This window comes from Burkholderia alba, assembly GCF_034721475.1.
Classification (GTDB): domain Bacteria; phylum Pseudomonadota; class Gammaproteobacteria; order Burkholderiales; family Burkholderiaceae; genus Burkholderia; species Burkholderia alba.
In genome coordinates this window covers 1-57671 of sequence record NZ_JAWJWL010000031.1, presented here as the reverse complement: position 1 = coordinate 57671, position 57671 = coordinate 1, and the positions used below count along the sequence as shown (strand labels likewise).

Annotated in this window: 7 protein-coding genes and 2 pseudogenes (1 of these 9 running past the window's edge); 8 read left to right on the top strand and 1 reads right to left on the bottom strand. The window is 72.7% G+C overall.

Going from position 1 to position 57671, the window contains the following annotated elements; genetic code table 11:
* Positions 1-25: pseudogene (locus RZR99_RS27165) on the top strand (IS6 family transposase); its annotated part reaches 193 nt to the left of the window's first position; the annotation flags it as partial.
* Positions 26-40: 15 nt separating this feature from the next.
* Here RZR99_RS27165 and RZR99_RS27160 read toward each other — a convergent pair.
* A pseudogene (locus RZR99_RS27160) lies at positions 41-1197 on the bottom strand (IS3 family transposase); the annotation flags it as partial.
* Positions 1198-1377: 180 nt separating this feature from the next.
* Here RZR99_RS27160 and fabD point away from each other — a divergent pair.
* The 7 genes from fabD to RZR99_RS27125 form a co-directional block, all read left to right on the top strand.
* Positions 1378-3330: an ACP S-malonyltransferase gene (gene fabD / locus RZR99_RS27155; protein ID WP_323122873.1), complete on the top strand. Its 1953-nt coding sequence runs from the start codon at positions 1378-1380 to the stop codon at positions 3328-3330.
* Entirely contained in the window at positions 3320-8923 is a 5604-nt protein-coding gene (locus RZR99_RS27150; protein ID WP_323122872.1) for an amino acid adenylation domain-containing protein, read from the top strand. Before fabD ends, RZR99_RS27150 begins: the two co-directional genes overlap by 11 nt.
* Positions 8920-12831 carry a beta-ketoacyl synthase N-terminal-like domain-containing protein gene (locus tag RZR99_RS27145; RefSeq protein ID WP_323122871.1) on the top strand — a complete coding sequence of 1304 codons (3912 nt, stop codon included), beginning with the start codon at positions 8920-8922 and terminating at the stop codon, positions 12829-12831. Before RZR99_RS27150 ends, RZR99_RS27145 begins: the two co-directional genes overlap by 4 nt.
* A 71-nt stretch (positions 12832-12902) precedes the next feature.
* Entirely contained in the window at positions 12903-22187 is a 9285-nt protein-coding gene (locus RZR99_RS27140; protein ID WP_323122870.1) for a non-ribosomal peptide synthetase, read from the top strand.
* 2 nt (positions 22188-22189) lie between these two features.
* Positions 22190-41110 (top strand): SDR family NAD(P)-dependent oxidoreductase, encoded by an 18921-nt coding sequence (locus RZR99_RS27135; RefSeq protein ID WP_323122869.1) that lies wholly within the window; start codon positions 22190-22192, stop codon positions 41108-41110.
* Positions 41094-48563 (top strand): beta-ketoacyl synthase N-terminal-like domain-containing protein, encoded by a 7470-nt coding sequence (locus RZR99_RS27130; RefSeq protein WP_323122868.1) that lies wholly within the window; start codon positions 41094-41096, stop codon positions 48561-48563. Before RZR99_RS27135 ends, RZR99_RS27130 begins: the two co-directional genes overlap by 17 nt.
* The coding region (locus RZR99_RS27125; RefSeq protein WP_323122867.1) for a beta-ketoacyl synthase N-terminal-like domain-containing protein at positions 48560-57671 on the top strand (9112 nt) is incomplete at its 3' end. The genes RZR99_RS27130 and RZR99_RS27125, both read left to right, overlap by 4 nt.

Below are 57671 nucleotides of genomic sequence, written 5' to 3'. Positions count from 1 at the left end.
GAATCATCGGGCCGTCAGGCCGAGGCAATGATGCCGCCTGCTGAGCAGCGTACCAATTTCGTTCGAACTGCATCGGACTAACGTAGCCCAACGTCGAGTGCAACCGAGAATGATTGTAGAAGCGCAACCAGTCGATGACCTCGTCCATTGCTTCGCGCCGCGTCGCGAACCGGCGACCGAGGACTCGGGCGTGCTTGAGCGATCCCCACAAACTCTCGGTCGGCGCGTTATCCCAGCAGTTGCCTTTGCGGCTCATCGAATTGCGCATGCCGTAACCCTTCAGCAATCGCTGGAATTCGTGACTACGGCATCGGCTGCCCCGATCGCTATGCAGAATCGGCCCCGCTGCTGGATGCCGGCGGAACCACGCCATGCGCAGCGCGTCCGACACCAGTTCCGTGCGCATGTGCGGCCTGATCGACCGGAACGCGGCCTGTCAGCTGAACAGATTGCGGATGACCGTCAGGTACAGCCAGCCGTTGTCGGTCCAGATAGCCGTGATGTCGGAACGCCACGCCTGATCAGGTGCCGTCGGCGAGAAGGTACGTTGCAGCAGGTTCGGCGCAATCGGCAGATCGTGTTTGCCGGCCGTCGTCGCCTTGAATCGTCGCTTGGTCTTCGCCTTGATACCGTGCCGTTTCATCAGCCGTTGACCCAGATCCTTGCTGGCGCGGATGCCCCGCGACTTCAGTTCTCTCCAGACGCGCGGCCAGCCGCATTCGCCTTTGGACGCGGCGTGGACGGCTCGGATATGGACCAACCGCGCGCCGTTGTTGATGCGCCGGCGTGGTCGATCCGTATCGACATCGCGAGCCTTGCGGGCATGGTAGCCGCCGGGGCTTACCCCCAGCGCCTGACGGGCCAGCGATACCGGTCATTGTCAGCTATGACGTTCAATCCAGGCGTACTTCATGCCGGCACCTTTGCGAAGTACAGCGTGGCTTTTTCCAGGATGGCGCGCTTGATTTTCACGTGCGCCAGCTTGGCACGCTGCTGCGCAATCCCCATTTGTTCGGGCGACACCTTCACATCCGCGCCCTTGAGCTTGCACGTCGCGTCTGCCTTGATCCAGTTGTGCAGCATTCGGGAACAGATGTTCAGGATCTTCGCCACTGCGGCAATGCTCCGGCCGGCGCGGACCATCCGAACGGCTTCCAGATTGAATTCGAGCGTGTACCGCGCTCTCGCATCACCCATCTTGCATTCCTTCTTGCCCTCAGCGAGGGATCCGTTTTTCGCGGGCAACTTCAGATTGCAAGAATTCGACGGCTACCGAATAACTTTACTCGCTGAATATATATGCGGTCTTGATCACCTTCGCGTCCTAGTTGATCAACGTTCTTATTGCAACAGAATCAATTGAAGAGGTGTCTCGCGATGGATGTTGCCTATGTATTTCCCGGACAAGGTTCGCAGTGCAAAGGGATGGGTGCCGGGCTTTTTGACGCGTTTCCAGAGGAAGTCGCGCAGGCCGACGCGATACTCGGCTACTCGATCCGCTTGCTATGCGTCGAGGACCCCCAAGCGGTGTTGGCGCGGACCGAATACACGCAACCCGCGCTGTACACCGTCGGCGTGCTCGACTATCTGCAACGCCGCGGCCGTGGCGATGCTGCCGGGATTCGCTGGTTGGCCGGACATTCGCTCGGCGAATACTGCGCGCTGTTCGCGGCCGGTGCGTTCGATTTCGCGACTGGGCTGCGGCTAGTGCAGCGCCGTGGTGCGCTGATGAGCGCGGCACCGAAGGGGGCGATGGCCGCCGTGATCGGCATGACGGCCGAGGCGATCCGTGCCTGCCTGCGCGAGTCGAACCTGGAATCCGTCGATCTCGCGAACATCAATTCGGGCAACCAGATCATTCTGTCCGGGCTGTACGACGAAATCCGCTCGCGCGAGACCGCGGCGCGCTTCGAGCAGGCCGGCGCGAGCTACGTGCCGCTCAATGTCGGCGCGGCGTTCCACTCGCGCTACATGCGCGAGGTCGAGCGCGATTTCAACGCGTTCCTAGGCGGCGTCGAACTGCGCCCGCTGCAGGTCGACGTGATCGCCAACGTGACGGCGCGTCCCTATCCGCGCCGCGACTATGCCGGCTTGCTGAGCAGCCAGATCTCGAGTCCCGTGCGCTGGTACGAGACGGTCTCGTGGCTGCTCGCGCGGGGATGCAGCGAGATCGAGCAGATCGGGCCCGGCACCGTGCTTACCAAGCTGACGACGGCGATCAAGGCGCAGCCGATGGCGATCGAGCCCGACCCGGTGCCCGCGATGCCGATCGACCGGCAGCCCCCAGCGCCGCTGGTATGCATGCCGGCGCCCGCACCGGCGGGCCAGTCGCGTGCGACGGTGGGCCGGCGCGCCGTCTTCATGTACGGCGGGCAGGGCACGCAGTATTTCCAGATGGGCCGCCAGCTCTACGACGAACATCCGGTTTTCCGCGAGCACTTCGATGTCTGCAGCGAGTTCGCCGAGCCCGAGCTCGGTGCGTCGCTGGTACGGATCATCTATGACGAGGCCCGCGCGCCATACGATCCCTTCGACGCGATCGAGCACACGCATCCCGCCCTGTTCGCGATCGGCCATGCCCTCACGGCGGTGGCGCGAGCCGAGGGGATCGAGGCCGAGGCGGTGCTCGGCTACAGCCTCGGCGAGTACGTTGCGCTGGCGGTGGCGGGTTGCCTGTCCTGGCAGGACGGCCTGCGGCTGTGCCTGCGCCAGTCGCGCGCGATCGGCCGGACCACGCTGGACGGCGGCCTGCTCAGCGTGCTCGCGCCGCTCGACCACTTCGACGATCATCCCGAGTCGTACGCGGACCTGGAACTCGCCGGCATCAATTTCGACGAGAACTTCTGCGTCGCAGGCCCGCGCGCCTCGCTCGAGCGCACCCGCGCGCAACTCAATGCGGCCGGCATCCTGTCGCTGGACCTGCCGGTGCGCTTCCCGTTCCATTCGAGCCATATCGACGCGATGCGCGGCGAGATCCTGGCGGTGGCCGACGGCATCACGCTGAACGCACCGGCGATACCGGTCTATTCGCCCTCGCACGGGCGGCGTATCGACGAGCGCGACTTGGCCGATCCGGCGCATTTCGCCTGGAACGTGGTGCGCAAGCGCGTCGATTTCCATCGCTTGGTGCGTGCGCTGGCGGCCGAGGCGCCGGCGCACGCCTTCCTCGATCTCAGCGCCACCGGATCGCTGGCGAACTTCATCAAGTACATGTCGGTCGGCACCGTCCGCGCCCACACCCTGATCAACCAGTTCGGCAAGGACATGGCCAGCCTGGCAGCCCTGCGCGAGGCATTCGACTGCACCGAGGACGATGAGCATGCTGCCTGATCACGCTTCGTCGGCTTGGAATCAGACTGCGGTCGAGTTCGACCGGACGCGCGGCTTTCATCACCTGTTCGAATCGATGGCCCGCGCGCAGCCCGAAGCACCCGCCCTGGCCGACGGCGAACGCACGCTCGGCTACGCGCAGCTGGAAGCCGATAGCGCGCGGCTGGCAGCCTGGTTGGTGCAGCACGGCGCTGGGCCGGGCGCGCGGATCGGGATTTTCATGGCACGCTCGATCGACCTGGTGGTCGCGATGCTGGCGATCGCGAAGACCGGCGGCGCCTACATCCCGCTCGATCCTTCGTATCCCGAACAGCGTCTGCGTGACATGGCCGAGGACAGCGGCACCCGGCTGATCGTCACGCAGCAGGCGCTGGCCGCTCGCGCCGAGGCGCTGCTGGTGGGGCAGGGCCAGTGCCTGCCGCTCGATGCGCAGGCCGAGCGGATCGCGGCCTGCGTGCCCTACCGCGGTGCCCGCGAACTGGAGGAGGGCGCGCTGGCCTATGTGATTTACACCTCGGGCAGCACTGGCCGGCCCAAGGGCGTGATGGTCGGCCATCTCGCGCTGAGCAACTTCCTTCAGTCGATGGCGGTGACGCCGGGCATCACGTGCGATGACGTGCTGCTCGCGGTGACCACCCACAGCTTCGATATTTCCGGGCTCGAGCTGCTGCTGCCGCTCGTAAGCGGCGCGCGATGCCACCTCTGTCCTGCCGACGTGGCGCCCGACGCGAACCGGCTGCTCGCGCTGATGCGGCAGGTCGCGCCGACCCTCATGCAGGCCACGCCGGCCACCTGGACCATGCTGATGCATGCCGGCTGGAGCAATCCGACCCAGATCCGAATTCTCTGCGGCGGCGAGCCCCTGCCCGACACCCTGAAGCAGTTCTTCGACCGGACCAGTCGTGACGTCTGGAACATGTACGGCCCGACCGAAACCACCATCTGGTCGACCACTGGCCGGCTGGAAGCGGGACGGCCCGTCACGATCGGCCGGCCGATTGCTAACACCCGCATCTACATCGTGCGCGAGACGGGGGGCCTGAGCGAGGTCGGCGAGCCGGGCGAGCTATGCATCGCCGGGCTCGGGCTCGCGCATGGCTATCTGAATCAGCCCGAACTCAGCGCCGAGAAATTCATCGCCAATCCGTACGAAGCGCACGGTCGGCTGTATCGCACCGGCGATCTCGCGCATTGGCAAGCCGATGGCACGATCATGCACCTGGGCCGTATCGACAACCAGGTGAAGATCCGCGGCCATCGCATCGAGATCGGCGCGATCGAGGCGCAGCTCGACCAGCATCCCGAGGTGCGGCAGGCGGTGGTGGTGGCGCGCGAGCATTTCGGCGGCGGGCAACTGGTGGCCTACTGCACGGCGCGCTCGTCCGGCCCGGCTCCGGCCCTGTCGGCCGACGCGCTGCGCGAGTGGGTGGCCGCGCGGCTGCCGGCCTACATGGTGCCGGTGTTCTTCATCGAGACCGACGCAATCCCCTTGACGCCGGCCGGCAAGATCGATCGCAAGGCGCTCGGCGCGCGGCCCGTTTCCGCCGCGACTAGCGCCGCCGCGAGGACGGCCGGCGACGACGCGGTGGAGCGTTTCGTGATCGAGCAATGGCAGCGGTTGCTAGGCGTGACCGATGTCGCCGCCGATACCCATTTCCGCGACATCGGGGGCGATTCGGTGGTGGCGATCCAGTTCGTGACGAACCTGAATCAGGCGTTCGGCTGCGCGCTCGAGGTCGGCGACTTGCGCGATCGGCAAAGCCCCGCGCGCATCGCCAGGCGCGTCGCGGAGGTGCTTGCCGGGGCGGGGGCCGGGCTGGACGCGCCGGACCAGGCCCGCGCGCCGGCCGATGACGACGCGCCCGCGCCGCGCCGGGCCGCGGCCCGTGCAGCGAGCGGGCCCGAGGCCGGCGCGGCACGAGGCACGCACCACGACATCGCCATCGTTGGGATGGCCGGCAGGTTCCCCGGCGCGCCGACGCTCGACGCGTTCTGGGCGAACCTCCGCGATGGCCGCAACAGCGTCTCTGCGCTGGCCGCCGAGCGCGCCGACCTGCCCGGCACGGCAGGCGTGGCAGGCGCGCGATACGCGGCCGAGTGGGCCGGCCTGATCGACGGCGTGTTCGAATTCGATCCGGCCTTCTTCCGCATCGCGCCGCGCGAAGCGGAACTGATGGACCCCCAGCAGCGCCTGATGCTGCTGTACACCTGGCGAGCCCTGGAGGACGCGGGCATCGCGCCGGCCGTGCTGGGCGAGCGGCGCACCGGCGTGTTCGTGGCGGCCGCGCAGAACAACTACGCGCTGCAGGCGGCGCGCGCAACCGGCAACAAGGGGTATCTCGCGACCGGGCAATCGGCCTCGATGATCCCGAACCGGATCTCTCACGCGCTGGACCTGTTCGGCCCGAGCGAATGCATCGAGGCGACCTGCTCGTCCTCGCTGGTCGCTCTGCACCGCGCGGCGCGTGCGATCCGCGCCGGCGAGTGCGAGCAGGCCGTGGTCGGCGGCGTGAACCTGCTGCACGAGCCGGACCTGTTCGAGAGCTATGCCGCGATGGGCCTGCTGACACCCGATGCCGTGACGCGCAGCTTCCGGCGTGACGGACGCGGTTATGTGCGCGCCGAGGGCATCGGCGTGATGATCGTGAAGCCGCTCGAGCAGGCGCTGGCCGATCGCGACACGATCCACGCCGTGGTCAAGGGTTCCAGCGTCAACCACGGCGGCAACACCGCCTCGCTGACCACGCCGAGCGCCGCGGGCATCGCCGCCGCGCTGCGCGACGCGGTGGCCGACAGCGGCGTCGCGATCGGCACGATCGACTACTTCGAGGCGCATGGCACCGGCGCGCCGGCCGGCGACGAGCTGGAACTCGGCGCGCTGCGCGCCGCGGTCGAGCAACTGGATGGGGAGACGCCGGCCGCCGGGCGGCGCGAGCATCCGCGCGCGGTGGGCGGCCTGAAGCCGTGCATCGGCCATGCCGAGATCGCATCGGGCATGGCCGCGCTGTTCAAGGTCGTGATGGCGATGCGCCATGGCCTGCTGCCGGGCGTGCCGGGTGTCGACGAGGCCGAGGCGGCCGCGCGCTGGCCGGGTCCCGGATGGCGGATCGGTGCCGCGAATCGCGCCTGGCCGAGCGTGGGCGACGCGGCGCGAGCCGGCGCGATGCCGCCGCGTCGCGCCGGCATCAACAGCTACGGCTTCGGTGTCAACGCGCACGTGATCCTCGAGGCGCCCGATGCATTGCCTGTGTCGCTCGAGGTGCAGCAAGCCGGTGCCGCGCCCGAGCGCACCGCGCAGTTGGTGCGCCTGTCGGCGCGCACGCCGCGCCAGCTCGAACGCGTGGTGGCCTCGCTGGCCGCCTGGTTGCGCGAACACCACGAGGTCGATCTCGCGCGCCTCGCGCATACGCTGCATGTCGGGCGTCAGGCGCTCCCGGTGCGCCTGGCGTTCGTGGTCGATTCTGTCGCGGATCTGCTGGCACGTCTCGATCAGGCAGCCGAACTGCTCGGCGCACCGGACGAGCAGCTCGCCGCGCGACTGGCCGCGCTCGAGGGTGCGACCTACGCGGTGGCGCGGCCCGCCGAAGCGGGCCTGGCCGCACTTACCGTGCTGCCCGGGCACGGCGATCCGGCCGCCCAGGCACGGGCCTGGGTGAACGGCGCAGCCGCGGCAGCGGGGCGCCTGGCCGATGGCCCGGCCCGGCTGAGTCTGCCCGCCTATCCATTCCAGCTCGACGAATACCGTGTCGATGCCGCCGTCGCAAGCCGTCCGCTGCCGTCCGCCGTGGCGCGGGCCGAGGGCGTCGAGGTTGCGACGCCGGCCGCCGCCGCGCCGCGCGCGAAGCGGATCTGCGTGGTCGGCGCCGGCCCTGGCGGGCTGGTGATGGCGAAGTCGCTGCTGGAAGAAGGGCACCAGCCGGTGGTCTACGAGGCTGCCGCGACGTTCGGCGGCGTCTGGAACCTGGAGCGCGTCAAGACCGTCGGCACCTATTCCACCACGCGTTTCCAGAACTCGCGCGACACCAGCCTGTTCTCCGATTTTCATCCCGGCGAGACCGCCGGCATGTTCCCCAGCGTGCAGGAAGTGCGCGCCTATCTCGGCGCCTACGCGGCGCGCTTCGACCTCGAACGGCATGTCGCATGCGGCGTGACGGTCACCGCGGTGCGCGAGGCCGGCTCGTGCTGGGAAGTCGACAGCGTCACGGCGCAAGGCGATCGGCGCACCGAGCGGTTCGACGGCGTCGCGCTCTGCCACGGCCGCTACCGCCTCCCGCAGCGGCTGTCGATCGCCGGCCTCGACGGTTTCCCCGGCGAGCGGCTGCATGCCGGCCAGTACTTCGACAGCGCGCCCTTCGCCGGCAAGCGCGTGCTGGTGATCGGCAACGGCGTGAGCGGCATGGACATCGCGACCGAGGCCAGCAAGGTGGCCGCCTCGGTGGTCTGGAGCATCCGTTCGCGCAAGTTCATCCTGCCGCGCATGGTGGGCTTCCTGCCCAACGACTTCGTCTCGCCGGCCAGCCTGCTGTTGCCCGAGCGCATGCGCACCCAGCGCAATCTCGAACGGCTGTCGCGCGCGTTGCCGGCCTTCGACGATGCCTTCGCGCGTAGCGGCATGCGGCCGAGCCTGGCCGAATTCCGGGCCAATCCGTTCATCCACGTCAACGACGAGGTAGTCGAACTGGTCGCCTCGGGGCGCATCCGCACCGTGTTCGGCGAGATCGACCGCTTCGAGGGCCGGACCTGCCACTACCGCGACGGCTTACCGCCGGTCTCCGACATCGACGTGGTGGTCGAGTGCAGCGGCTATCGCACCGAGGCGATGTGGCAGTACCTGGAGGGCATCGAGCCGCAGCGCGATTTCGCGCTGGGCCTGTTCCATCGTCGCAATCCGATGCTGGTGAACCAGTACGGGCTGCAGGAGATCGGCGTGATCGGCACCTTCCCCTACCTGGAGATGGTCGCACGCTGGTACGCGCAGGTGGTCTCGGGCAAGTACGTGCTGAGCGCCGACGAACTGGGCGAACGGGCTGATACCGGGCAGATTGTGATGGGACCGCTGGCCAGCGTGGTGATCGGCGCGAAGCTCGGCCTGGTGCCCGATCCGCGCGTGGAGTTCAAGGCCTTTTGGCAATTGCTGTCGCTGCCGTGCTTCCCCGCGCAGTACCGGCTGCGCGGCCCGCACGCGAGCGCCGAGGCCGCCGCGGTGGTCGAGGCCAGCCGGCGCCGCGCCTTCGTCGACGGCGAAGCGCAGGACCCCGAGCTGCGCGTGCTGAAACTGCGCGTGCTGGCCGGGTTAGGTGCGGCCGTGCTGGCCGACCTGCTGGCGCGCGGCGAGATCACGCGGCCCGATTACGAGGGCGCGCTGGCGCGGCTCGACGATTCGCTGGTGATCGACTGGCACTCCCAGTTCCTGAGTCCCACCCGGCGGGACCAGGCCGAGCCGGCTGTTGCCGGGCGGCCCGAGGGCGGTCCGGCCGCCGCCGATGTCGCGATCCAGGCCGAGTACCAGTCTTTGCTCGACAAGCTCAAGCGCCGCGTCATCGACGCGGACGGCCTGCTGGCCGAACTCCAAAAACTCTCGAGGGTAGCTTGAAGATCGATCTCCATGCATTTGTCGAGCAGGCGCGCAGCGATGCCGTGCCCGATGCGGCCTTGCTGAGCATGATGCGCGAGCTGCACCACGCCGTGCAGGCCGAGCACGCGCCGGCGGCACCGAACGCGCCCGCCGCGGCCGCGCCGCTCGACACGGCCGCCGTGGTCGAGACGCTCGCGGGCCTGCTGAGCGCGACGGTCGGTTATCCGGTCGATGCTCTCGAGGCCGATCGCAGCTTCGCCGACTACGGCTTCAATTCGATCTCGCTGATGGAGTTCTCGCAGCGGATCGCCGTGCGATTCCCGCTGACGCTCGGGCCCGGGGTCTTCCTCGAGCATCCGTCGCTGTCCAGGCTCGGCCGCCATCTGGCCGGGCAGTTGGCGGCGCTCGGGCCGGCGCATATTGCCAAGGCGGCCACCGCGCCGGTGGCGCCCGCTATCGAGGCGGCACGCGGGGCTGGCGCGGCACTCGCGCCCGCTGCCGCCGCGCCGCGCGGCGCGCCGGCCGGGATGGGCGGAATGGACGGCGAGATCGCGATCATCGGCATGGGCGGGCGCCTGCCGAAATCTGCCGATCTCGACGATTTCTGGCGCCGCCTGGCCGCCGGCGAATCGCTGATCACCGAGGCGCCGGCCGATCGCTGGGATTGGCGCAGCCACTTCGACGATCCGGCCAAGCCGAACAAGACCGATTGCATCCACGGCGCCTTCATCGACGACGTGCGCGGCTTCGATGCGCTGCATTTCAACATCGCGCCGACCGACGCCGCGCTGATCGACCCGCAGCACCGGCTCGCGCTGCAGGCCGTGTGGGAGACGCTGGAGGCGGCGGGCTACGCGCGCGATGCGCTGCGCGAGCGCAAGGTGGGCGTCTATTTCGGCATCGAGCGTCAGGACTACGCGGACCTGATCCGCGCGCGCGGCATCGAGATCGACGGGCACCTGAACACCGGCAACGCGGCTGCGATGCTGGTCAACCGCATCGCGCATTTCTTCGACTGGCGCGGGCCGGTGTCGGCGGTCGACGCGGCCTGCGCGAGTTCCTTCGTGGCGCTCGACGAGGCGGTGGCCGCACTGCGCGGCGGCCGTGCCGACGCGGCGGTGGTGGGCGGCGTGAACCTGCTGCTGACCCCCGACACCTCGATCTACAACCGCAAGCTCGGGCTGTTCACCGGTTCGGGCGTGGTGCGCCCCTTCGACAAGGCGGCCGACGGGCACATGTTCAGCGATGGCGTGGGCGTGCTGCTGCTCAAGCGGCTGGCCGACGCCGAGCGCGACCACGATACGGTGCTTGGCGTGATCAAGGGCATCTCGGTGCGGCACGGCGGCAAGAGCATGTTCCTGACCGCGCCCAATGCCGCGATTCATCGCGAGACCATCGCCGAGGCGCTCGGCCAGGCCGGCCTCGCGCCCGACGACATCGACTACCTCGAGGCGCAGGGCACGGCCAATCCAATGGCCGACGAGGTCGAGCTGCGTGCGTTCCACGAAGTGTTCCGCGCGCGCCGCGGCGGCAAGCCGAAGCTCGGCACGGTGAAGGGGCAGCTCGGCCATTGTTCGGGCGCCTCGGGCGTGATCTCGCTGATCAAGGTGCTGCAGTCGCTGCGTGCCGACCGGCTGATCGGCATCGCCAACCTGCGCGAGCTGAACTGGTCCGATGGCGAGTTCGCCTGCGAGCCGCTGCTCGACACCGTCGCCTGGCCGCCGGCCAGCCGCGACGGGCGCCGCGTGCCGCGCCACGTCGGGGTCCACAACTTCGGCTTCGGCGGCGTCACCGGGCACCTCGTGCTGGGCGAGTATCTCGATGCGCGCGAGCCCGCACCCGAGCCCGCCGTGCCGGGCGAGCAGGCGATCCTGCTGTCGGCGCGCAGCGCGCCGCAGCTCGACGAGGCGATCCGGCGGCTGCGCGCGTTCCTCGCGCGCGAGGACGCGGCGAGCACGCCCGCCACGCTCGAGTCGATCGCCTACACGCTGCAGACCGGCCGCGAGCACTGGGATCACCGCGTCGTGGTGTTCGCCGATTCGCCGGAGGCGCTAACCCGCAATCTGGCGCGCTGCCTCGACGGCGAGGAGGACGCGCGCGCCTTCGTGCGGCGCGATGCCGAGACCGGCCGCGACGTGCGGCAGCTGTTTTCGAGCGAGGAGATGCGCGCCACGCTGCGCGACTGGGTCGACGCGCGCAGCCTGCGCAATCTCGGCCGTGTCTGGGCTTCGGGCGTGAAGGTCGACTGGGCCGGCCTGTACCAGGGGCGCGTGCCACCGCGCAAGGCGATCCTGCCGAGCTATCCGTTCTCGCGTCAGCCGCTGTGGCTGCCCGAGGCGGCCCCGGCCGCGCCGGCGCCGGCCGCCGCGCGCGACCCGCGCTCGCGTTTCGTCAGTAATGTCTCGACGTTCGCCGCGCAGCGCTATGGCTCGGTCTTCGACGGCGGCGAACGCGGTTTCCGCCGCATCGACGCGGGCGGCGCGCGTGCCTTCGCCGAGCCCGCGCATCTCGACATGATCGACGAGGCCTTGCGCGAGGCCGCCGAGGTTCGCGCCGACGAGGCTGTCTACCTAGCCCTGCGCGATATCCGCCATCCGCTGCCGCTGATCGTCGATGGCGGCGCCGCGCGCGTGCACACCACGCTGCTGCCCGCGGCCGACGGCGAGATCGCCTACCGGCTGGCGAGCGATGCCGGGTCCGATGCCGCCGACGAGCAGGTCCACGCCTTGGGCCATGCCGCGCTGCTGATGCTCGATGCGGTGCCGCATCTCGATGCCGACACGCTGGCCAGCGTCGACGGCGTGCTCGATCGCGCCGATGCGCTGCTGGCCTCGGCCGTGGTCCACGGCGACGGCTCCGATGGCGATGTCGCCGCCGCCGCCGCGCTGACCGCCGTGTGGGTGAGCGGTGTGCCGGGCCGCGCGCTGCTGCCCGCCGCGATCGCCTCGATCGGCACGGCCAACCTGTATGGCGCGGTATCGGCCGATAGCCGGATCTGGGCGCGCCGCGCCGTCGGCCAGCCGGCCGGCGGGGCGGCGCCGATCGATATCGACGTGTTCGACGCGCGCGGCCAGGTGGCCGCCGAGTTGCGCGACGTGGTACTGGCCTGGCCCGATCGGGCCGGCGGCGAACTGCCCTCCGAGGCCGGCTCGATGCCGGGCGAGACCAACGGCATGATCCCGACCCTGAACGGCACGGGCGCGATGACGACGCGGCTGCTGGCCTGCTCGGAAGCCTTCGTCGAGTTCGCCGCGCAGGCGCGTGGCGAGGTGATGGACATGGGCTGCGCCTACGGCGTCGCGACGCTGGCCGCGCTCGAGCGCGGCGCGCGCGTGCTGGCCGTCGACATCGACCCGCGCCACCTGGAGATCCTCGCCGCGCGGGTGCCCGCCGCGCTGCGCGAACGGCTCTCGACGCAGGCCGGCACGCTGCCCGGCATGACGCTGCCGGAGAACCACTACGCGGCGATCCATGCCGCGCGCGTGCTGCACTTTCTCGACCCCGATGCATTCCGCGCTTCGCTGCACCGCATGGCGAGCTGGCTGGCGCCGGGCGGCAAGCTGTTCGTGACCTGCGACAGCCCGTATTTCCCGCATTGGTCGGCGCGCGTGGACGAATACGAGCGGCTGGTCGCGGCCGGCCATCCGTGGCCCGGTCATATCGCCGACCTGGCCGGCTACTTCAGGCAGCGCAGCGATGCCGGCGCCGGCAATGCGATGGATACCGGCGAGCACGCCACCGACGCGCTCGGCGGCGCCGCGCTGATCAATCTCGTCGATCCCGAAACGCTGGCGCGCGAATGCCGTCTGGCCGGCCTCGAGATCGAGGAGGCCGGTTTCGAGGGCCTCGCGCTCGACGACGACGAGGTGGCCGGCAGCGGCGGCCTCGAGCACGCCAGCGTGATCGCCGTCAAACCGATGCGCTGAGCGCCGCCGCGACGACACCTGCCGCGCGCAGCGGCGGGTTTCGAATCTCGCTTTCTTACGGACCTGTCCCGATGTCTGCTATTCCCGAACTGAAATCGATCGTCGCCGTGATCCGCGATCTGTTGGCCCAGGCGCTCGGCGTCGCGGCCGCGGAGATCGACGCGCGCAGGACCTTCTTCGAGCTGGGCCTCACCTCGCGCATCGGCGTGGTGTGGATCGGCCGCGTCAATGAAGCGTTCGGGCTCGCGATGCCGGCCGTACGCGCCTACAACCATCCGACGCTCGAGAAGCTCGCGGCGCGCATCCGCCAGGAGCTGGAGACGCAGGGCTCGGCGGGCGGGCAGGCGAGCCGCGCGCCGGCCCGTTTCGGGTGGCGCAAGACGCCCACGGGAGCCGTCGACGGGGCTGCCGCCGGCGCGAGCGGTGCCCCGGCGGCTGCGCCGAAGCCGCCGGGGCCGGAGCCGGAGCCGGCAGAGCCGACTATCGCGCGGCCCGAAATCGGCGCCGTGCGGGCGCCGGGCGAGGCGGGCATCGCGGCAGGTTCGCCGCGCGGGCAGGAGGCCGGCGCGGCGGTGCCGGCGCCGGGCGCAGCCGCGGCCGCGCCGCGTCGACGCCCGATCGCCTTCGCGAAGACGACGGGCGCCCCGGCGCCATCCGCTGCCGTGACCTCGGCCGCGTCGGCCATTCCGGCCGCGCCGATCGCGCCTCCCGCGGCCGGAGCCGGCGACGCGCTAGCCGCCCGGGCCGCCGCGCCCGCTGCCGCGTCCTCGGCCGCCGCCGCGCGCGCGGCCACCCCGATCGCGATCGTCGGCATGTCAGGCCGCTTTCCGGGCGCGCGCGACAAGACCGCGTTCTGGCAGGCGATCGCCGAGGGGCGCGATTGCGTGACGCGCGTGACGCGACCGTACTGGAACCTCGAGACGGTCTACAGCGAGACGCCCCAGCCCGATCGCAGCTATTCGAACTGGCTCGGCGCGCTCGACGACATCGACCGCTTCGATCCGCTGTTCTTCAGCATCTCGCCGGCCGACGCGAATCGCATGGATCCGCAGCAGCGCCTGTTCCTGCAGGAAGCCTGGAGCTGCCTGGAGGATGCGGGGATCCGCGCCGACACGCTGGCCGGCACGCGCTGCGGCGTGTTCGTGGGGCAGGGCAACTACGGACAGAGCCAGAACGGCCTTGACCTCAGCGCGGCCGGCTTCCTCGGCGGCAGCGCGTCGATCCTTGCCGCGCGCATCGCCTACCTGCTCGACCTGCGCGGCCCCTGCGTGAGCACCGATACCGCCTGCTCGGCCTCGCTGGTGGCGATCGCGCAGGCGTGCGACAGCCTGGCGCTCGGCGACAGCGACCTGGCGCTGGCCGGCGGCGTGTCGGTGCTGGCCGATCCCTCGATCCACATCATGGCCAGCCAGGCTGGCATGCTCTCGCCAGACGGTCGCTGCTTCAGCTTCGATCAGCGCGCAAACGGTTTCGTGCCGGGCGAGGGCGTGGGCGTGGTCGCGCTCAAGCGCCTCGACGACGCGCTGCGCGACGGCGACGTCATCCACGGCCGGATCGTCGGCTGGGGCATGAACCAGGACGGCAAGACCAACGGCATCACCGCGCCGAGCCAGACCGCGCAGAGCGAGTTGCAGCGCGACGTGTTCGAGCGCTTCGGTATCGATCCGCGCTCGATCGGGCTGATGGAGGCTCATGGCTCGGGCACCAAGCTGGGCGATCCGATCGAGGTCGAGGCGCTGGTCGATGCATTCCGCCCGCATACCGACGATGCCGCGTTCTGCGCGCTGGGCTCGGTCAAGAGCAACATGGGCCACCTGCTCGCGGCGGCCGGCATCGCCGGCTTCTTCAAGGCCGCGCTCGCGCTGGAGCATCGCACCCTGCCGCCCTCGATCCATTTCGAGCGGCTCAACGAACATATCTCGCTGGAGGGCACGCCGTTCTACGTCAACACCGCCGCGCGGCCGTGGCAGGCCGGGCCGGGCCAGGCGCGCCGCGCCGCGGTCAGCTCGTTCGGCTTCAGCGGCACCAATTCCTACGCGGTGCTCGAGGAGCACGAAGGCCACGAGCCTCATGCGCCGCATGCAGGCGCCGCGCCGGCCATGCCCGAACTGGTGGTGCTCTCGGCGAACGACGAGGAACGGTTGCGCGTCTACGCGCAGCGGCTGGCGGAGGCGCTGCGCGCCGCGCCGGCCACGCCGCGCCTGGCCGACATCGCCCATACGCTGCGCGTCGGCCGCGTGGTGCTCGAGGCGCGGCTCGCGATCCTGGCCGACACGGTCGAGGCGCTGGCCGCGAGTCTCGATGCCTATCTCGCGCGCCGCGACGACCCGGCCGTGATCGACCGGCAAGCGCTGGAGCACGCGGACCCGGCCCAGGCCGCGCACGACGAGGCCATGATGGCCGAGGGCTGGGCCGCCGAGCGCCGCGCCGCGATGGGGCGCGCCTGGGTGCGGCGCGGCTTCGACTGGCGCGAGCTGCCGCCCTCGGGTGTGCCGGGCGCGCGCCGCATCGTGCTGCCGACCTATCCGTTTGCGGCGCGCCGCTGCGAGATGCCGGTCTTCACGCTGGCCGGCCGCAATGGCCTCGCGGCGGCGCAGACGGCTTCGGTCGCGCCCGCGATCGACGGCGGGTTCGCGATCGCCCCGCTGGTGCAGGCAAACCTCTCGACGCTGGACGGAATCGAGTTCGGCTCGCGTTTCGACGGTAGTGAATTCTTCCTCGGCGATCATCAGGTGGCGGGCCGCAAGACGCTGCCCGGCGTGGCCTATCTCGACATGGCCTGCGCCGCGGGCTGCGCCGCGACCGGGCGGCGCGTCTCGGGGCTGCGCCACGTGGTCTGGATGCGGCCGTTCCAGGTCGACGCGGCCCCCGCCATGCTGGTGCTGCGCGTGCGCGGCAAGGGCGAACGGATCGGCTTCGAGATCGTCGNCTGCGCCGCGACCGGGCGGCGCGTCTCGGGGCTGCGCCACGTGGTCTGGATGCGGCCGTTCCAGGTCGACGCGGCCCCCGCCATGCTGGTGCTGCGCGTGCGCGGCAAGGGCGAACGGATCGGCTTCGAGATCGTCGAGCGCACGCCGGGCGGCGATCTGCCCTGCGCGCAGGGCGAGTATGTGTTCGGCGCGCGCGCCGCGGCACCGCGCGCCGAGCTGGTCGGCGAGCTCGCCGATGCGCTGCCGCTCGATACCCACGAGGCGATCTACGCGCGCTTCGCCGCGCAAGGTTTCGGTTACGGCCCGAGCTTCCGCGGCATCCACACGCTCTCGCGCAGCGGCCCGGCCCTGATCGCACGGATCGCCATGCCTGAGGCGCGTTCGGGGGCGCCGATGCGCGCGGCCGTGCATGCCGACCGCTACACGCTGCTCGATGGCTTCGTGCTGCACCCGGGCCTGCTCGACAGCGCGTTCCAGCCCTGTCACCGCGCGGTCGAGGCCTACGACCCGACGCGCACCTACATCCCTTACGCGCTGGCCGGCATCACCATCCACGACGCGCTACCCGAGCGCTTCCACAGCATCGCGACGCCGAAGCAGATCGATGATGCGCAGGCCCTGTTCTCGATCAACATCGTCGACGACAGCGGCGCGCTGCGAGTGCGGATCGACGAGCTGACGCTGCGTCCGCTGCCGCGCGTGCCGACCGAGCCGCGCCCGGCGGCGCGCCACGATACGCGGGAGGCTGTGTGCCTGTTCGGGATGGACTGGGCCGAGGCCGGACCCGCCACCGAAACCCGCGCCGAGATTCCGTCCGGCATCCGGCTGGTGTTCGTGCCCGCCGGCTTCGACAGCGCCGCGCTGGCCCGCGCCGACGACATCGTCGTGTATCCGGGGCCAGGCTTCCGGCGCATCGGCGCGCATCGCTACGAGATCGATCCGGCCTCGGCCGACGACCATGCGCGGCTGTGGCGCGACATCGAGCGGCCGGCCGTGGTGGTGCACGCCTTCGCGCTCGATCCGCACGAGGGGCACGAGGGGTGGGAAGCCGGCGCGGAGCCCGCGCGGGCCATGCGCGAGCGGCTCGCCCGCCAACTGCTGTCGCCGACTTATGTCGCGCAGCAATTGGGCGCCGGCGCCGGCGCCCTGCTGATCCTGCATCGCGACCGGGGCGACGCGACCGAGCCGGCCTCGATGGCGGCCGGCGGCCTGCTGCGCAGCCTGCTGGCCGAGCAGCCGTGGCGGCTGGCACGCTCGATCGGCATCGAGGCGCCGGCGCGCGACGTCGACGTCGGCGCGGTGGTGCGCCGGGAGCTCGCGATCGCGCACCGCGCCGACGAAGCGGTCGAGATCCGCTATCGCGGCGGGCAGCGCCTGGTCGCGCGCGCGCGCCGGCTCGACGCAGCGCCTCGCGATGCCGACGGCGTGCTGCGCCGGCACGGCGTTTATCTGATTTCGGGCGGCGCCGGCGGCCTCGGCCTGATGCTGGCCGAGGCGCTGGTGCAGCGCCATGCCGCGCGCGTCGTGCTGGCCGGCCGCACGGCCTTCGAGGCGCTGGCCGAACCGGTCCGCGCGCGGATTCTCGCGCTGGGCGATGCGCAGGCGCGCTACCTGGCGGCCGATGTCACCGACGCGGGCGACGCCGCGGCGCTGGTGGTCCATGCGCACGCGTGCTTCGGTCCGCTGCACGGCGTGTTCCACTGCGCCGGGGCGATGGCCAATGCGGCCCTGGTAAACAAGACGCGCGAGACGATTGCGCGCATCGTCGAGCCCAAGGTGCTCGGCGCGCTGCAGCTCGACCATGCCACCCGCGATGAGCCGCTCGAATTGTTCGTGGTCTATTCGTCGGTCGCGGCGGTGATGCGCTTCACCGGGCAGACCGATTACGCCTATGCGAATCGTTTTCTCGACGGCTTCGCCGCGCGGCGCCAAGCGCAGGTGCGCGACGGGCGGCGGCACGGCCGGACCCTGTCGCTGGGCTGGTCGCTGTGGCGCGACGGCGGCATGAGCCTCGACGACTCGGTGGTGCGGCTGATCGAGCACGCGCATGGACTGGTGCCGCTCGATACGGCGAGCGGACTGGAGGCGCTGGAGGTTGCGTTCGCGGCGGCCGGCCCGGCCGGCCTGTCCCATGTGGTGGTGGCGCGCGGCGCGGCCGCCGCGATCGAGGCGAGTTGGCCCGAGGCCGGCGGCCACGGCCAGGCGCCGGCGCGTGCCGACCGGGGCGGGGCGCTGCCGGCTCGCCGCGCGAACGACGCAACGGCCGCCTGCGTGCGCGAGGAACTGGCGGCGGTGCTGCAGATCGACGCCGGCGATCTTGATCCGGATCGCAACCTGATGCGCTACGGGCTCGATTCGATCAATTCGATGACCCTGATCAACCGCATCAACGAGCGCCTGGGCATCGACGTGCAGCCGACCGAATTGCTGCGACACCCGAGCCTGCGTGAATTCGTGGCGCACCTGGAAGCCGGCCCGATGGCCGGGCGCAGCCTGCCCGGGGAGGCCGCGGCGAGCGAGCCGATCGCCGTCGATGCCGGCGGCATCGTCGGCCCGGCCCGTGTCGACCTGGCCGCCTGCGTGCTCGAGGAACTGGCCGGCCTGCTGCAGCTCGACGCCGGCGATCTCGAGCCGGACCGCAACCTGATGCGTTACGGGCTCGACTCGATCAACTCGATGGTCTTGATCAACCGCCTCAACGATCGCCTGGGCATCGACGCGCAGCCGACCGAGCTGCTGCGTCATCCAACGCTGCGCGAGTTCGTGGCGCATCTGGAGGCCGAGCATCAGCCGGCCGCGGCGATGTCGCCGGCCGTCGCCGCGGCGCCCGCGGAGGTGCCTGCCGCCGAGCGCATCCCGGCCGTCGCGCCGCCAGCGGCGAGCGTCGTCGCGCCGCGCATCGAACCGGTCTACCCGGATCCCTACCTGTCGCCGCGCCGGCCGCTCGCGACGCCGGCCGCGCCGATTGCCGCGCCGCTCGCTCCGGCGGCCGCGTACGAGAGCTGGCCGATGAGTTATGGCCAGCGCGCGATGTGGTTCCTGCATCAGCTCAACGGGGGCAGCGCGGCCTATCACATCGCGCTGTGCTTCCGCCTGCGCTCGCCGCTCGACCCGGCCGTGCTCGAACGCGCCTATGCCGCGCTGCTGCAGCGCCACTTGGCCCTGCGCGCGCGTTTTCACGAAGGCGAGGCCGGCGTCGAGCAGCGTGTCGATGCGGCGGTCGAGCCGGACTTCGCGCTGGTCGACAGCCGCGGCCAATCCGTCGAGGCGGTGCTGGCGGCGATGCGCGAGAGCTACCGCGCGCCCTTCGATCTCGAGCGCGATGCCTTGAGCCGGCTGCGCGTGCACCGTCGCGCCGAGGACGACAGCTTCGTGCTGTGGACCGTCCATCACCTGGTGTCCGACGCCTGGAGCCAATGGATCCTGCTCGACGAGCTGCTGGCCGCCTATGCCGCCGGCCAGCGCGGCCAGGCGCTCGCGCTGGCCGCGCTGGCGCGCCGCTTCGCCGATTTCGCCGCCGATGAGGCGCGCTATCTCGAATCCGAGTCGGCACGCGGCGACCTGGCGTTCTGGCAGGCGCGGCTGGCGGGCGAGATTCCGCTGCTGGCGCTGCCCACCGACCGGCCGCGCCCGCCCGCGCAGACCTTCAACGGCGCCTCGCTGCCGGTCGTCTGCGATGCGCGCACCAGCGAGGCGCTGCGCGCCTGCGCCCGCGAGCATGGCGCCACGCCGTTCACGGTGCTGCTGGCCGCGTACCAGTGCCTGCTGTCGCGGCTCTCTGGCCAGTCGCGCGTGTGGGTCGGCGCGCCCGTGTCGGGCCGCGGCGATCGGCGCGATGCCGATCTGGTCGGCGCCTTCATCAATTCGGTGGTGCTGTGCGCCGAGCTGGACGGCGATCTCGCCTTCGGCGCATTCGTCGAGCGGCAGCAGCGCGTGGTGGTGGAAGCGCTGGCGCACCAGCGCATGCCCTTCGCGCGGCTCGTCGAAGTGCTGAAGCCCAGCCGCGAGGACGGCCGCGCTCCGCTGTTCCAGGCCGAGTTCGTCTACCAGAAGGTGCACCGCACCGGCGAGCTGATTCGCGTGCTGTCGCCCGAGGCCGGCCTCGAGATCGAGCACGCGGGCCTGCACATCGAGTCGGTGCCGTTCCCGCAGCAGGAGGGGCAGACCGATATCTGCCTCGAAATGACCGAGATCGACGGCTGCTTCGTGGGCTCCCTGAAGTTCAACGCCGACCTGTTCGAGCCGGCGAGCATGGCGCGCCAGCGCGATGCCTTCGCGGCCCTGCTGGCCGCGGCGGTGACGCGGCCAGCCACGCGCGTCGCGGCGCTGCCGCTCGCGCCGGACGCGGCGCTCGCCGCCGCTGCATCCAGCGCATCCGCCGCGCCCGCCGCGTACCTGCAGGGCCCGCGTCGTTCGGCGGCCGCCTCGACCGTCAGCGAGCTGTTCGAGCGCCAGGCCGCGCGCACGCCCGAGGCCCTCGCGCTGAGCGTCGGCGCGCTGCGCTGGACCTATCGCGAGCTGAACGCCCGCGCCAACCGCATCGCGCATCAGCTGCTGGCCAGCGGCCTGCGGCCCGGCGCGCGCGTCGCGCTCTACATGGGCCGCTCGGCCGACATGTTGGCCACGCTGCTGGCGATCCTCAAGGCCGGCGGCGCCTATGTACCGATGGACCCGGCATTCCCCGTCGAGCGCCTGCTGCTGATGCTCGACGACGCCGAGCCCGCGTTGCTGCTGACCGACCGCGCCGCCACGCTGCCGGCCAGGCTTGCGGCGCGCGGCGCGCGGCTCGTCGACCTCGACGCGCAGGCCGGCGAGATCGAGCGCCGTGCGCCGACCGATCCGGATCTCTCGACCAGCCTCGACGCTGTCGCCTACGTGATCTACACCTCGGGCTCGACGGGCCGGCCCAAGGGTGTGCAGATCCCGCACGCGGCCCTGAGCAACTTCCTGCTGTCGATGCGCGACAAGCCAGGCATGCACGCCCAGGACCGCTTGCTGGCAGTCACTACCATCTCGTTCGACATCGCCGGCCTCGAGCTCTACCTGCCACTGATCACGGGCGCCTCGCTGGTGCTCGCCTCGCGTCACGAGGCAATGGACGCCCATGCGCTGCAGACGCTGCTGGCCGAGCATCGCATCACGGTCATGCAGGCCACGCCGACCACCTGGCAGATGCTGGTCGAGGCCGGCTGGCGAGGTGGCCCGGCGCTGAGCATCCTGTGTGGCGGCGAAGCGCTGCCGCGCGTGCTGGCGCGCCGGCTGCTGCAGGGCGGTGCCCGCGTGTGGAACCTCTACGGCCCGACCGAGACCACCATCTGGTCGTGCCTGGCAGCGGTGAGCGCGCACGGCGACCACGCGCTCGAGCCGATCGGCGAGCCGATCCGCAATACCAGCGTCCACGTGCTCGACGAGGCGCTCGAGGCGGTGGCGCCCGGCGCCATCGGCGAGCTCTGCATCGGCGGCGACGGCGTGGCGGCCGGCTACCTGAACAGGCCGGAGCTGAATGCCGAGAAGTTCGTCGAGACGCGCTGGGGACGGCTCTATCGCACCGGCGACCTGGCGCGGCTCGGCACCGACGGCCGGCTCGAATTCCACGGTCGCGCCGATCATCAGCTCAAGATCCGCGGCTTTCGCGTCGAGGCCGGCGAGATCGAGCATCGGCTGCGTTCCGATCCGCACGTGGCCGATTGCGTCGTGACCGTCTGGCAGCGCGAATCGGAGGACGGTGCGGACAGCGTGCTGACCGCCTACCTGCTGATGGCCGGCCGCGCGGTGCTGACCGACGCGATCCGCGCCGCGCTGCGCGAGCGCGTGGGCGAGGCGCTTCCGGCCTACATGGTGCCTTCGCTGTTCGTCGCGCTCGACGCGTTTCCGCTGACGCCGAACAACAAGATCGACCGCAAGGCGCTGCCGCGGCCCGATACGCTGGCCCAGCCGGGTGCCGATCCCGCCGCGCCGGCGCCGGCGGCCGCGGTGTCGTCCGCATCCACGCCCGAGCCCGCATCCGCACCGACACCGGTCGCGACGATCGATGTCGCCGCCATCACCGCGGCCTGGCGCGACGTGCTGCAGCGCGCCGAGCTCGGCGATGCCACGCACTTCTTCGACGCGGGCGGCACCTCGTTCGTCGCCTCGCGGTTGATGGCCGTGCTGCGCCGCGCCTGCGGGCTGGTGGTGCCGGTCAGCCTGCTGTTCGAGCATCCCACGCTCGGCGCGTTCAGCGCCCGGGTGCTGGCCCTGGCCCGCGAGCGCCAGGGCGCGGCGGCGCCGGCCCGGCCGGCCGCCGTCGAGGCACCCATCGCAGCCGCAACCGCGGCGCCCGCCGCGCCCCGGCCAGGCGCCGCGCTGCTCGACATACTCGAACGGGTCAGCCATGGCGGCCTCAGCGTCGACCATGCCACCCGCCTCATCGATGAGATTCAGTGACCATGTCCATTACCACCGTTGACATCCTGCGCCTCGTGCAGGACGGCAAGCTGAGCCCGCCGCAGGCGGCCGAACTGATGGCGCTGTCGGCCGGGCGGCAGGCCGCCGCCGACGCGCCCGAGACCACCGCCGCGCCGGCGGTCGACCCGGGCGCCACCCACGCGCCCTGCGACGTGGCGATCATCGGCATGGCCGGCCGCTTCCCCGGCGCCGACGATATCGAGACGTTCTGGAACAACCTCGCCGCGGGCCGCGACAGCGTCACGCCGATCCCGCCGAGCCGCTGGGATCTCGCTGGGTTCTACGACCCTGACCGCGGCGCGACCAATCGCAGCTACAGCAAGTGGGCGGGCTTGGTCGACGATATCGCCGGCTTCGACGCCGACTTCTTCAACATCAGCCCGCGCGAGGCGCTGCTGATGGACCCACAGCAGCGCCTGTTCCTGCAAGAGGCGTGGCGCGCCATCGAGCACGCCGGTTATGCGCCCGACAGCTGGGGCGAGCGTCGCTGCGGCGCTTTCGTCGGCTGCGTGACGGGCGATTACCAGACGCATCTGCGCGAGGCCGAGGTGCCGATCGACGCCTACAGCCTGACCGGCAACACCGGTTCGATCCTGGCCGCGCGGCTGTCCTACTTCCTGAACCTGAAGGGCCCCGCGGTGGCGGTGGACACCGCCTGCTCCTCCGCGCTGGTGGCCGTCCACTTGGCCTGCGAGAGCCTCGCCAGCGGCAGCAGCGACGTCGCGCTGGCGGGTGGCGTGATGCTGTTCAGCACGCCCGAGCTGTTCGTGCAGGCCTCGCGGCTGGGCATGCTCTCGCCCGACGGCGTCTGCAAGACTTTCGACAATGCCGCCAACGGCATCGTGCTGTCCGAGACGGTCGGCGCGGTGGTGCTCAAGCGCCTGGCCGACGCCGAACGCGACGGCGACACCATCCATGCCGTGATTCGCGGCTCCGGGCTCAATCAGGACGGCAAGACGCCCGGCATCACGGTGCCGAGCGCCTACGCGCAGGCCGCGCTGATCGAGCAGGTGCAGGCTCGCGCCGGGATCGACGCGCAGACCATCGGCTACATCGAGGCGCACGGCACCGGCACGCGCCTGGGCGATCCGATCGAGCTGGATGCGCTGGGCACGGTGTTCGGCCGGGCCGGCACCCCCAAGCAGTCCTGCGCGATCGGCTCGGTCAAGACCAATATCGGCCATGCGCAGATCGCGGCCGGCATCACGTCGCTGATCAAGGCGGTGCAATGCCTGCGCTACCGGCAGTTGCCGCCCTCGCTGCACCTGGAGGAGCCGAACCAGCTGATCGATTTCGCCAACAGCCCGTTCCGGCTGGTGACGGCGCTCGAGAGCTGGCCGGCGAATCCGGCGTTCCCGCGCCGCGCGGGCGTGACCTCGCTCGGCTTCAGCGGCACCAACGCGCACCTGCTGCTCGAGGAATACCCGCAGCCCGCGCCTCGCTCGGCGGCCGGGGCGGGGCCGGCCGAGCAGCTCGCGGTGTTGTCGGCGCGCACCCCCGAGCGGCTGCGCGCGCAGGCCCGGCGCCTGCTCGACTGGCGCGGCAGCCCCGAGTGCGCCGCCGCGCAGCCCGCGCTGCTCGACGTGGTCCACACCCTGCAGCTCGGACGCAGCGCGATGGCCGCGCGGCTGGCGATCGTCTGCCGCGACTATGCCGGCCTCGAGGCCGGGCTGCGCGCTTTCCTCGACGAGCGGGCCGATGCAACGGTGCTGAGCGGGATGGCGGCCGCCCCGGGCACGGCGCGGGGCGGCATCGCGGTGCCGCGGGTAGCGCGCGACGCGCCCGCCGCGTCGCTGGCCGAGGCCTGGGTGCGCGGCGCGCCGATCGACTGGCGCGGCCTCTACGACGGTCTCGCGCCGCGCCGCGTGCCGCTGCCCGGTTACGCGTTCGCCAGCGAACTCTACTGGCCGCAAGGGCCTGGCCGCGCCGCTGCCGCGCCGGCTTCGCGCGCCGCGGGCCTCGTGCCGCGGGCCGCGCCCGAGGGCTCGCCGCCGACCGGGCTGCATCCGCTGCTCTCGCTCGATCTCTCCATGCCCGGCAAGCCGCGCTTCGGCCACCGCTTCACGGGCGACGAGGTGTACCTGAAGGATCACATCGTGTCGGGCGCGCCAACGCTGCTTGGGGTTTCGCACCTGGAGATGGCGATCGCGGCCGAGGCCATCTCGCGCGCGGCACGCGGCGACGCGCAGGCCGGCGCGCCGGGCACGCTGGTGCAGGTGCACGGCGTGGCCTGGCTCAGGCCGCTGATCGTGACCGACCGGCCCAAGCCGATGCAGATCGAGCTCGAGGCCACCGCGCGCGGGCTCGTCTACCGCGTGGCCGGCCGCGACGAGGCCGCCGCCGAATCCTATTCGCAGGGCTGCATCCGCTTCGTGCCGGCGCCCGCGCAGGCGCCGCGTCTCGATCTGGAGGCCGTGAAGGCGCGCTGCTCGCGGGTCTGGGAGGCGGCCGAGTGCTATCGGATCTTCGATCGCAACGAGCTGATCTACGGGCCGGGCCTGCGCACGCTCGAGACCCTGCGCTGGAACCCGGCCGAATCGCTGGCGCGGCTGGTGCTGCCCGAGGCGCTGCGCGCCTGCCTGCCGGCCTACACGCTGCATCCCTCGCTGATGGACGGCGCCCTGCAGAGCCTGCTTGGGCTGCTGGGCGACCCCTCGGCCGACGGCCGTCTGTACATCCCGTACGCGCTCGGCGAGATCACCGTGCATGCGCCGCTGGGCGCCAGTTGCTATGCCCACGCGCGGGTGGCCGGCAATCACGCCTCGAGCGAGTTCGCCGAGCGACGCTTCGACATCGACATCGTGGCCGACGACGGCCGCGTACTGGCCGAGCTGCGCGACCTGTCCTACCGGCCCTATAGCCGCCGCAAGCCGGCCGCGCCGCATCGTTTCGCGCCGGCCTGGCGCGTGGCGGCGCTCGCGGCGGCCGGCGATGAGGCCAGCGAGGCCGTCGCCGGCACGCAGACGCTAGTGGTGGCCGCGCGTCGCCAGACGGCGCAGTTGCTGGCCGCCGGACTCGAGGGCGCGGCCCCGCAGCTGATCGGCGTGCTCGACGAGTCCGGCACGCGGGGCGAACCGGACTGGCGCGCGCTCGCGGCCCGGCTGGCCGTCGGGCTGCCGGCACGTCTGGTGCTGGCGGCCGATGCCTGGCCCACCGACGGCGCGGCCGTGCCGGCTTCGCTCTATGCCCTGCTGGCCGCGCTGCGTGAACGCGGCATCGAGCGCGGCCGGCTGCTGTTCCTGGCCTATCCGGCGGCCCCGATGGCGGGCGCCGCGCAGCGCGCGCTGGCCGGTTTCGCGCGCGTGCTGCGGCGCGAACAGCCCGGCTGGATCGCGAGCGTGCTGGTCACGCCGGCGCAGCCGCCCGAGCTCGCGTCGGCTGCGATCGCGCGCGAGCTGGCGCATCGGCCGGCAGCGGGAGAAGTGCTGGCCCGTCTGCGCGACGGCCGGCGCGAACTCGAGATCCTCGAAGCGCTCGCGCCGCCAACCGGCACCGCGTCGCGCGGCCTGTTCCGCGACGAGGGCGTCTACCTGATCACGGGCGGCGCCGGGGCGCTCGGCCTGCGCATCGCGGCCGAGCTGCAGCGCCGCTACCGTGCGCGGATCGTCGCCTGCGGACGCTCCGCACCCGAGGCGGTGGCGGCCGCGATCGAGGCCGCCGGCTTGGCCGCCCTGCCGGGCGCATTTCGCTACGTGCAGGCCGATCTGGCCGAGCAGGCCGACGTGGAGCGGCTCTGCGCGTTCACGCGCGCGAGCTTCGGGCCGATCCACGGCGTGCTGCATGCCGCCGGCGCGATCCGTGACAGCCTGATCGCGAAGCAGGACCCGGCCGCGCTCGGCGCGGTGATCGATCCGAAGGTGCGCGGCGCGGGCTGGCTCGATGCAGCCACGCGCGAGGATCCGCTCGATCTGATGGTGTTGTTCGCCTCGATCTCCTCGCTGGCCGGCACGGTGGGCCAGGGCGCCTATGCCTACGCGAACGCCTGGCTCGATCAGTTCGCCGCCTGGCGCGACACGCTGGTCGCGAGCGGACAGCGGCGCGGCCGCACCATTGCGATCGACTGGCCGTATTGGCGCGACGGCGGCATGCGCATCGGCGAGGCTGGCGAGACGCTGATGCGCAAGGCGATGGGCGTCGAGCCGCTGACGCTGGAGCAGGGTATGGCGGTGCTGTTCGGCCTGTCGGCCGAGGATCCCGCGAGCTTCTGCGTGGCGGCCGGCGATGCGGCGAAGATCGCGAAGACGATCTACGCCGTGCCCCCGGTGCCCGTGCATGCGGCTGCCGGGGTGGCGCCCGCCGCTCGTGCGTCGGCGCCGCTGCCGGCCCCGAGCGCGGCGCCGGCCGATGCCGCGCTCGCCGCGCTGGCCGAGTCGATCGTGCGCCGCGCGCCCGGCACGGTGCGCGCCGAGGTGCCGCTGGCCGATTACGGTTTCGACTCGATCACCTTCGTCGAGCTGGCCAATCGCATCAACCAGGCATACGAACTCGACGTGACGCCGGCGCTGTTCTTCGAGCACCGCAGCATCGCGGCGATCGCGGCGCATCTGCGCGAGGCTCACGGCCTCGACGACGTGCGCGCGATGCCGCCCGAAGCGGCGCGGCGGCCGCGCGCGGCGCTCGAGACGGTCCTGCGCGAACTGGCTGCCGGCGTGCTGGCGCGCGACGCTGCGAGATTCGCCGCCGCCGTGCCGCTGGCCGACTACGGCTTCGACTCGATCACCTATGTCGAGCTGGCCAACGCCCTCAATACGCGCTTCGATCTCGACGTCACGCCGACGCTGTTCTTCGAGCATCGGACGCTCGACGCGCTGGCCGGCTGGCTGGCCGACACGCACGGTGCCGCCGTGAGCGCGGCGTTGGCCGCGCAGGCCGGCACCGTGTCGATGGCCGATGCCTCGCGCGCGGCGGGCAGTGCCAGCGAGCAGGCCGCATCGACGTCGGCACCGGTACCCGCGGCGGGCCACGCACCGCCGGCCGACACCGATCCGATCGCGATCGTCGGCATGGCCGGCGTGCTGCCCGGCTCGGTCGACCTCGAGCAGTTCTGGGCCCATCTCGAGGCGGGCCACGACCTGATCAGCGAGGTCCCGGCCGACCGCTGGCGCTGGCAGGACCTCTATGGCGAGCCCGCCGAAGGCAGGACGCGGGCGAAGTGGGGCGGCTTCATGGCGGAGATCGACAAGTTCGACAGCCTCTACTTCAACATCTCGCCGCACGAGGCGAAGCTGATGGACCCGGCCCAGCGGATCGCGCTCGAGGTGGTCTGCCATGCGATCGCGCACGCGGGTTACGCCCATGCCGAGCTGGCCGGTTCGCGCACGGCGGTCTACCTGGGCGTGGGCGCGCCCGACTACCTGAACCTGCTGGTCGAGTCGGGGCAGAAGGTCGGCGCCTACTCGTCGACGGGGCTCGCGCATTCGGTACTGGTCAACCGCATCTCCTACCTGCTCGACCTGCGCGGGCCGAGCCAGCCGATCGACACCGCCTGCTCGAGTTCGCTGGTCGCGCTGCACCGCGCGGTCGCGGCGATCCGCCATCACGGCTGCGAGATGGCGATCGCCGGCGGCGTGAACGTGATCGCGAGCCCGTTCCTGACGCTGTCGTTCAGCGACGCGGGCATGCTCAGCGAGGACGGCCGCTGCAAGACCTTCAGCCGCGCCGCGAACGGTTATGTGCGCGGCGAGGGGGCCGGCGCGGTGGTGCTCAAGCGCCTGTCGCGCGCGCTGGCGGACGGCGACACGATCCATGCCGTGATCCGAGCCACCGCCGAGAATCACAGCGGCCGCACCTCGTCGCTGACCGCGCCGAATCCGGTCGCGCAGGCCGAGCTGCTGGTCCAGGCCTATAGCGAGGCCTGCATCGATCCCTCGACCGTCACCTACCTGGAGACGCACGGCACCGGCACGCCGCTCGGCGATCCGATCGAGGTCAACGGCATCAAGAGCGCCTTCGCCGAACTCGCCAGGCGCCATCCCGACGAGGCCCATGCGCATCGCTGCGGGATCGGCTCGGTGAAGACCAATCTCGGCCACCTGGAGGCGGCCGCGGGCATGGCGGGCCTGTTCAAGATCCTGCTGGCGATGCGCCATCGGATGCTGCCGCCCAACCTTCATTTCGACCAGGTCAATCCGTATCTACGGCTCGACGGCAGCCCGTTCTTCGTGGTCGATCGCCTGCAGCCCTGGGAGGCGCTGCGGGATCGGCAGGGGCGCCCGGTGCCGCGTCGTGCCGGGATCAGCAGCCTGAGCTTCTCGGGCGTGAACGCGCACGCGGTGCTGGAGGAGTATCTCGACGAGCGGCCCGCCACCGCGCCGCGCGGCGACGAACTGATCGTGCTGTCGGCCCGCAACCGCGAGCGGCTGCACGAGACGATGCGACGCCTGGCTTCGCATCTCGATGCCAATCCGGCACTCGCGCTGGCCGACATCGCCCATACCTTGCGGCTCGGCCGCGATGCGCTGGCCGATCGCGTGGCGATCGTGACGGACAGCGTCGCGGCGCTGGCGAACTGCCTGCGCGATGCGCTGGCCGGGCGGCCCGCCTCGGCGGGGCGCGTCTGGTTCAGCCGCGATGCGCTGGCGGACGATCAGGCAGGGCCGGCAGCGGCGGCGGGCGACGCGGAGCATGCGGCGCGAATCGATGCCGCGCTGGCGGGCGGCGATCTGCCCACGCTGGCCGAGGGCTGGACCGGCCGCGCCGATCTCGCGATCGATTGGCGCGGGCTGCGGCAGCCGGCGTTCGCACGGCGTGTGCCCTTGCCCGGCTATCCGTTCGCGCGGGTGCGGCACTGGGCCTTCGATGCGCCGCCTTCGGGCGGCCCGGGGCCGGCGCTCCAAGACGCGGCAGGCTCGCCCCGGGCGGCGATCCGGCCTTCCGTGGCCGCGGCGGGCTCGCGCGCGGCTGACGCGTCGCTGGCGGCGCAAGCTGGGTCGCCCGATGCGCACGAATCATCCGCTTCGACCGCGCCCGCGATTGTGGCGGTGACCGAATCGTGGCGGCCCGCCGCGGCGCCGGCGCCGCTGGCAGGTGCCGCCTCGACGCCGCGCACCGTGCTGTGTTGCCTGTCGCACCCCGACTGGCAGGCGCAGCTGACGGCGCTGGCGGCCGAACGCATGCCCGGCGCGCGACTGGTCTTCGTCGCGCGAGAGGGCTTTGCGCCGGTCGGCGCGCAGGGCCATCGCGTGGCTGCCGACGCCGCCGCGCAGCTCGCGGCACTGGCACGCACGCTCGCCGCGACGCATGGCGCGATCGACGGCCTGCTTTATCTGTGGCCGCTGGAGGCGCCGGCATTGTCGAAGGCGCCCGAGCAATTCGCCGGGATGCTGCGCGCGCTGTGCGCCGACGGTCGTCATCCGGCGCGCGCGATGGCGGCGCTGGCCTGCCGCAGCGCCGCCGAGCGCACGGCGGCCGAGGCCTGGATCGGCTTCGAGCGTTCCTCGCGCGCCGTGCTGCCCGATACCGAGCTGTCGGCGCTGATCGTCGAGGCCGCCGAGCACGACGATGCACGCTCGATGCGGCAGATGCTCGAGCCGGTGCTGACCGAATGGCTCGCGCCGAGCGCGGGCAGTGCCAGCTACGAGGGCGGCGAACGCCGCGTGCTGGTGCGCGAGCGCGTGGCGCTGCCGGCACTCGATCCGCGGGCGGCGCCGCCCTCGGCGCGTGCGCGAGTGTGGTTCATCACGGGCGGCGCGGGCCATCTCGGCCTGCTGTTCGCCGCCCATCTCGCGCGCACCCACGGCGCGGCCGTGCGGATCGCCCTGACGGGCCGCTCGCCGGCCGACGCCGCGCTCGAGGCGCGGCTCGACGAGCTGCGCGCGCATGGCGCGCAACTGCGCTATTTCCCCGCCGACGTGACCGATCACTCGGCCATGGCGACGGCCCTGCAGGCCGCGCGCGATACCTTCGGCCCGCTCGAGGCGGTGATCCACGCGGCCGGCGTGGAGGAGGGCGCCTCCCTGCTCGAGGCCGATGCCGCCGAGTTCCGTCGGGTGATCGCGGCCAAGCAGGCCGGCGCCGACATCCTCGACGTGCTGTGCGCCGACGATCCGCTCGTCTACCTCTGTCATTTCGGCTCGATCGCGGCGCTGATCGGCGATCTCGGTGCCGCCAGCTACAGCGTCGCGAACCGCTTCCTGATGGCGCATGCCGCGCATCGCAACCAGCGCGCGGCGCGCCGCGAGCGACGCGGGCGCAGCCTCTGCCTGGGCTGGCCGTTGTGGCGCGACGGCGGCATGGGGCCGGTGCGCGCCTCGGCCGGTTCCGCTTCCGCCGAGGCCCTGGCGCGCTATCTGGCCTCCCGAGGCATGGCGTTGCTCGAGGCAGATGCCGGCCTGGCGCTGTTCGAGGCGGCGCTGGGCGCCGACATTGAGCAGCTCGCCTTCTTGGCGGGCGACGCGGCGCGCATCGAACGGCTGCTCGCGCTCGCGCCGGCGGCGGCCGATTCGGCGTCGCCGGCCGGCCCTCGCGCCGCGCAGGCGCTGCACGGCGGTCCTGACACGGCCAGCGTGCGCATCGATTCACCCCCTTACGTTTCCGATCCGATGGATTCCGTCTCCGCTCCCGACCCACGCGCCTTGGCGCGCGCCGTGCTCGCCGAATTGAAGACCCTGGCCAGCGCGCTGTCGCAGATTCCGGTCGACGAACTGGGCGCGAACGCCGAGCTCAACGCCTACGGTTTTGACTCGATCGGGCTGGCGCGGCTCGCCAAGGCGATGCAGGCGCATTTCGGCCTGCCTGTCACGCCGGCCATGTTCTTCAGTCATCCGACGCTGGGCCGGATCGCCTCGCATCTGGCCGCCGCGCATGGCGACGCGCTGCTGGCGCGCCAGGCGGCCGGCGCCGACACGCACGAAGCCGTCGCGCCGGCCGCCGCCGATCCCGCTGCCTCAGCCGCCGTGCCGACGACTTCGACACGCCCGGACGCGGCCGCCGCCGCGCGCGACGATACCGTCGCGAGCGGGCCTCGAGCGCTCGAGCCGATCGCGATCATCGGCGCGAGCGGCCGGTTCCCGCAGGCCGATTCGATCGACGAGATGTGGCAATGGCTGCGCGAGGGCAGGGAAGCCGTCAGCGACACCGGGGCTCCGGCCGGCTATCGCTGCGGTTCGCTGCGCGGCGCCGGCGAGTTCGACCCGCTGTTCTTCGACATCTCGCCGCGCGCGGCCGAGGAAATGGACCCGCGTCAGCGTCTGTTGCTGGAGGAGGCCTGGCGCGCGCTGGAGGATGCCGCGATCGGCCCGCAGCAGCTCGCCGCGCGGCGCGCCGGCGTATTCGTGGGGCTGGAGGAGGGAGAGTACTTCCGGCTCGGCGGCGGCGGCGCGATCACCGCGCACCACGCGGCGATCACGGCCTCGCATCTGGCCTACCTGCTCGATTTCCACGGGCCGGTGATGACCCTGAACACCGCCTGCTCGTCGGGGCTGGTGGCCCTGCACCAGGCTTGCCAGAGCCTGCGGCTGGGCGAATGCGATCTCGCGCTGGTCGGCAGCGTGCATCTGATGCTGACCACCGAGTCCTACACGCGGCTCGGCGAGGCCGGCATGCTCTCACCGGAAGGCCGCTGCCTCACCTTCGACGAAGGCGCGAACGGCATGGTGCCCGGCGAGGCGGTGGCGGCGCTGGTGGTCAAGCGACTGGCGGCCGCGCTCGAGGACGGTGATCCGATCCTCGCGGTGGTGGCCGGCAGCGGCATCAACTACGACGGCAAGACCAACGGCATCACCGCCCCCAGCGGCGCCGCGCAGGTGCGCCTGCTGCGCGACACCTACGCGGCCAGCGGGCTGGCTCCGCGCCAGATCGACTACGTGGTCACGCATGGCACGGCCACCTCGCTCGGCGACGCGGTCGAGGTCAATGCGCTGGCCGAGGTGTTCGGCAAGTCGGACGACGGCCCGCATTGCGCGCTGAGCTCGACCAAGACCAATTTCGGCCACACGCTCGCGGTCTCGGGCCTGCTCAGCGCGCTGAGCCTGGTATCGGCGCTGCGCCACGGCACGATCCCGCCGAGCCTGCATTTCTCGACGCCGAACGCCTATATCGATTGGCGCGACAGCGCGCTGTTCGTGAACCGCGAGGCACGCGCCTGGCCGGCGCGTGCCGATCGTGCGCGCCATGGCGGCGTCAGCGCGTTCGGCATGAGCGGCACCAACGCGCATGCGGTGATCCGCGATCTGACGGCCGCCGAGCAGCGCGCACCGCAGCGCTTCGCGGCGGGGCACGCCAGCCTGCTGGTGCTGTCGGCGCGTTCGCTGGCCTCGCTGGCGGCCCGCGCGCGCCAGCTGCTCGAGGTGCTGGGGCGCGCCGACGCGCCCGAGTTGGCGGCGCTGGCCTACACCTTGTTCGAGGGGCGTCATCACTTCGAATACCGCTGCGCGATCGTCGCGACCGATCGCACCGAGGCGGCCGCGCTGCTCGCGCGGCTGCTGGCCGAGCGGCTCGAGCCGGCCAGCGAGCGTTCGCGCAGCAGCGATGCGCTGAGCGCCGAGGTGTTCGGCGAGCACGCCTTCATCGGCCGCCATGACGGCCGCGAACCGGCCCAGCCGGCCATCGAGGAAGCGGTCGAGCGCCTGGTGCGTCAGCTCGGCGACGACCTGGCCGGCGATCCGCCGCCGCCGGGCCAGCCGGCCGTGCTGCGCGCGCTCGCCGATTTCTACCGGCAGGGTTACCCGATCGCCTGGCGGCTGCGTTATCGCGGCAGCTTGCCCGACCGGCTCGCGCTGCCGACCTACCCGTTCGACCGGCAGCACTACTGGGTCAAGGCCGCGGCCGAGCCGGCGGCGGCCCCGCAGGCCGGGGCCATGCCGAGCCGCGTCGATCCCGCGCCGGCCGCGCCGCTTCATCCGCTGCTGCATGCGCGGCGCGCCGATACGGCCTCGCCGGTGTTCGTCTCGACCTTCACGGGCCGCGAGCGCGTGCTGGCCGACCATGTGATCCAGGGCCGGCCGATCCTGCCCGGGGTCGCCTATCTGGAGATGGCGCTGGCCGCGGCCTTGCGGGCCCTGCCGCCGTCGCGTCGCGCCTCCCTGCGCGGCGCCTCGCTCGGCAAGATCGGCTGGACCACGCCGTTCGCGGCCGATGCGCAAGTGGCGCGGGTGCTGGAGACCCGGCTCGAGATGCTCGAGCCGGCCTCGGCCGGAGCCTTCGCCTTCACCATCGCGAGCAGGCCGGCCGGCGACGCGGCGGCGGCCGACACCGTGCATTGTCAGGGTGTCGTGACGCTGGCCGCGCCGCTGCCGGCTGCCGCGCCGCTCGAGCTCGAGGCGGTGCGCGCGCGCTGTGCGCGCCGGCTCGACGCGGCGGCCTGCTACGCCGCCTTCGCGGCGGCGGGTCTCGCTTATGGCGAAGGCTGCCGCGCGCTCGACACCGTGTGGGCCGGCGATGACGAATGCCTGGCGTTGCTGTGCCTGCCGGCCGTGCTGTCCGAGGACACGCTCGAACGCGGCGACGCGGCGGCGCTCGACGGCACGCCTGCCCATGTGCTGCACCCGGCGCTCGTCGACGGCGCGCTGCAGGCCGTGGCGGGCTGGTTCCTGCGTGCGCCGGGCGACGTGCTGCCCTCACGCGTGCCGTTCGCGCTCGATCGCGTCGAGGTGTTCGGTCCGACCACCGCATGCATGTGGGCGCGCCTGAGCGTGTCGGGCGAGGGCGCCATGCGCAAGCTCGATGCGCAGCTGTACGACCAGGACGGCGGCTTGCGCGTGCGATTGACGGGGCTGTCGGCGCGCGAGATCGGGTCGCCCGATCCGGCCGGCACCGGTTCGCACGCCAAGCGCGGCGAGCCGATCCTGCTGGCCTGCGACTGGCGCGACACGCTCGCCGAGGCGGCCGGGACGTCGGCCACGGCCGCCCGCCGCGACGGCACGACGCCGCGCCGCGAGCTGCTGGTGCTGGCCGCGAACGGCGAGGTGGAAGTCTTGGCCGAGGCGGCTCGCGCCGTGCTGGGCGTGATGGCGCGGGTGCTGGCCATCGAACTGACCGGCCACGACGCGCTCGCGCAGGCGGACGCCTTCGGCCGGGCCGCGACGGCCTTGTTCGAGCGCGTGCGCGCGCTGCTGGCCGAAGGTGCCGGGCAAGCGGGCGTGCTGTTGCAGGTGGTTGCGCTCGGCTGGCCGGACGGCCCCGGCGTGCTGGCGCTCGATGCCATGCTGAAGACCGCGGCGTTGGAGAATCCGCGCTTCTCGGCCTGGATGCTGGCCGCGCCCTCGCTCGACGCCGCCGCGCTGCACGAGATCTCCCGCGCGGCCGACGATCCGTCGCGTCGCGCCGTCTGGCTGGATGGCCGGCGCCGGCGCCTGGCCGACTGGCGCCGCCTCGATGCCGCACCGGCGCGGCCGGCCTGGCGCGACGGCGGCGTCTACCTGGTGACGGGCGGTGCAGGCAGCATCGGCCGCCTGCTCGCGCGGGACATCCTGGCGGCCGCGCCGGCCGCACGTGTGGTGCTGAGCGGCCGCTCGGCGGCGGATGCCGCGCTCGCGGCGCCGGGCGCGCGCGTCGAATACCGGCAGGCGGACGTATCGCATCCCGAGCAGGCACGCGCGCTGGTCGAGGCGATTCTCGCCGCGCACGGCCGGCTCGACGGGGTGATTCACAGCGCCGGGCTGGCCGAGGACAACTTCGTGATCAACAAGGCGCCCGACGAACTGCAGCGCGTGTTCGCGCCGAAGGTGCGCGGCGTGGCGGCGCTCGACCTGGCCACGCGCGATCTCGCGCTCGACCTGTTCGTGCTGTGCGCCTCGGCCAGCGGCGTGACGGGCAATGTCGGCCAGGCCGACTACGCCGCCGCCAATGCCTACCTCGACGGTTTCGCGCATGCGCGCAACGCGCTGGTGGCGCGCGGCGCGCGGCGCGGCCAGACGCTGGCGGTCGACTGGTCGCTGTGGGCCGACGGCGGCATGCGCCCCGATCCGCAGACCGAGGCGCGGCTGGCGAGCGAACTCGGCGTGCGGCCGCTCGCGACCGACACGGCGCTGGCCGCCTTGCATCTGGGCTTGCGCGAGGGCGTCACGCAGATGCTGGTCGCCGAGGGAGATCCGTCGCTGGCGCTGGCGCGCTTCGGGCTGGCCGCTGCGGCTGGCGGCGCCGCCACGCACGCGCCGAAGGGCTCGCCGGCGGCGCTGCCCGCCGCCGCCAGCCTGGCGGACACGTCGCGCGCCGCGGCCGCGCCGGCCGATCTGCTCGGCGCGACGATCGATTACTTCAAGCAATTGCTGGCCGACGTGTTCGGTCTGCCGCCGTATCGCATCCATGGCCACGAGGCGCTCGAGCGCTACGGTATCGATTCGGTAATGGTGGTGCGGCTCACCAGCAAGCTCGAGGCCGTATTCGGGCCCTTGTCGAAGACCTTGTTCTTCGAATACCGCACGCTCGGCGCGCTGTGCGCCTATTTCGTCGCGCAGCACGGGCCGCGTCTCACCGCGTTGCTGGGCGATCTCAAGGGCGATATCGAGCCCGCGGCCGGGCCGGCAGCGCCGGCCGAGCCCGCCGCCATCGGGCGGGCGGACTCGGCCGCTGCGGCCGGCGCCTACGCGATCGTCGGACTGGCCGGTCGTTATCCGCAGGCGCCCGAGCTCGACACGTTCTGGGCCAACCTGCGCGCGGGCCGCGACAGCATCACCGAGATTCCGCGCGAGCGCTGGAACCACGATCCTTATTTCGCGCCCGGCGCCTTCCAGGCGGGCAAGACCAATGGCCGCTGGGGTGGCTTCATCGACGGCGTCGACCAGTTCGACACCGTGTTCTTCCAGATCTCGCCGCGCGAGGCCGAGGTGCTCGATCCGCAGGAGCGGCTGTTCCTGCAGACGGCCTGGCACGCGCTCGAGGATGCCGGCTACACGCGCGCCTCGATCGCGGCCGCCTCGCGTCGCGCCATGACGCGGCGCGGCATCGATGCCGGGGCCTTCGAGGGGGCGGCGGTGGGCGTGTTCGTCGGCGCGATGTACAACGAGTACCAGCTCTACGGCGCCGAGCAGACCGCGCTCGGCCGGCCGCTGGCGATTCCCGGCAACGTCGCCTCGATCGCGAATCGGGTGTCGTACTTCTGCGATTTCCAGGGGCCGAGCCTGACGCTCGACACCATGTGCTCGTCCTCGCTGAGCGCGATCCACCTGGCCTGCCAGAGCATCGCGGCCGGCGAGTGCGCGTTCGCGATCGCGGGCGGCGTGAATGTCAGCGTGCATCCGAACAAGTACCTGGTGCTCGGCCAGGGCCGCTTCCTCGCCGAGGACGGCCGCTGCCGCAGCTTTGGCGAGGGCGGCAGCGGCTACGTGCCGGGCGAGGGCGTCGGCGCGGTGCTGATCCGGCCGCTGGCCGACGCGCTGGCCGACGGCGACGCGATCCACGCCGTGATCGCCGGTTCCGCGCTGAACCACGGCGGCAAGACCAACGGCTATTCAGTGCCCAATCCGAATGCCCAGGCCGCGCTGATCGGCGATGCGCTGCGCCGCGCGGCGGTCGCGCCCGAGGCGATCGGTTATGTCGAGGCGCACGGCACCGGCACCGCGCTCGGCGATCCGATCGAGATCGCCGGTCTCACGCGCGCCTTCGCGGGCCGCGGCAGCGAGGCGCGCTGCCCGATCGGCTCGGTCAAGTCGAACATCGGGCACGCGGAAAGCGCGGCCGGTATCGCGGGCCTGTCGAAGATCGTGCTGCAGATGCGGCACCGCACGTTGGCGCCGTCGCTGCATGCCGCCAGCCTCAATCCGAACATCGATTTCTCGCGCACCCCGTTCGTGGTGCAGCGCGAGGCCGCCGACTGGCCGGCCCTGGCCGGTGGCGCCCGGGTCGCGGCGATTTCGTCGTTCGGCGCGGGCGGCTCGAACGCGCACCTGATCGTGCGCGAGCATGTCGAGCCGCCGGCGAGCGGCGCGCCGGCGAGCGCGGGCGGGACCGCTACGCGCTGGCTGGTGCCGCTCTCGGCGCGCACCGGCAGGCAGTTGCTGGAGAAGATCGAGCAGTTGATCGCCATGCTCGAGGCCGCGAGCGCGATGCCGCCGGAGCTGGCCGGTATCGCCCACACGCTGCAGGTCGGGCGCGAGGCGATGCGCGAGCGGCTGGCCTTCGCGGCCGCCTCGCCCGAGCAGCTGCTGCGGCGGCTGCGCGCGGCCCGCGACGGCTGGGCCCGCATCGAGGCCGAGCTGGCCGCGCTCGGCGCCGGCGCCGTGCTGGCCTCGCGCGTGACGGGCGAGGCCACCGTGCTGTATCGCGCCAAGGCGTCGGCCGAGGCGGCCGGCATGGCCGACATGCTCGATATGGCGGACCACGACGCGGTGGCGCGGGCCTGGGTCGCCGGCGCCGGGATCGACTGGGAGCGCGATCGCGCCGGCCCCGCGCCGCGCCGCGTGCGCCTGCCGCTCTATCCGTTCGCCCGCGAGCGCTACTGGGCACCGGTCGAGACGCAGTCGCTGATCGCCGCATCCGCCGCCATCGCGGGCGGACGCGCCGATGCCGAGGCGGGCGGCGTTGCCGCGCCCGACGCCTGCTCGCAGGCCGAGGCCGGCACCGCGCTGCTGGTGCCGGGCTGGCGCGCGGCCGCGCGGCCCGCGCCGGACACGGCGGCGGCCGTCGCCGGCGGGGCGCTGCTGATCCTCGCCACGCCGGCCACGCTCGAACTGGCGCGCCGCTTGTTCGCGCGCTCCGGCACGGCCGTCGATCGCCTGCTGCTGCATGGCGACGGTGCCGCCGAGGCCGGCGCGCTCGAGATCGATCTCGAGCGCGCCGACAGCGGGCGCGCGGCCTGGCAAGCCGTGTCGGCGCGGCTCGCGGGGGCGCCGCTCGGTCTGATCGACCTGAGCGGGCTCGATCCCGAGCGGGCCGGGCCGGCCGCGCCCGAACTCGGCAAGCTCGCGCTGCTGCAAGGCCTGCTGGCCGCGCATCGCGGGCAGCGTCCCGCGCTGCTGCAGATCACGCGGGGCCTGGCCGGCTGGCCCGGCGCCGCGACCCTGCACGGCGCGCGCGCGGCGGGGCTGTACCGGATGCTGTCGGCCGAATACCGCTCCGTGCGTTCCGGCACGCTCGATCTCGACGCCGCCCCGGCATCGATCGAGACGCTGGTCGAGCGGATCGAACAGGAGTTCCTGGCAGGCCCGGTTCCGGCCTGCTGCTATCGCGACGGCGAGCGTTTCGAGCCCGCGCTCGAGCGACTCGAACGGGCCGCCGGCGCGGGCACGCCGTATCGCGCCGACGAGGTCGTGCTGGTGACGGGCGGCACCGGCGGGATCGGCGCCGCGCTGGTCGAGCATCTGGCCGCCTCGGGCGTGCGCGCGATCGGCATCGTCGGCCGCGAGAGGCTGCCGGCGCCGGCCGACTGGCCGGCCCGGATTGCCGCCGGCACCGCGGGCGGCCTGTCCGCGCGCACGCTCGACAAGCTGACGCGCCTGCAGGCGCTGGTCGCGCGCGGCGTGCGCGTCGCTTATGCCGCCTGCGCGCTCGATGGCGAGACGGAGGTGCGGGCCGCGCACGACAGGCTCGCGGCCGAGCTCGGCGCGTTCAGCGGCGTGTTCCATTGCGCCGGCCTGACCGGCGCCGATCCGGCCTTTCTCAGGCAGCCGGCCGAACAGATCGCGGCGGTCTGTGCGCCGAAGATGGCCGGCCTCGCCGCCCTGCACGGCAGCGTCGCCGGCCCGCGTCTGCGCTTTTTCCTGGCGTTCTCGTCGGTCTCGGCCCTGGTGCCTCGGCTGGCGGCCGGGCAGGCCGATTACGCGATGGCCAATGCCTACATGGATGCCTACGCACGCGCCAGCCACGCGCGCGGCGATACGCGCCTGCGTTCGCTGCAATGGCCGGCCTGGGGCGAAACCGGGATGGCGGTGGGCACCTCGATGCCGGCCTTCGGCCGCAGCGGATTGAAGCCGATCCCGACCGCCGCCGGCCTCGCGCTGGTCGATCGCTGCGTGGCCGAGGCCTTGCGCGGCGAAGGGCCGGCCGTGCTGCTGCCGTGCTGTATCGACGCGGATTTCGACGCGTCGGCGCTGCTCGCGCCGCTGCCCGAGGAAAGCCGGCCGGTGCAGGCCGCGCCGGCCGCCGCCGTGGCTACCGCCGCTACCGTCGCCTCTACCGCCGCCGAACCGGCGGCGTCGCGCGAGCACCTGCTGGGGGCGACCCTGGACTGGCTGCGCACGATGCTGATCGACGAGCTCAAGTTCACGGCCGAGCAGGTGGCCGATCCCGATGCTCCGTTCTCGGACTACGGCATCGAATCGGTGATGGTGCTGCAGCTGGTCAGCCGCATGAGCGAGCTGACGGGCGCCCGGCTCGATCCCTCGGTGATGCTCGAGCACACCACGCTCGGCGCGCTCGGCGCTCATCTGCTCGCCGGACACGCGCCCGCGTTGGCGAGCCGCTTCGGCGCCGCGCCCGACGCGCGGCAGGATGGCGCCCCGGCAGGCGATGCCGGCGGCGACGGCGGGGCCGACCAGGGCGGCCTCGCGGTGCCGGCTGCCGCGGCAACGCCCGCGCCCGCCGCCATGCCCACCGCGCCCACCGCGCCCACGGGGCGCGACGACATCGCGATCGTCGGCCTCGCGGTGCGCCTGCCCGGCGCGGCCGATCTCGACGCCTTCTGGCAGTTGCAGACCAGCGGCGGCGTCGCGATCACGCCGATGCGCGACGCGCGCTGGCCGACCGGCGAGGCGCCGGTCCACGCCGGCTGGCTCGACGACATCGACGCTTTCGACGCCGCCCATTTCGGGCTGCACGCGTCGGACGTGGCGGTGATGGACCCGCAGGCGCGGCTGATGCTCGAGGAGAGCCTGCATGCGTTCTGCGATGCGGGTTATGCCGCCAAGGAGCTGTCCGGGCGGGCGGTGGGCGTTTATGTCGGCGGCCGCCTGCAGGTGGTCGCCGATGCGCCGGGCCTGGCGGCCGCCGCGCATCCGATCCTCGGCGTCGGCCAGAACTACCTGGCGAGCAATATCTCGCGCGCCTTCAACCTGAGCGGGCCGAGCCTGGTGGTCGATACCGCCTGCTCGTCAGGGCTGACCGCGCTGTCGCTGGCCTCCGACGCGTTGCGCGGCGGGCGCATCGAGATGGCGCTGGTCGGTGCCACCAGCCTGCTGGGCAACTCGCAGGCGCACGACCTGTTCGCCGCGCGCAATATCCTGAGCCCCGACGGCGTGTTCCGCATCTTCGAGCGCGACGCCGCCGGCGACGTGCTCGGCGAGGGCGTGGTGGCGGTGGTCTGCAAGACGCTCGAGCGCGCACGCGCCGACGGCGACCGCATCCTGGCGGTGCTCGGCGCGCTCGCGGTCAACAACGACGGCCGCACGCTCGGCCCCGGTTCGCCGAGCCTGAACGCGCAGCGCGAGGTGATGCGCCGGGCGCTCGACGCGGCGGGCCGGCGTGTCGAGGAGATCGGCTACATCGAAGTGAACGGCGGTGGTTCGGCGGTGGTCGACGCGGTCGAGATCAAGGCGCTGTCGCAGGTCTACCGGCTCGACGACACCACCCTGGCGCCGTGTTCGCTCGGCTCGCTCAAGCCGAGCGTCGGCCACCTGCTGCTCAGTTCGGGCCTGGCCGGCTTCGCGCGCTGCCTGCTGAGCGTCGCGCGCGGCGAGATCGCGCCGAGCCGCTGCGCCACCGCGCCGTTCGATCACTACGACTTCGGCGCCTCGCGCGCGCGCTTCGATCGCGCGCCGCGCGCCTGGGCCGGCAGCGCGGCGGCGCCGCGCGTGGCCGCGCAGAGCTGCTTTCCCGACGGCGGCACGAACTGCCATGCGATCGTCGAGCAGTTCGTGCCCGACGCGGCCTACGTGCAGCGCCGCCAGCCGTTGCCTTTGCCGGTCCTGCAGCGCCGCCGCTACGCGCGCAGCGCACCGACGGCGCCCGTCGCCGCGGCTTCGCGCGCCGCGGCCGCCGTTCTTTCACAGATTCAGTCGAGCTGGGGCATGATTCATGAAAAAAGCATTTGATCTCGTCATCGACGCGTCGCATCCGGTGGTTGCCTCGCATCGGGTTCACGGCCAGCGCGTGCTGCCGGGACTCGCCTATATCGACCTGCTGAGCACGGTCGCCAGCCAGGGATGGCAGCGCGATCGCTTCGCGACGACGCTGCGCGATCTAGTCATCTACCGCCCGCTGGTGGTGCCCGACGGCGGCGCGCTGGCGCTGACGATCGGCATGCGCGCGCTGGCGGACGGCATCCACGCGATCGAGGTGGCGCCGGCCGACGCGCCCGGCGATCCCTACTGCGCGGCCGAACTGCATCCGGCGGTGGCGCACGAGCCCGATCTCGACGCCGCGCTGCTGGCCTCCGCGCCGCTGGAGCGCGTCGAGCTGGCGGCGATCTACGAGCGCGCCCGCCGCCGCGGCCTGGTGCACGACGCGCTGATGCGCGCCGAAGGCGAGCTGCGCCGGCATGAATGGGGCTGCCTGATCGAGCTGCGGGTGCCCGAGGCCTATCGCGCGGCGCTGCCGGGCACGCATTTCCATCCGACGCTGATCGACGGCGCGGCGGTGGCGTCCTCGGCGCTCGAGGCGGCGCTGGCGAGCACCGGGCACGAAGCCGGCGACGACGCGGCGCTCTATCTGCCGCTGCATTACGGCTGCTTCCGCGCGCGCGCCGCGCTCGACGGTGCCTGCCTGGCGCGCGTGCGTCTCGAGCGTATTGCGCTGGCCAACGACATCCGCAAGCTCGACATCGAGTTCTACGACGCGCAAGGCCGTTGGCTGGCCACGCTCGGCGAACTGACGGGCAAGCGCGTGCGCGCCTGGCCGGATGCCGGGGCCCCGCGCGCGAGCTTGTTCGATGCCGTGCCGGCCGCGCCCGCGGTCCCGCCCGCGGCCGCTCCGGTTGCCGTGCCCGGCCCGGCGCGTCTCGATATGCCGGCCGTCGAACGCGAGCTGCGCGAGGTGTTCGCCGCCCAACTCGGCGTCGAGCCGGCCGCGCTCGACGTACGTCGCGGCTTCTTCGACATGGGGCTCAGTTCCCTGCAGATGCTGACGATCCTCAAGGACATCGAGCAGCGCCTGTCGCGCCGCCTGAACCCGACGCTGCTGTTCGAATACAACACGGTCGAGCAGTTGATCGAGCATCTGCGCGACAGCGCGCCGGCCGCGTCCGCGGCCACGCCGACCACGCCGACCACGCCGACCACGCCGACCACGCCGACCACGCCGACCACGCCGGGCACCGAGGCGCGCGCCGAAGCCGCTGTCGCCCCCGAGGCCCCGTCCGCCGAGGCGCGCCCGCCCGCGCGCTATCGCTTCGCGGCGTCGGAGCCGCAACTGGCCGACCATCTGGTCGACGGCAAGCCGGCCCTGATGGGCATCGTGCATCCTTGCCTGGTCCTGCATGCCCGTGCCGGGCGCGGCGAGGCCTGGCCGCTGGCGCTGAGCGAGGTGCGTTTCAGCGGCGGCCCCTTGCGGCTCGACGCCGGGCAGCAGGTGGAACTCGAGGTGCGCCTGGAGGCGGCCGCCGCACGATTCTCGGTGCGGCATCGCGTCGGCGGCGAGGCCGACTGGCGCACCGCTTGCGAAGGCGAGTGCGTGGCGGCCCCGGCATCCGAGCCCGCCGCGCTCGACTGGGCGGCGCTGCGTGCCGGCGCGCGCGAGCTGTCGCGCGAGGCGATCGAGCGTTGGTACGAGACCGTGCCCGCGTTCACGATCGGCCCGGCGCTGCGCTCGATCCGCCGCGCCTTCGCGCTGGCCGACGGGCGCGTCGCCTGCGAGGTCGATCTCGAGGGCAAGCGCCATGCGCTCGATCTGCCGCTCGATCCGCTGCTGCTGAACGCCTGCTACCAGGTCGATCCCGACGGCAGCGCCGAGCCCGGCGCGCCGCGGCCGGCCGCGGGCGAGGCGCCGACCTTCGTGCCGCTGCTGATCGAGCGCCTGACGCTGTGGCAGCCGATGACGGCGCGCGCGATCGTTCTCACGCGCGCGCGCCGCGTCAATGCCGGCTTCCTGACGCTCGACGCCGAGATCTACGACGAACAACTGCGCTGCGTGGCATCGCTGGCGAACGCCTCCCTGCGCCAGCTCGCGGCCGCGGACGGCGCCGCCCGGCCGGATGCCGGCCTGCGCGCGCGCGATCGGCGAGACGAGCCGGGCGAGCCGGATCGACACGGCGAGGCGATCGCGGTGGTCGGCATGGCCGGGCGCTTTCCGCAATCGCGCGATCTCGACGCGTTCTGGGACAACCTGCGCGAAGGTCGCGACTGCATCACCGAGATCCCGGCCGAGCGCTGGGACTGGCGCGATTACTATCGTCCGGGCCGCGAGCCCGGCACGATCTCGAGCAAGTGGGGCGGCTTCATCGACAAGGCCGACGCTTTCGATCCGCTGTTCTTCCAGATCTCGCCGCGCGAGGCCGAGATCATGGATCCGCTCGAACGGCTGTTCGTCCAGCACTGCTGGCACGCCATGGAGGATGCCGGCTACACCCGCGAGGCGCTGCGCGCGCGGGGCGGTGCCGACGGCCGGGTCGGCATCTGGGCCGGGGTGATGGGCCAGGAGTATCCGCTGTTCGCGCTCGACGCGCCCGAGCGCATGGGGCTGGGCGGGGGCACTTCGTCGGTGGCCACGCGCCTGTCCTATGTCTGCGATTTCAGCGGCCCCGCGATGGCGGTCGACACCATGTGCTCGAGCTCGCTGGTGGCGCTCGGCATGGCCTGCGACGCGCTGGCCGCCGGCGCGGTGGACGCGGCCTTCGCCGGCGGCGTGAACCTGAGCCTGCATCCGGGCAAGTACCTGATGCTCTCGCGCGGACAGTTCATCTCCTCGAAGGGGCATTGCGAGAGCTTCGGCGAGGGCGGCGACGGCTACATTCCCGGCGAGGGCGTCGGCGTGCTGATGCTCAAGCGGCTGGCCGACGCGCAGCGCGACGGCGACATGATCCACGGCGTGATCCGCGCCGTGGCGGTCAATCACGGCGGCCGGGCCAGCGGCTACACGGTGCCGAATCCCGCCGCGCAGGCGCGCGTGATCCGCGCCGCGATCGAGCGGGCCGGCGTGGCGGCCGCCGAGATCGGCTATGTCGAGGCGCATGGCACCGGCACCCGGCTCGGCGATCCGGTCGAGATCGCCGGGCTCGCGCGCGCCTTCGGCGCCGAGGGCGCGGGCGCGCTGCCCGCCGGCAGTTGCCGGATCGGTTCGGTGAAGTCGAACATCGGCCACTGCGAGGGCGCGGCCGGCGTGGCGGGCGTCATCAAGGTGCTGCTGCAGATGCGCCATCGCACCATCGTGCCCTCGCTGTATTCGCGCGTGCTCAATCCCGCGATCGATTTCGCGGCCACGCCCTTCGTGGTCAACCAGGCGGCAACGCCGTGGCCCGAGCAGGGCCCCGACGGCGAGCCGCTGCCGCGCATCGCCGGCATCAGCAGCTTCGGCGCCGGCGGCGTCAACGCCCACGCGATCGTCGAGGCCTACGCGATGCCGGCCGACGCGCCGCCGCCGGACACCGAAGGCGGCTGGCTGATCCTGCTGTCGGCGCGTGAGCGCACGCGCCTGCCGTTGATGGCGGCGAACCTGCTGGCGGCGATCGAGCGGCGTGGCCTCGAGGCGGCGCTACTGCCGCGCATCGCCTACACGCTGCAGGTCGGGCGCGAGGCGATGGAGCACCGCGCGGCCTGCGTGGTGCGCTCGCTCGACGAGCTGAAGGCGCGGCTGGGCGCGTTTCCGGCCGAAGGGCAGGGCGGCGGCTGGCGGGTCGGCGCGGCCAGCGCGCATCGCGATGCCGGCGCGCTTTATGCCGACGGCGATGCGCGCGCGCTGCTCGATACCTGGCTCGACAAGGGCCGGCTGGACGTGCTCGCGCAGGTCTGGACGATGGGCGTGGAGCCCGACTGGCGACGCCTGTACCGACCGCAGGCCGGGTTCGCGACGCCGCCGCGGCGGCTGTCCCTGCCGGTCTATCCGTTCCGCGACGACCGCTATTGGATCGCGAGCGCCGGCAAGCCGGCCCATGCCGCGGCGTGGAACGGGGCGCGGCCCGCGGCCACCGTCGCCGCCACGGCGGCCGCCGAGGACACGCGCCAAGCCGGCCTGTTCGCGCTCGATTGGCAGCCGTATGAGCGCATCGCCGCGGCAGCCGTGCCCGATCGCGAAGGATTCCTGCTGATCCTGGGCACCGCAGCAACGCGCGCGCTGGCGGAACGCATCGCCGCCTTGCGTCCCGGCGCGCGGCTCGCCGAGATCGACCGGCTGGCCGACGATCTCGAGTGGCTGTGCCGCCCGGAGCAGGGCCGCCCACTCGCTCACGTGCTCGACCTGAGCGCGCTCGACGCCGCGCACACGCGGCGCCAGGCGAGCGAGGTGACGCGCTGGCTGCCCGGCCTGCAGCGGCTGGTCGAGCAGGTGCGCCAGGGCGGCACGCGCCTGCTTGGCGTCACGCGCGGTCTGGAAAGCGCGGTGCGCGCCGAGCTGGCCGGCGCCACGCCGCACGCTGCGCTGAACGCCTGCCTGTACCGCTCGCTCGGTTTCGAGTACCCGCGCCTGTCCAGCGCGCATCTCGACATCGATCTGCCCGATCATGCGGTCGAACTGCCGCATCGCCTGCTCGAGCTGTTGGAAGCGCCCGCTTCGGCGCCGCGCCTACTCCTGCGTGACGGGCGCTACCAGGTGCCGCGACTCGTGCCGTTGGCGGCGCCGAGCGCGGCGCCCAGCGCGTTCGCCGAGGGGCAGGCGCTGTGGATCACCGGCGGCACGCGTGGGCTCGGCCTGCTCTGCGCGCGACATGCGGTGGCGCGCCACGGCGTGCGCAAGCTCGCGCTGAGCGGCCGGGCACGCCTGCCCGAGGCGTCGCGCTGGTCGGCGATCCTGGCCGATCCCGCGGTGCCCGGCGTCGATCGCGCGCTGCGCGAGAAAATCGCCGCGCTCGATGCGCTGCGCCGCCAGGGCGTGCAGATCCTCACGCTCGACGTCGATATGACCGATGCCGCGGCGATGGACCAGGCCCATGCGACGATCCTGCGCGAACTCGGGCCGATCGGCGGCGTGATCCATTGCGCGGGGCTCGGCGACGCGAACCCGGCCTGGATCCGCAAGGACCCGCTCGACGTGAGCGCGGTGCTGGCGCCCAAGACCGGCGGCCTGGACAACCTCTGCCGCGTGCTGCGCGAGCAGCCGCCGGCCCGCTTCATCGTCTATTCCTCGGTGTGCGCGGCGCTGCCGAACCTGGCGGCCGGGCAGATCGACTACGCGATGGCCAACGCCTACATGGACGCGCTGGCGGAGCACGCGCCCGCCTTGCGCATGGTCAGCCTGCAGTGGCCGAGCTGGATCGAGACCGGCATGGGCGCCATGGAGACCGCGGTCTACCGCGCGAGCGGGCTGCTCGGCCTGAACGATCGCGACGGCCTCGCCTTGCTCGACCACGCCTTGTCGGTGGCGGGGCCGGCGGTGCTGATGCCGGCGCTGGTCGATCCGGCGCGCTGGAACGGCGCCCTGCCGGCACCGGCCGCTTCCGTCGATGCGGCTGGTTCAGCCGCGCAAGCATCCGCGCCCGCCGCGAAGGCGGAGCCGAGGCCGGCGCCGGCCGTCGCGCGCCCGGCGCCCGGCACGGCCGCCGGCGATCTGGCGGCGCGTACCCGTGACTGGCTCGGCGGGCTGTTCATGGCCGAACTGAAGATCGGCGCCGGCGATTTCGATGCGGGGAACGATTTCGCGAACTATGGGCTCGACTCGATCCTGATGGCGCAGATCCTGCGCACCATCAAGGTCGCCCTGGACGTGGATCTGTCTCCCTCGCTGATCCTGGAGCATCCGAATCTCGCGGCCTTGAGCACCTGGCTGGTGACGCACGAGGCGGCGGCGCTCGATGCCTGGTTCGCCGCGCAGGGCAGCGCGATGCCGCCCGAAGTCGCGCCTGCCGTCGAGCGGGAGAGGCCGGAGCCGGCGGCACCCGAGGTAGCGCGCCCGGCCGCGCCCGCCGACGAGCCGCCCGCCGCTGCCGCGCCTGGGTTCTCCCCGCGGGCGACGGCAGCGCGCGATGCGGCGTTGCCGCGTACCGCGCCGGACCAGGAGATCGTGGTGGTCGGCATGTCGGCGCGCTTCCCGGGCGCGCCGGATCTCGCCGCCTACTGGCGATTGCTGCGGGAGGGACGCAGCGCCTTCACGCGCGTCGCGGCCGGGTCCGGCGGCGGCCGCGAACGTCATGTCGGCACGCTCGATCACGGCGGCCGTTTCGCGCGCAAGGCCTTCCACCTGCCGTTGGCCGATTTCGACGCGATGGACCCGCAGGCGCTGGCGGTGCTGGAGGCCTGCCTGAGCCTGTTCGCGCACGCCGGCTATCGTCCCGAGGACGTGAAGGGCAGCGCGACCGGGGTGTTCCTGGGCGGTCGCGCGCGCGCCGCGCTCGATCCCGAGGCGCTGCGCGAGGCGCGCAACCCGATCGTGGTGGCGGGCCAGAACTATCTCGCCGCCAATGTCTCGCACTTCTTCGACCTGAGCGGCCCGAGCCTGGTGATCGACGCGGCTTGTTCCTCGGCCCTGGTCGGCATGCACCTGGCCGCGCAGGCGCTGCGCGGCGGCGAGATCGAGGCGGCCCTGGTGGGCGGCGTCCATCTGCACGACGCCGAGCGCACGCATGCGATCTTCGAGCAGCGCGGCCTGCTCAGCGCCGGCGGCAGTTTCCACCTGTTCGACGAGCGCGCCGACGGGCTGATCCTGTCCGAAGGCGTCGGCCTAGTGCTGCTGAAGACGGCCGCGCAAGCGCGCCGCGACGGCGACACCGTCTATGCCCGGATCGCCGCGCTGTCGTGCAACAACGACGGCCGCACGGCCGGGCCGGCCACCCCGAACCTGGAGCGCCAGACCCAGCTGATGCGCCGCGCGCTGGCGCAGTCGGGCCTCGACGCCGCCCAGGTCGGCTATATCGAGACCAACGGCTCCGGCTCGAAGATCACCGACCTGCTGGAGCTCAAGGCCATCGACGCCGTGTACGGCGGCCGTGGACGCGCACCCTGCGCGCTCGGCTCGATCAAGCCGAACCTGGGCCATCCGCTTTGCGCCGAAGGCATCGCCAGCTTCATCAAGGCCGTGCTGATGCTGCATCACGGCCGCCAGGTGCCGTTCCTGTCGGGGCAGCAGCCGCTGCGCCATTTCGACCTCGCGGCGACGCCGTTCCACTTCCCGCGCGACACCGCCGCCCTGTCCGACACGCAGGCAGTCGCGCTCAACTGTTTCGCCGACGGCGGCACCAACGCTCACGCGATCCTATGCCGCGCGCCGGCCGCCGCCGAAGCGCCGCGCCGCGTGCCGCTCGCGCCGCCGGAACTCGAGCGCGAGACTCAGGCGCGCCGCGCGGCACCGGCGCCGGTGCCCGCCTCAATTCCTCCGCTCGCGCGACCCGCGCCGCAGGTGCCGGCCGATGCCGCCGTCGCCATGCCCGCCAGCGCGGCCACCATGATTTGGGAGCAGTATCAATGACCGTACCGATCGCCGAACGCACCCTGACGCTATCGTCCCGCAATCCCGTTGTCGGCGCGCACCGGGTCTACGGCAACCCGGTGCTGCCGGGCATGGCCTACCTCGACCTGATCCATCAGATCTGCGCCGCGCACGGCCTCGATTTCCGTAGCCACGCGCTGGAGCGCCTGCGCATCCATCGGCCGCTGGTGGTGGCCGACGCGGTGCACGGCGCGACCGTGCGCGTGCGCATGTTCCGCCCCGACGCGAGCCGCTACGCGATCGTGATCGACGACGCGGCGACCGCCGCCGATGACGGCCGCGCCTATGCCAGCGCCGAACTCGTACAGCGCGACGCGCTGCCGGACGGCGCGAACGCGCTGGCGCTGGCGCCGCTCGGCGAGCCCGCCGCCGATGCGCGCCGCAGCGAGATGGCGGCGCTGTACGCGCGCTGCCGCGACACGGGGCTGGTCCACGACGCCTATCTGCGCGCGCACGGCGAGATCAGCGTCGACGCCGACGCGCTGCTCGCGCGGCTCGAACTCGATGCGGCCGCGCGGCCCGATGCCTCGCGCTTCATGCTGCACCCGACGCTGCTCGATGCGGCCGCGATCGCCTCGCGCGCCGCGGCCGATCAGACGACGGGCGCGGACGATCTCTACCTGCCGCTGGTGATCGAGTCCTTCGTCGCCGACGCGCCGCTCGGCGAGGCCTGCGTGGTGCGCATCCCGCGCGACGCGGTGGCGGTGCGCGGCGAGATCGTCACCATGACGCTCGAGTTCTTTTCCCCCGAGGGCGCTCCGCTGGCCCGCATGCGCGGCTTCACGGCCAAGCGCGTGCGCGATCCGCATGCCTTCCCGCCGCGCGCCGGCCAGGACGCGGACCCTGCACCGGCGGCCATCGCCACCGCTGCCGCCGCGCAGCAGGCTGCACCGCGCGCGAGCGGGCACGACGAGAGCGGGCCGGCCGGTGCGCCTAGCGAGGTGGTCGCGCGGCTGCGCGCAATGATCGCGCAGAAGCTGCGGGTCGAACTCGACGAGGTCGCGCTGGACAAGGGCTATTACGAACTCGGGCTCGAATCGGTCGATCTGCTCGACCTGGTGGCCGCGGCGAGCCGCCTGCTCGGCACCGAGCTGTCGCCGACCCTGATGTTCGAGTATCCGACGCTCGGCGAGCTCGACGACTACGCGCGGCGCGAGTTCGGCGCCGGCACGGGCGGCGCGCCGGCATCGCCGGCAGGCGCGGCGCGGCCGGCCGCGCCCGCGTCCGCGCGCGGCTACCGCTTCGTCGCGGAGGAAGCGTTCCTGCAGGACCACCTGGTGCTGGGCAAGCCCGCGCTGATGGGGGTCACGCATCCCTGCGCGGCGCTCGACGCACTGGCCGCGGACGACCCGGCCGCGTTTCCGCTGCGGCTCTCGCAGGTGCGGCTCGAAGGCGGCCCGATCACGCTCGAGCCGGGCGAGGGTGTCGAGCTGAGCGTGCTCACGTCGGGCACCGAGGCCGCCGCGCATGCCTTCGAGGTCCGCTTCGCGCGCGACGGACAGACGGAGCCGCAGCTGTGCTGTCGCGGCGAGTTCGTCCGGGGCGCGGCATTCGAACCCGCGCGTCACGATCCGAGCGCGCTGCTGGCGGGCTTGACGCGGCTGTCGAGCGCCGCGATCGATGCCTGGTACGCGCGTATCCCGGCCTTCTCGGTGGGCCCGATGCTGCGCACCGTGCGCGAGGCCTGGCACGGCGCCGACGGCCTGCTGGTGAGCCGCGTGGCGCTCGGCGCCGGCCCGCGCGCCGGCGGCCGCGAACGCTACGTGTTCGATCCGCTGCTGCTCAACAGCTGCTTTTTCGTCGCGCCGGCCGACCAGGCCGAGGCTCCCGCGCCGATGTTCGTGCCGCTGATGGTGGAGCGCATCGAGCTGGCGCGGGCGCTGCCCGACGAGGTGCTGCTGGTGAACCGGCTGCGTACCCGGCGCGACGACTACCTCGCCTTCGACGTGGAGATCCTCGCGCTCGACGGCGAGCGGCTGGGCCGCATCGTCAACGCCTCGATCCGCGCGGTGGCCGATCCCGATGCGTTCGCCAACGCGCGCTTCGGCGCGCCGGCCGCCGTGCCGCCGCCGGCCGCGCGGCGGGAGCTGCCGCGCGAGGCCGCCGGGGTTCGCCATGACGAGCCGATCGCCATCATCGGCGTGGCGGGCCGCTATCCGGGCGCGGCCACGCTGGAGCAGTTCTGGCGCAACCTGGCCGGCGGCACCGACAGCGTGATCGAGATCCCGGCCGAGCGCTGGGATCACGCGCGCCATTTCGATCCGGACAAGGATGCGCCGGGCAAGACCTACAGCAAGTGGGGCGGCTTCATCGACGATGTCGACCGCTTCGACCCGTACTACTTCGGCATCACCCCGCGCGAAGCCGAGCTGATGGATCCGCAGGAGCGCTTGTTCCTGCAATGCGCCACCCATGCGATCGAGGATGCCGGCTACACCCGCGAGGGGCTCGCGCGCTGCGCACCGGCACAGGACGGCAAGAGCGCGTCGGTGGGCGTCTATGTGGGCGTGATGTACCAGGAATACCAGCTGTACGGCGCCGAGCGCCTAGCCGGGGGCGATCCGGTCGCACTGTCGGGCAGCGCGGCCACCATCGCCAACCGGGTGTCCTACTTCGGCAATTTCAGCGGTCCGAGCCTGGCGATCGACACCATGTGCTCGTCCTCGCTGACGGCCCTGTCGCTGGCCTGCCGCGCGCTGGAGCGCGGCGATTGCGGGGTGGCCCTGGTCGGCGGGGTGAACCTGTCGCTGCATCCGAACAAGTACCTGATGCTCGCGCAGGGCCGCTTCGCCTCGAGCCGCGGACGCTGCGAGGCCTTCGGCAAGGGCGGCGACGGCTACGTGCCGGGCGAAGGGGTGGGCGCGGTGCTGCTCAAGCCGCTGGCGCGGGCGCTGGCCGACGGCGATACGGTGCATGCCGTGGTGCGTGCCGCCGAGGTCAACCACGGCGGCCGCTCGGCCGGATATTCGGTGCCGGGCGTGCGCGCCCAGGCCGCGGTGGTGGCGCAGGCCTATCGCCGCGGCGGCGTCGATCCGCGCCGGGTGGCTTATATCGAGGCGCACGGCACCGGCACCTCGCTCGGCGATCCGATCGAGATCGCCGCGCTCTCGAGCGTGTTCGGCGCCTCGGGCGACACCGGGTTCTGTGCGATCGGCTCGGTGAAATCGAACATCGGCCACGCCGAGAGCGCGGCCGGCGTGGCGGGCCTGACCAAGCTGCTGCTGCAGCTGCGGCATCGCCAGTTGGCGCCCTCGCTGCACGCCGAGGAAACCAATCCCGCGATCCCGTTCGAGCGCTCGCCCTTCGTCGTGCAGCGCGGGCTGGCCGACTGGCCCGCGCCGCGCGATGGCGGGCCGCGCCTGGCGGGGCTGTCCTCGTTCGGCGCGGGCGGCTCGAATGCGCATGTGGTGATCGAGGAGGCGCCTGCGCCCGCGCCGCGCGGCGCGGCGCCGCGCGAGGCGGTGGCGGTGCCGCTGTCGGCGGGCAGCTGGCCGCAGTTGCGGGATCTGTCGCGCGCGCTGGCGCTGCGTCTGGCCGGCTGGCTCGACGAGACGCCCGCGAATGCCGGCGACGAGGCGCGCGGCTGGCGGCTCGTCGACACCGCCTTCACGCTGCAGACCGGGCGCGATACGCAGCGCTACCGGCTCGGCATCGTGGCGGATTCGCTCGAGAGGCTGGTCGAGCGGCTCAATGCATTCGCCGCGCTCGACGGCTTCGAGGACGCCGCGCTGGCGCCGCTGGCCGCCCAGGGGATTCACGCCGGCGACGCGCGGCGCGGCGGCGGCCTGGGCGAACTGGCGGCCGCCGACGTGGCCCTGCTGGTGGGCAGCTGGCTCGACGAGGGGCGCACGGCCGAGTTGCTGCGTTTCTGGTGCCGCGGCGGCGCACTCGACTGGCGCCGCGTGCAGGCCGGCCGGGCCGGCGGCTTGGCGGCGGCCCGGCGCGTGAGCCTGCCCGGTTATCCGTTCGTGAGGGAGCGTTACTGGGTGCCGGCGCCGCGTGCCGGCCGCCCGGCCGGGCCGGAGGCGGTCGGGCTCGCCGGCGCGCCGCGCGCCGCGGTGGATGACGGCCGCGGTCCAATGAACGCGACGATGGACGCGACGGCCGCGGCCGACGGCGCGGGCCCGGCGGCATCCACACCGGCACGCGGCGCGCCGCGCGGTACCGCGTTCGCGTTGCTGGCGGCGGCGCTCGGCGAGATCAGCGGGTTCCCGGCCGAGCGTATCGATCCCGAGGCCGATTTCGAGGCGCTCGGCCTGGACTCCGTGATGATCACGCGGCTGAACCAGCGCATCGCGCAATGGACCGGCGAGATCGACGCGGCCCTGCTCTACAAGTACAAGTCGCTCGACACCCTGGCCGCCCATCTCGACACGCGGCTCGTCGCGCCGACGGAACCGGCGCCGGTGCCGGTGCCGGACGCGCGCGTCGCACCGTCTCTGCCGGCCGACCCGATCGCCGCGGCCACCCCGGCGGCTCCGGGCGCCCCGGCCGCCGACCCGATCGACGACGCGATCGCGATCGTGGGCATCAGCGGCCGCTACCCGCAGGCGGACACGCTCGATGCGTTCTGGGCGAATCTTGTGGCCGGCGTCGACTGCGTGAGCGAAATCCCGCGCGAACGCTTCGACTACCGCGAGATCTACCGCCCGGGCGAAAAGGGCCGCACCGATTCGATCTACTGCAAGTGGGGCGGCTTCTTGAGCGACGTCGCGCAGTTCGATGCGCCGTTCTTCAATCTGACGGCCCAGGACGCGGCGCTCACCGATCCGCAGGAGCGCCTGTTCCTCGAGGCGGCCTGGCGCTGTCTGGAGGGCGCCGGCTATCTCGGCCCACGTTGGCAGCAGGTGCCGCGCGAGATCGGCGTATTCGCCGGCGTGAGCTTCAACAACTACCAATTGATCGGCGCCGACGCGTTGGCCGAGCGCGCGCCTTTTTATCCGGCCGGCTCGCAGACCTTCTCGGTGGCCAACCGCGTGTCGTTTTTCTTCAATTTCACGGGCCCGAGCATCGCCATCGATACCGCGTGCTCGTCCTCGCTGTACGCGCTGCATCTGGCCTGCGAGAGCCTGCGGCGCGGCGAGGCGCAGGCCGCGCTGGCCGGCGGCGTGAACCTGACGCTGCATCCGAGCAAGTACCTGACGCTGTGTGCCTCGAGCTTCGCGGCCAGCGACGGGCGCTGCCACGCCTTCGCCTCGGGCGGCGACGGTTACGTGCCGGGCGAGGGCGTCGGCGTGGTGCTGCTCAAGCGTCACGCCGACGCGGTGCGCGACGGCGACCCGGTGCTGGCGCTGATTCGCGGCACCGGCGTCAGCCACGACGGCAAGACACAGGGTTTCACGGTACCGAACCCGGTCAGCCAGACCAAGGCGATCCGCGCCGCGCTGGCGCGATCCGCGGTCGAGGCGGACTCCATCGGTTATATCGAGGCGCATGGCACCGGCACCGCGCTCGGCGATCCGATCGAGATCCAGGGCCTGGCCGACGCTTATCCCGTGCGGCCCGGCGCGCCGCGCGCGCTCGGCTCGGTGAAGGCCAGCATCGGCCATGGGGAAGCCGCGGCCGGCATCGCGCAGCTCACCAAGACGGTGCTGCAGCTGAGGCACGGCACGATTGCGCCGACGCTGCTGCACGGCCCGCTGAATCCCGACATCGGCTTCGCCAGGGTGGGCTTCGAGGTGCCCACGCAAGCCGTGCCGTGGCCCGTGCTCGAGCGCGCCGGCCGGGTGCTGCCGCGGCGCGCCGGCATCAGCTCCTTCGGCGCGGGCGGCGTGAACGTTCATGTGATCGTCGAGGAGGCGCCGCTCGCCGCGTCGGCGGGCGAGTCGAGCGCCGGCTCCGTCGCGGGCGCGGGCCGGCGCGGCGCGGTGCTGCCGCTTTCCGCGCCCAGCGCCGCGCAGCTTCACGCCGCGGTGCGCGAGCTGGCCGATTGCCTGGCGGGCGAGGCGGGCGGGGCCTGGCCGATCGAGGTGCTGGCCTTCACGCTGCAGCACCGGCGACCGGCCTTCCGGCAGCGGCTCGCGCTGGTGGCGAGCGATACCGCCGACGCGCTGCGCCAGCTGCGCGACTGGCTGGCCCGGCCCGACGCGGCTGGCGGGGAGGGCCCGTATCGCGGCGACAGCCTCGACGGGCCGGGTGCCGGCCTGGCCGCGCCCGATCCGGACGATCTGCCGGGCAGCGCCCGCGCCTGGGCGGCCGGTGCGCGCTTCGACTGGCCGGGCGCGGCCGCCGCCGGGGTTCTGCCGGCGGGGCCGTGGGTGCCGTTGCCCGGCGTGCCGCTGGCGCCGAAACGGCATTGGATCGCCGACCTGCTGAAGCCGGCGGCGATGTCGGCACCGCCCCAGGCCGCATCGCCCGCGTCGGGCCATTCGCACGATGCGCGCGATGCGCACGCGTCGCTCGACGGCTGGCTGATGGAAACGGTCTGGGAGCCCGTGACGGATGTCGCGCGGGAGCCGGTGCCGCAGCGCATCGCCTTATGGTGCGATGACGCGCGCACGCTGCGGCGCTGGTCGCAGGCCTGGTCGCGGCCGATGCTGCTTGTCGAGCCGCAGCCCGACGGTGGATTCGGCGAGGCGCTGTCGCGGCAGTTCGAATCGGACGCCGCCGACTGCTTCGTCTTCGTGCAGGCCCATGCACGCCTGTCCGATCGCGACGCCGTGCTCGACGGCGCCGCCTTCCAGGCCACGCTGGCCGCGCGCGCCGCGCGCCTGGTCGAATGGGTCGCGCGCGCGATCGACGCGGCGGCTCATCGCAAGGGCCTGCGCCTGGCACTCGTGAACCTGAGCGACCAAGGGGAGATCGATCCGATCCAGGAAACCCTGTCGAAGTACTTCAGCTTCCTGCGTTTCGAGGTCCCGGAGCTGGCCAGCATCGTGATCGACGTCGATGCGCTCGATGCCCGTTCGCTGGCGCGCGTCGGCGCCGAACTGCACGCCTCGCAGGCCGACACGCGGGTGCGCTGGATCGAGGGCGAGCGGCGCTGCGCGCGGCTCAGGCCGCTGGCGGCGGACCGTCATGCGGCGCGCGGCTTCGACCCGTCCGGCACGATGGTCGTGACGGGCGGTTTCGGAGGCATCGGTTTCGCGGTGCTCGGCGGCCTGATCGAGCGCGGCGTGCGTTCGCTGATCGTGATCGGCCGCAAGCCCGATACCGCCGCGCTGCGGCATCCCGAGCTGGCCGAGCCGACCACGATTCGCGCCTGGGCGGACCATCTCGCGCGCACGCGCGGCGTTTCGCTGCACTACCTGCAGTCGTCGCTGGACGACGAAGCCACGCTGGCGCGCGCCCTCGACGCGCTGCGTCCGCGCCTGGCCGAGCCGATCCGCGGCGTGTTCCACCTCGCGGGCGTGAGCACCGATGCGATTCCGGTCCGCCAGACCCGCGCGGCGACCCTGCTCGAGGTCGCCGGGCCGAAGCTGGTGGGCGCCTATCTGCTCGATCGGCTCACGGCCGGCGACGAGCTGCGCTATTTCTTCCTGTTCTCCTCGATTTCGTCGGTGGACGGCATGCAGGGCAACGGGCTGAGCGCCTACGGCGCGGCCAATGCCGGGCTGCTCGCGCTGGCGGCCGCGCGGCGCGCCGCCGGCCGTCCCGCGCAGGCCGTGCAGTGGACCGACTGGGACGGCGCGGGCATGGCGGTGGCCCACAATCACCGCGCCTTCTTCGACGCGCTCGGCATGTCGATGCTCACGCCCGAGCAGGGCGTGCGGCTGCTGGAGCGGATCGCGGCGGCCGACATCGGCGAGGCGATCGTGTTCGATGCCGACTGGCGCAAGTACGCGAGCGTGAATCGCGCCGTGCAGCTGCTGCCGGTGTTCGCGCACTATGCCCACCACGCTCGGCCGACGGGCGCGCCCGGTGCGCCCCTCGCGCCGGCCGGCGGTGCCGCGTCGGCCGGCGACAGCGTCGCGCTGCTGATCGCGGAACTCGGCGCGCTGCTGGGCCAGGACGACCTGCATCCTGACCAGAGCTTCGCCGACGTCGGCCTGAATTCGATCAATTCGCTGGCCTTCTTCTCGGGCCTGTCGGAACGGCTCGCCTTCGAGATCCTGCCTTCGGCGATCTTCCGCCATCCGACCATCCGCGAACTGGCGGCCTTCATCGATGCCCGGCGTGGCGCGGCGCCGGCCACGGCCGTGCGCGAGACGCCGCGCGCGGCGGCCCCGGCCCTGGCCACGGCGGCTGCCGGCGCGGCGCCGATCGCGATCGTCGGGATGGCGGGGCAGTTCCCGCAGGCCGAGGACCTGCCGGCCTTCTGGGCCCGGCTGCTGAACGGCGAGGACGGCATCACGCACTATCCCGCCGCGCGCGGCGCGCTGCTCGGCGCGGCCGACGAGGACTTCGCCGCGCTTCATGGCGGCTACCTCGACGACATCGACCTGTTCGATCCCGCCGCTTTCCATATCTCGCCGCGCGAGGCACGGCTGATGGATCCCCAGCAGCGGCTGCTGATGCTCAACGCCCATCGCGCGATCGCCGACGCGGGCATCCGCGGCGAGGCGGGTTTCGCCCGCACCGGCGTGTTCATCGCGCAATACGCGAGCCAGTACATGCGCTTCGCCAACGACTACCAGCGCGACAACGCACTGTTCATCGCGACCGGCAATGCCGGCTCGATCGCCGCGAACCGCCTCTCGTACCACTACGGCTTCGAGGGGCCGAGCATGGTGCTCGACACGGCCTGCTCGTCCACCCTGGTCGCGCTCGACATCGCTTGCCAGTATCTGCGCAGCGGCCAGATCGATCAGGCGCTGGTGGGCGGCGTGAGCCTCAACCTCGATCCGCGCCAGACGCGCCTGCTGCAGGACGCGGGCATGCTGTCGCCGACCGGGCGCTGCCATACCTTCGATGCGGGCGCGGACGGCTACGTGCCCGGCGAGGGAGCGGCGATGATCGTGCTGCGGCGGCTGGATGACGCGCGTGCGCACCGCGAGCGCGATCCCGGCCGCCGCATCTACGCGGTGGTGGCCGGCTCGGCCGTCAACCAGGACGGCCGGAGCAACGGCATGACCGCGCCGAACGGGCTCGCGCAGGAGGCGGTGATCCGCGCCGCCTTCGAGCGCGCCGGGCTGGCGCCTTCGCGGG

Bases quoted from the DNA above. Each gene is read 5' to 3' on its own strand.
- RZR99_RS27150 (WP_323122872.1), top strand. From the start codon at position 3,320: ATGCTGCCTGATCACGCTTCGTCGGCTTGGAATCAGACTGCGGTCGAG.
- fabD (WP_323122873.1), top strand. From the start codon at position 1,378: ATGGATGTTGCCTATGTATTTCCCGGACAAGGTTCGCAGTGCAAAGGG.
- RZR99_RS27135 (WP_323122869.1), top strand. From the start codon at position 22,190: ATGTCCATTACCACCGTTGACATCCTGCGCCTCGTGCAGGACGGCAAG.
- RZR99_RS27130 (WP_323122868.1), top strand. From the start codon at position 41,094: ATGAAAAAAGCATTTGATCTCGTCATCGACGCGTCGCATCCGGTGGTT.